Here is a 55,104-nt window from a genome sequence, read left to right as displayed (position 1 = left end):
GTGTCACTGTAACGCGCGGCAGCTGGCCTCCGGACCTGCAGCGCCCTGCGCCAGCGGCTGTTGCCGCCAAACTGGCGAGCATCAATAGTGATGCAAGCCTTCCCGTTTTGCGAAGCTGAGCACAATGCAGTGCATGGGAGATTTTTCATGAAGCAGCAAACCACGTCGCTCCAGCAGCAATGGCTGCAGGCACAGCAGGCCATGGCCAGCAGGCAGCCTCTGCGCCCGCGCCAGCCGCTGTGCATTGATGATCAGCAGATCGGCAGTATCGAGGAAGACTTTGCGCGCAATCTGGGGTCTGATCTGCTGGCGGCGCACGAGGTCGACTTGCAGTCGGTTGCCGGGAAATGGCTTCTGAAGGGAGAGGGCGGGGCGACCGAGAACCTGAACCGGCTGGCACAGGCCATGCGCAGCGCCGGTCTTGCCGGTGCCTGGCGCAACGAACAACTGGCGGTCTGCAATGCCGAGGGCCGGCAACTGGCCACCGTCGAGCGTGGTGCCGTGCGGCCGCTGGGCATTGCCACCAGAGCCGTGCATCTGGTGGGCGTTTGCGCGGATGGCTCGATCTGGGTGCAGCAGCGCTCGGAGGACAAGGCCAACAACCCCGGCATGTGGGATACCTTGATGGGCGGCATGGTCTCGGCGACAGATGGTCTGGTCGAGGCGCTGGCGCGTGAAACCTGGGAGGAGGCCGGTCTGCATGTGGCAGAACTCGGCGAGCTTCGGCACGGCGGAAATGTGATGTTCGCAAGACCCAGCGACGAAGCAGAGGGACAGGGCTATATGGTCGAGCGCATAGACTGGTTCTCGGCCCTGGTACCCGATGCGCTGCAGCCTGTGAATCAGGATGGCGAGGTACAGCGTTTCGAGCGGCTGGAGCGGACCGAGGTCCAGGGCTGGATGCTGCAGGGGCGCTTCACCCCCGAGGCCTCCCTGGTGCTTGCCGCCTACATGGGATGGTAGGGCGGCAGAGCAGCTAGCGCTGGTTCTCCAGTGCGGTGGACTTGAGCCGGCTGGGCGCCAGGGCTCCGGCCTGCTCGAGAATCGGGTAGGCCACCGAGCACAGCAGCGAGTTGATGCGCTTGAGGTCGCTGATCATGTCGATATGCAGGGAGCTGGTCTCTATGCTCGATACCGTGTGCTGCGACAGGCGCTCCAGATGGGTGGCCGAGTAGGCCAGTTCCAGATCGCGAAAGCGCGCTTTTTCCTCGAGCAGCTTTTGCGCCTCGCGCACATTGCCATTGAGGAAGACGCTCATGGCCAGGCGCAGATTGTCCAGCAGATGCTGGGTCAGCTCGTGAATTTCCTGTTTTCCGGCGGCCGAGAACTGACGGCCCTTCTTGATCTTCTTGTCTTCCAGATCCAGCAGTACGCGCTCGATGATGTCGCCGATCTGCTCCATATTGATGGTGAAGCTGATGATTTCCGTCCAGCGCTGACCTTCGCGCTCGTCGAGTTCGGCGCGCGAGATCTTGGTCATGTAGTACTTGATGGCCGAGTACAGATCGTCCACCGTGCCTTCCAGGTGGCGCACTTCCTCGGAGAGCTTGGCATCGTCGGTTTCAGCCACTTTTTGCAGGCCGATCAGCATGGACTCCACCACGTCGGCCTGATGCAGTGACTCGCGCACGGCGCAGGTGATGGCCAGCGAAGGGGTGGATAGGGCCGAGGGGTCCAGGTGGCGTGGGCGCAGCAGCTTGGCTGCACTTTCTTCCTCGGGCTTGGGCAGCATGGAGGTCACCCAGCGGGCCACGAGTTGGGTCAGGCCGATGAAGCACAGGCTGTTGAAGACATTGAACGCCAGATGGAACATCACCACGTTCTGGCCGGCGTTGGGCAGATAGGGCTGGGCGTACTGCGACCACAGCCCGATAAAGGGCGCGACGATGGCCACGCCCATGATCTTGAACAGCAGATTGCCTATGGTGACCTGGCGCTCCTCCACCGCCGATTTGGCGGTGGTGAGCGCCGCGACCAGGCCGCTGCCCAGATTGGCGCCCAGGGTCAGGCCCAGAGCCACATCCAGCGGAATGGCGCCGGAGCTGGCCATGGCCGCAATCAGCAGCACCACGGCCAGGCTGGAGTAGGCCAGCACGGCCAGTACCGCGCCCAGCAGCAATTCCATGAACAGATCACTGCTGACCGAGGCCAGCAGGGTGCGCACGGCAGGGGCCTGCAGCAGGGGCTCGGTGGCTTCCACCACCAGGCGCAGGGCCAGCAGCATCAGGCCCAGGCCGATGAGCACGCGGCCGATACGACCGGGCTTGGAGTCCTTGCGCGAGATATAGAGCACCACGCCGACAAAGATGAACAGTGGCGACAGCCAGGAAAGATCGGTGGAGAACAGCACGGCCATCAAAGCCGTGCCGACATCGGCACCGCGCATCACGGCCAGGGCCGAGGGCAGGGTGATCAGACCCTGGCCTACAAAGGACGAGGTCATCAGCGAGGTGGCCGTACTTGATTGCACCAGGGCCGTGACGCCCATGCCAGATAGTGCTGCCGAGAAACGGTTGCTCATGCTGCGGGCGAGAATGTTGCGCAGGTTTGCGCCGAAGACCTGCAGAACGCCGGTGCGAACCATCTGAGAGCCCCAGATCAAGAGGGCAATGGCTGCTAAAAGATTCAATAAATGCTTCATGTTCTGCCCGCGAAGGAGCGACCTAATATACCCCTGAGTGAGGCCGGTCTGCCCCGATGGCTCACTCTTCACGCACAAATAAGTGCGGAATAAGGAACACAATAGAACAAAAACGAATTATTCGAAACATCGTTTCTACGGATGAGATTTCAGAGGCGACCGAGTTTTCCGTATATCGGTATTGCGTTCGATGCTATTAAAAAGGCAGGTTCATGATTCCGGTCATGCCCGGTGCTGTTGCGGTGGGCTTTCTTTTGATGTTGCTGGCAGCCGTGGCATTTGCGGCGCGGCAAGCCCAGGCGGCCGCTGCGCATCTGGCAATGGGTGGTGGCGGTATTGCTGTCCATCTCCACGCTGCTCGGGCCGGCGCAGATTGCATGGATCGATCAGCGGCAGGTACAGCAGATGGCCGAGCAAGAACAGCTGACGCACATCACGCTGGTTCAGTCCGCGGTCCGGGGCGGCATCATCTTGTCTGCGGGCAGCCATATTCGGCGCGATATGCCTGAAGGTGCTGCCGAGCCCGTCTACGAGTCGGCCGAATCCGGCCGGAGCGGGGCGGAATAAGCAAGGCCCGCTGTCTGCTAGAGAGGCAGCGGGCCTTGCCGATGGAAAGCGCCTGGCGCTTACACGCTCTGGTTCTTGGCGCGTTTTGCGCGCAAAACCTCATCCAGGATCAGCAGTATGGCGCCCAGCGTGATGCCCATATCGGCCACGTTGAAGGCCGGAAAGTGGCTGCTGCCCCAGTAGAAGTCCAGAAAGTCCACCACATAGCCGTGTTGCAGGCGGTCCACCACATTGCCGATGGCCCCGCCCAGAATGCTGGACAGCGACAGGCAGAACATCTTCTCGCCAGGGTGCTTGCGCAGCTGCCAGACGATGAGCACGGTGGCAATCACGCCTATGGCCACGAACAGCCAGCGCTGCCAGCCGCTGCCGCCCGCAAGGAAGGAGAAGGCGGCGCCCGTGTTGTGCGCGCGCACGATGTTGAAGAAGCTGGTGATGGGAGTCCAGTCCCCATACTGGTAGTGGCTCAGAATCATCTGCTTGGTGACCTGATCCACGCCGATGATGACAAGCGCCCACAGCAGCCAGGGCCAGATACGGCCAAGGCCTGCGGAGGAGGTCTGGGTGTTGCTCATGGCAGCTCTTTGCTAAGGTTTTTTGATAGCGGTTAGCACTTGACTCAAAAGGATTTCAGCAAAAATAAATGCTGAAAATGGCTGCCAGCATACGCTGGCAGCTCACTTTTTTAAGACTCAAGCCTTGGTGCGGACTTCGCCCGTGCCGTGCAGATTGCTGTCGCAGCGGCCGCAGATCGAGGGGTGCTCGGGGTTCACGCCCACGTCTTCACGGTAGTGCCAGCAGCGCTCGCACTTGGCGTGCTCGCTGGCCTTCACGGTGGTGGTCAGGGCATCGCCGGCCACGGCAGTCGCTGCCGAGGTGATGAAGACGAACTTCAGATCGTCCTTGAGGCTTTGCAGCAGGGCCAGGTCCTCGGGCTCGGCCGTGAGCGTGACTTCGGCCTGCAAAGATGAACCCACGGCGCCGGTGGTGCGCACCACTTCGATGTCCTTGTTGACCTGGTTGCGGATCTCGCACAGGCGCGTCCACTTGGCCAGCAGGCCTTCGTCGCCGGCGGGCAGCTCGGTGAACTTCTCCAGGAAGATGGATTCGCTGTGGCCCACGATCTTCCAGGCTTCCTCGGCCGTGAACGACAGGAAGGGCGACATCCAGCGCAGCAGCGCCTGGGTGATCTGGTAGAGCGCGGTCTGGGCCGAGCGGCGTGCCAGGCTTTTGGGGGCGCTGGTGTAGAGGCGGTCCTTGAGCACGTCCAGGTAGAAGCCGCCCAGGTCTTCGGAGCAGAACAGCTGCAGCTTGGCGACGACGGGGTGGAACTCGTAGACCTTGTAGTGGGCCAGGATCTCCTGCTGCAGCTGGGCCGAGCGCGCCAGCGCGAACTGGTCGATCTCCAGCATCTCGCCATAGGCCACGGCATCCTTGCTGGCGTCGAAGTCGCTGGTGTTGGCCAGCAGAAAGCGCAGCGTGTTGCGGATGCGGCGATAGGCGTCCACCACGCGGGCCAGGATCTTGTCGTCGATGCCCAGGTCGCCCGAGTAGTCGGTCGAGGCCACCCACAGGCGGATGATTTCCGCGCCCATCTTGCTCGACACGTCCTGCGGCGCCACGGTGTTGCCCAGCGACTTGGACATCTTCTTGCCCTGGCCGTCCACGGTGAAGCCATGGGTCAGCAGGCCGCGATAGGGCGCGCGGCCGAAGATGGCCGAAGCCAGCAGCAGCGAGCTGTGGAACCAGCCGCGGTGCTGGTCGTGGCCTTCCAGGTACAGATCGGCCTCGGGGCCGTGGTCGTGGTGGTGCTCGGGGTGGGTGCCGCGCAGCACATGCCAGAAGGTGGAGCCGGAGTCGAACCACACCTCCAGAATGTCGGTGCTCTTGGTATAGCTCTTGGCCTCTTCGGCGCCCAGGATATCTTCGGTGCTGACGCGGCTCCAGGCCTCGATGCCGCCCTGCTCGATCATGGCGGCCGCCTGGTCGATGATCTCCATGGTGCGGGGGTGCAGAGCGCCCGTGTCCACATGCAGGAAGAAGGGGATGGGCACGCCCCACGAGCGCTGGCGCGAGATGCACCAGTCGGGACGGCCGGCGATCATCGCGCGCAGGCGGTCCTGGCCGTTTTGCGGGTAGAAGCTGGTCTGCTCGATGGCGTCCAGCGCGATCTGGCGCAGGGTCTTCTCGGGCTTTTGCGCGGGATCGGTGAACACGCCTTCACCTTCGTCCATGCGGATGAACCACTGGGCGGCAGCGCGGTAGATGACGGGCGTCTTGTGGCGCCAGCAGTGCGGATAGCTGTGGCTGATGGTGGTGGTGTCCATCAGGCGGCCTGCGACCTTCAGGGCGTCGAGGATGACGGGCACGGCCTTCCAGATATGCTGGCCGCCGAACATGGGCAGGTCGGCCGCGTACACGCCGTTGCCCTGCACGGGGTTCAGGATCTGCTTGTAGTCCATGCCGTTGGACATGCAGCTGTTGAAGTCGTCCACGCCATAGGCAGGGGCCGAGTGCACGATACCGGTACCGTCGTCGGCGGTGGCGTATTCGGCCAGGTACACGGGCGAGATGCGGTCAAAGCCCTTGTCCACATGGGCCAGAGGGTGCTTGAAGGGCATGTGGTCGAGCTTCTCGCCCTTGGCGGTGGCGAGCACGCGGCCCTCCAGCTTCCAGCGGGCCAGGCATTTCTCGACCAGGGCGGAGGCCACGATCAGCAGACCGCGCTCGGTCTCCACCAGGCTGTATTCCAGATCGGGGTTGACGTTCAGCGCCTGGTTGGCGGGGATGGTCCAGGCTGTCGTCGTCCAGATGACGATGAAGGCTTCCTTGTCGAGCTTGTCCAGGCCGAATGCTGCGGCCAGTTTGGCAGGCTCGGCAGCGGGGAACATCACGTCCAGGGTCTGGCTTTGCTTGTCGGCGTATTCGATCTCGAACTCGGCCAGCGAGGAGGCGCAGTCAAAGCACCAGTAAACGGGCTTGAGGCCGCGGTAGACAAAGCCACGCTCCATCACCGTCTTCAAGGCACGCAGCTCGGCGGCCTCGTTGGCGTAGTTCATGGTCTTGTAGGGGTGATCCCAGTCGCCGAGCACGCCCAGGCGCTTGAAGTCCACCATCTGCTGCTCGATCTGCTCGGCGGCAAAGGTGCGGCTCTTGGCCTGCATCTCGTCGCGCGGCAGGTTGCGGCCATGCAGCTTTTCGATGGCGTTCTCGATGGGCAGGCCGTGGCAGTCCCAGCCCGGTGCGTAGAGCGCGTCAAAGCCTTCGAGCTGGCGGCTCTTGACGATCATGTCCTTGAGGATCTTGTTCACCGCATGGCCGATGTGCAGCTTGCCGTTGGCGTACGGAGGGCCGTCGTGCAGGATGAACTTGGGCGCGCCGCTGCGGGCGTCGCGCAGCTTCTTGTAGATGCCTTGGTCATCCCATTCCTTGGCCCAGGCGGGTTCGCGCTTGGGCAGGTCGCCGCGCATGGGGAAAGGGGTGTCGGGCATGTTCAGCGTGGCGCGGTAAGCGGACGCTTCGGGCTTGTTGGACTTCGAATCAGACATGGGAAACCTTGAAAGCAATGCGGTGCCCGGGCAGTTCTGCCTGGGCGTGAATGGTGAGGTGAGCGCCAGTGCGCTGCTGCGCCTGGGACGTGCGAGCAGCGAGCTTCAAATTCGGTCGCGCGTGGTCTGGCGACGGGTCTCTGTGTGCGACGAGGTGTGAGACGGTATGTGGGCCGAGGCGAAAAACGCGCGCGCGTCATCGCAGTCCTTGGCGATGCCGACCGTCAGGGCATCGAGACTGTCATACTTCAGCTCGTCGTGCAGTTTGTGCAGAAGTTCCACGCGGATGATTTTACCGTAGGCACCTTCTCCACCCAGTTGAGCGGGCCAATCGAAGCAGTGGGTCTCCAGCAGCACCCGACCGCCGTTGATGTCGTTGGGGTCCAGCGAAGGGCGCACGCCCAGGTTGGCCACGCCCTGCAGCGGCTTGTCCGTCAGACCATGCACCAGCACGGCAAAAATGCCGCTGGCGGCAGGTTTCCAGTGGTCGAAACGCAGATTCAGCGTGCGAAAGCCGTCCTCGGCTCCGCTCATTGATTCGGCCAGTTTGCGGCCCAGCTTGCGGCCATGCACCACATGGCCCGAGATGCGGTAGGGGTGGCCCAGCAGCTTGGCGGCCTGCTGCATGTCGCCGGCGGCCAGGGCCTCGCGCACGGCCGTGCTGGAGACGCGCAGCCCATGGACTTCATAGCTGTTCATGCGGGCCACATCAAAGCCCAGGGCCTGGCCGGCGTTGTCCAGCATGGCGTAATCGCCGGCGCGCTTGGAGCCAAAGCGGAAGTCGTCTCCCACCAGCACGTACTTGGCGCCCAGGCCCGAGATCAGCACGTCCTGAATGAAGTCCTCGGGACTCTGGCTGGCCAGGGCCTGGTTGAAGGGCAGGATCACGACCTGATCGACGCCGCAGACCTCGAGCTGGCTGAGCTTGTCACGCAGCGTGCCAACGCGGGCAGGCGCCAACTCCGGCTTGCCCAGCTTCTGGGCAAAGTAGTCGCGCGGGTGCGGCTCGAAGGTCATGGCGCAGCTGGGGATGCCGCGCTGGGCGGCCTCGGCCTTGAGCAGGCCGAGCATGGCTTGATGTCCCCGGTGTACACCATCAAAATTGCCAATGGTCACAGCGCAGGCCGGGGCCAGGCCGGGATGATTGATGCCGCGGAAAATCTTCATGGACTGCTTTGTTATTTATAGCAACTGGCGCCGATGCATGCGACACAAGCCGTCAATTTGACATAGTTTCAGAGTATATTGCTTCAAATCAGGCAGCTGTGGAGGCTGCACGATTGTGCTCAAAAGCGCCAAGACGCTTGTCCGTTTTCCGTGGTCCAAGTTTGACTGTATGGAGGCTGGTTGTGAAAGTCTTGAAGCTGACAGCCCAGGGGCTGCCGCAGTCCTGGGTAACGCTGGAGCAGGCGGCGCTGCATTACGCAGCAGAAGATGTGCGCTGGGAAGCCGGTGTCGAAATCGCCTGCTTTCGCGGTGGCCACAATGCGGTGACCGGCAAGCAGTCAGTCATTCACATCAACTCCATCATCGGCACCAAGGGCATGCCGAACATCAACCCGCATGAGCTGCTGCCGGGTCTGACCAATGGCAAGCTCTTTGCTCGTGACCGCTGCGTCTGCGCCTATTGCGGGCGGCGCTTCCATGAGAGCGATCTCACGCGCGAGCACATTGTCCCCGTGAGCACCGGCGGGCAGCACAGCTGGATGAACCTGGTCACGGCCTGCCGCGCCTGCAACCACCGCAAGGGGGCCAGAACGCCGGAGCAGGCCCGCATGCCCTTGCTCTACACCCCCTACACGCCCACGCTGTGGGAGGACTTCATCCTGAGAAACCGCCGCATTCTGGCCGACCAGATGGAGTTTCTCGTGGCCCATGTGCCGCGTGGATCGCGCTGGCGCAGCTAGGGCGTAAAAAAAAGCCCCGGGCTGGCGCCGCGGGGCAGGAGCAAGAGGACAGAAACGCGTTCAGACTGTGGTGGAGACGGCTTTTTGCCAGGCTTCGTAGAGGTCTTCGCCCTCGTCGCGCACGCGCTGGCCGATCAGAGCCATCTCGCGCTGCTCCTCGGGCTTGGCCAGTTCCACATAGCCGCGCGCGGCCGACAGATCGTAGGGCTCGCCGTCTTCGTTGGAGTAGGCGAAATACACCTGCTTCACGCCGGCCAGCAACATGGCCGTGTAGCACATGGAGCAAGGGTAGCCGCTGGCATACATGACGGCCCCCGACAGATCGGTGCTGCCCTGGGCCTTGGCTCCTATGCGCAGGGCCTGCATCTCGGCGTGGGCCGAGGGGTCGCAGAGCTCATCGACCTGGTTGACGGCGCGCGCCAGCACCTGGCCGTTCCTGACCAGCACGGCGCCGAAGGGCCAGGTGGGCTGCTGGCGGCCTTTGACATTGCCCATGGCCAAGCGTATGGATTCAAGCAGGTATTTGCCGCTGTCGTTTTCGTTGTTCATCGAGTCGTTCTCCTTGGTAAAAAATCAGCTGCCGCGGTAGGTGTTGAAGAACCACGGCGAGCACAGCATGGGCACGTGGTAGTGCTGGGCCGCGTCGAAGATGGAAAAGCGCACCAGCACTTCTTCCGACAGCGCCGTGGGCTCCTTGAAATGCTCGCCTGTGTAAAAGCGCAGCTCGAAGTCCCCGGTGCGGGCCGCGGCGGCGGGCAGCATGGGGGCGTCGGTGCGACCGTCGGCATTGGTACGGGTGCTGTTCAGGCGCTGCGCCGGGGTCTGCGCCACGTCGTAGAGTTCCACCCGCATGCCGGCTATGGGGCGACCGGTGGTGAGGTTGAGTACATGGGTGCTGATGCCTGCCATAGTGGTCTTTCAATGGGTTGCGATAGAGCGCGGATACGCCGGCTCAGCTGCCGCGCGAATAGGTATAGCTCCAGGGGCCGAACTGGATGGGCAGATGGATGCGCTCTGCCGTGTTCACGATCTGGAAGCGCACCGGCACCTTGGACAGAAAGGCCGGGCGCGGCAGCTTGGCGCCCTTGGCAGCAAAGTACTCGTCCACGTGCAGCAGCATTTCGTAGCGGCCGCTGCGGTAGCTGTCGTCGATCAGCAGCGGTTCGTCGGCCCGGCCGTTGGCGTTCACGACAAAGCTGCGTATCGGCACATAGGTTTCGCCGTCGAAGCGCGAAAAGTCGATGCGCAAGCCCGTGGCTGCAGAGCCATGGAAGGTGTCCACGGCATGCATGGTCAGGCGCGGGCTGACACCATGCAGCACGATGGGGCCGGTGGTCTGGGCCGGCACTGCCGGGGAGGTGTCGGCGGCCAGCGCGCCGTGTGTGCCTGTCAGGGCCGAGGCGCCGAGCACGAGGCCCGAGAGTGCGAACTGTCGGCGCGACGGGGTCGGTGTGGGTGTGGGATGCATGCGGGATGACTCCTTCAAACGTTCTTGCGGCGCTGGATGCGGGCGACGAAGGCGATGGCGAGAACGGCTGCCAGCGCTTCCACGATGGCCACCAGGTACAGGCCCGGAGCGACCTTGCCGGTGGAGGCCTTGATCACGCCCATCAGATAAGGGGCACCGAAGCCGGCCAGATTGGCCACCGAGTTGATCAGCGCCACGCCCACTGCAGCAGCGCCGCCGCTGAGCAGCATATTGGGCATCTGCCAGAACACGGGGATCGCGCTCATGGTGCCCACCAGTGCCAGGACCATGGCCGTCAGCGCCACGATCACGGGGATGCTGTCCATGCCCATGGTGAAGGCCAGGGCCAGCATGCCCACGGCGCCCAGCAGGGCCGAGCCCGCGAAGTGCCAGCGTACCTCGCCACGGTGGTCGGAATGGCGACCGTTGATGATCATGCCGGCCGCGCCGAGCAGATAGGCGGCACCGGCGATCCAGCCCACCTGCATGGGCGAGGTGAAGCCCGCTTCGCGAATCACGGTGGGAATCCAGAAGGTCAGCGTGGAGTTGGCGCAGAGCAGGCAGAAGAACACGGCGATCAGCAGCCACACCATGGGGTTGCCGAACAGGGTGCGCCAGTCGCTGTGGCGCTCGCCCTGGGCCTTCTGGTCGATTTCGAGTTGCTGGCGCACGACGGCACGGTCCGTGTCGGTGAGCCATTTGGCTTCCTCGGGGCGGTCGGTCATGTAGAAGTAGGCAAAGATGCCGGCCAGCACCGAGGGGATGCCTTCGATGATGAACAGCCACTGCCAGCCGTGCATGCCGTGCGCGCCTGCAGCCCAGGTCATGATGCCGCCAGCCAGCGGGCCGCCGATGACGCCGGCGATGGCCGAGGCCGACATGAAGGTGCCGAAGGCCTTGGCGCGGCGCTTGGACGGATACCAGTAGGTCAGGTAGAGGATGATGCCGGGGTAGAAGCCGGCCTCGAATACGCCCATCAGAAAGCGCAGGATGTAGAACTGGGTCGGTGTCGTCACCCAGGCCTGCAAGATGCAGATCAGGCCCCAGCCTATGGTGATGCGCATCACCGTCTTCTTGGCGCCTATCTTCTGCAGCAACATGTTGGAGGGCACTTCGAACAGGAAGTAGCCGATGAAGAAGATGCCGGCGCCCAGGCCGTAGACGGCTTCGCTGAATTTCAGGTCGTCGAGCATCTGCAGCTTGGCGAAGCCGATGTTGACGCGGTCCAGCCAGGCCAGCACCCACAGCACGCCCAGAAAGGGCAGCAGGCGCCAGGAAATCTTGGAGTAGGTGGCGTCGACCTGATCGACGGAAGCAGCAGTGCCGCTGATCGGCACATGATGAGCACTCATGGCAAGTCCTTGTCTCGGAAATTTGTTGTTGGGTTTGCGGACACTTGCATGGTCGCGACTTGTGGCGATATGCGAAACTAAGCGCCTGCTATGAGCCGCATAGCAAAATGCATATCTCTAGGGAAAACACGTGTCTCGCAGCGAAGAACCGTTCGATACCTATTTGCTGCGCGTGCTGTGCACCCTGATCAGCGAAAAAAGCGTGTCGCGCGCGGCAATACGCCTCAATCAGTCACAACCGGCCATCAGCGCGGCGCTGCGGCGATTGCGGGCCATCTTCAACGACCCTTTGCTGGTGCGGGACAAGAACCGCATGGTGCCGACGGCGCGCGCGCTTCAGGCCGTGGAGCAGGCACGTGCGGCGCTGGGCCTGATCGACGGGCTGCTGAGCGTCGGCAAGGAATTTGTGGCCGAGACCACGCAACTGCGCTTCACCATCGCCATGCCCGACTATCTGGCACCGCCCTTCATGGCGCGCGTGGTCCAGCTCATGCGAGCGCAGGCACCGGGCGCGAGGCTGGTCCTGCTGCCGCTGGGCCAGAACTTCGACTACGAGCAGGCCCTGCAAAGCGGCGAGGTGGATATCGTCATCGGCAACTGGCCGAGCCCGCCCGAGCATTTGCACATGTCCACGCTGCTCGAGGACGAGGTGGTCTGCCTGCTCGATGAAACGCATCCTCTGGCCGGGCCGGGCCGGCTGACGGCCGAGCACTATCTGCAGGCCGCGCATGTGGTGTTCACGCCTTATTCGCCCGATCAGCGCGGCGTGGTGGAGAGCAGTCTGGGCACCATGCGCGTGAGCCGTGACGGCCGCGTGCAATGCTCGCACTTCTCGATGGCGCCGGATCTGCTGGTGGGCACCGACCTGCTGCTGACCACCAGCCGCCATTTCGCGGCCTATCACGCCAGACGGTTGCCGCTGACCATGGTGCCTCTGCCCATGGGCAACCGCGTCATGCGCTTCTACCAGCTCTGGCATTCGTCCCGGCACCGGGATGCCTCCCATATCTGGCTGCGCGCCCTGCTCAATCAGGCCTCGCAGGTCCTGACGGCATCGACGTAGCCGGCTGCTATACGGGCTATAACAAGCAAGCACTGTGAGGCGGGAAACGCGCTTCCTACACTGGCCTCATGACTAGCACCACTACCTCCTCCATCCCCACGCTCGACGAGCTCAACGTCATGACGCACGCAGACTTTGCGGCCGCGCTCGGCGAGGTTTTTGAATACGCCCCCTGGGTGGCCGAGGCTGCAGCGCAGCAGCGCCCCTTTGCCAGCCTGGACGCACTGCACCAGGCCATGCTGGCCGCCGTGCATGGCAGCCCGCGTGAGCAGACCCTGCGCTTTCTCTGTGGCCACCCCGAGCTGTCGGCCAGCGCCGTGCGCTCCGGCACGCTGACCGTTGACTCCCAGCAGGAGCAGCAAAGCGCGGGGCTGGGAGATTTGGCGCAGGAGCAGGGCGAGCGCTTGGCCGAGCTGAACCAGGCTTATCGCACGCGCCATGGCTTTCCCTTCATCGCCTGCGTGCGCCACTACACGCGCGCCGGCCTGTTTGCCGAGCTGGCCTCGCGTACCGAGCGCGGCACCGAGCAGGAGTTTGCCGAAGCCCTGCGCCAGATCGGCTTCATCAGCCGCCTGCGCCTGTCGCAACGCGTGAGTAGTGCCAGCAGCTTGCAGGCAGCCTGAGCCCCTATCGCCGCCCAAGCCCCGCAATGCGGGGCTTTTCTTATGCTGGCTGGCGGGTTGGCACCCTATGTCGGGGTTGGCTGCCCAGGTGCAGCAGATGCCGCATGGACCGTGCTGGCGCGGCCCAGGCTGCCTACTGACGCAGTGGGAGTTCTCGGCACTGGCTGAAATCCCCGCATGCTTGTGATTGAATTCGGGTTTAGACCTTATTTCTCGTTTTCATGATCGTCAGAGATCGCCCGTCGGGCTTCAAGCTGCTGTGGATTGTCCGGGGCTCGGTGCTGCAACGCATCAAAGGCGTGCTTGCCGTCAACATCGTGCTGGCCATCATCGTCACCGTGGCGCATGGCACGCTGTTCCACACCAAGATTCCCATCACGCCGATCCCGTTCACCCTGATCGGCCTGCCGCTGGCGATTTTTCTGGGCTTTCGCAACAACACCGCGTATGCGCGCTACTGGGAGGGTCGCAAGCTCTGGGGCGAGATCGTGATCTATGCACGCACGCTGGCGCGCCAGTGCCTGAGCCTGATCGAGCTCGATCACCCCATAGACCCGCGCCAGCGGGCCAGCGATGTGCGCGTGCGCATGGTGCACCGGGCCGTGGCTTTTTCTCATGTGCTGCGGGCCCAGCTGCGCGGCCTCAAGGACGATGTGGCGGCCCAGCAGTGGCTGACCCATGCCGAGTGGCAGCGCCTGCAACTGCTGCCGCTGAATCAGCGCACCGATGCGCTGATGCTGGCCATGGGCAAGGATCTGGGCCAGTGCGTGCGCGAGCAGCGCATAGACCCCTGCCTGGCCGTGGAGCTGGACCGTACCCTCAACGGCTTCACGACGGCCGCTGCCTCCTGCGAGCGCATCCGCAATACGCCGATTCCGTTTTCCTACACCTTGCTGCTGCACCGCACGGCCCATCTGTACTGCTTTTTGCTGCCTTTCGGTCTGGTGGACATCACGGGCTTCATGACGCCGTTTGTCGTAGCCATCGTGGCCTATACCTTCTACGGTCTCGATGTGCTGGGTGACGAGCTGGAAGAGCCATTCGGCATGGAAAGCAACGACCTGGCACTGGACAGCATTTGCCGCAGCATCGAGATCAGCCTCAGCCAGTCGCTGGGTGACCCCCAGGTTCCGGCGCCGCTCAAGCCGGTGGACTATCTGCTGACCTGAGGTCCTCCAGAATGCAAAAGCCCTGAACTCGTCATTCAGGGCTTTGTTCATGATGGCGGCTGGAGCCAGTGCAGGCTAGACCGTGGCGCGATCTTCGTCCACGGCCTTTTGCCAGGCCTGGTACAGGTCCTCGCCGGCATCGCGCACGCGGTGGCTGATGACGGGCAGTTCGCGCCGGCCTTCAGGGCGAGCCAGTTCCTCATAGCCGCGCGCGGCCGACAGGTCATAGGGCTCGCCGTCTTCGTTGGAGTAGGCGAAGTACACCTGTTTCACGCCGGCCAGCAGCATGGCGGTGTGGCACATGGAGCAGGGATAGCCGCTGGCATACATGACGGCCCCGGATAGATCGGTGCTGCCCAGGGCCTTGGCGGCAATGCGCAGGGCCTGCATCTCGGCGTGGGCCGTGGGATCGCACAGATCATCGACCTGGTTGACGGCGCGCGCCAGGACCTTGCCGTCACGCACCAGCACGGCACCGAAAGGCCAGGTCGCGGATTCGCGGCCCTTGACATTGCCCATGGCTAGGCGGATGGACTCCAGCAGATACTTTTCGCTGTCTCGGGTGCTCATGCATGTCTCCTTGATCTTTGTGAATGGCGCAAAGATCATAGGAAGAGCGGCAGGGTCCATAGTGCATGCAGCAAGCAAAACAGCACGCCGAAGCGTGCTGTTGACTTTTAGTTTTGGGTTGAATGCAGTTGCCGTGATTTTGATGAATATTGATGCAGGCCTGTTAGGCAAAGACGCCGGCGCTGTCCTGCATATGGGCCGATACCGTGCCCAGGTGGTGCAAGGTGTCGCCTCCCGTCATCTCCATCTGGGTCAGGCGCTTGAAATAGTGGCTGCCCACATATTCGTCCGTCACGCCGATGCCGCCATGCAGCTGCACGGCCTGCTGGCCCACATAACGCATGGACTGGCCCAGCTGCACCTTGGCGCGAGCGATGGCGACATGGCGCTCCTCGGCAGGCGCGACCAGCTTGAGCGTGCCGTAGTAGCTCATGGAGCGGGCCAGCTCCAGCTGCATCTTCATATCGGCCACGCGGTGGCGCAGGGCCTGGAAGCTGGAGATCACCACGCCGAACTGCTTGCGCTGGTTCATGTACTCGGTGGTGAGCTTGAGCGTCTGCTCCATCACGCCGACGCCTTCGGCGCAAAGAGCGGCATTGCCCACATCCTGTGCCAGGGTGAGGGCAGCCACGCCATTGGTGGTGATCAGGGTGGCCGCTGCTGACCGGCAGACCAGATCGGCCGCGCGACCCTCATCCTGCGTGGCATAGGGCTTGGTGGCGACGCCTTCGCGGTCGTTCTCGACGAGGAAGAGCGCGATCTTGCCGTCGAGCTGGGCCGGCACGATGAAGGCGTCGGCCTGGTCGCCCGCAGGAACAATGTTTTTCGTAGCATCTACCGTATATCCATCGCCGGATTTAGAGGCTTTTGCGGCGCAAACATCAATCTGGTAGCGCGCCTTGCGCTCCTGCGATGCGAGCACAACCAGCTTTTCACCACTGGCGATACGGGGCAGCCAGGCTTGCTTGACGACTTCGTCGCCGAACTGACCGAGCAAGGCGGAGGCCACGAAAGCCTGGGTCAGAGGCTCCATCACCAGACCGCGGCCCAGCTCCTCCATGACCACCATCACATCGACCGCGCCCTGGCCCAGGCCGCCATATTGCTCGGGCACGGTGAGGGCCGTCAGGCCCAGCTCGGCCAGCTCGTTCCAGACCTCGCGCGAGAAGCCGCCTTGTTTGGCAATGCTCTGGCGGCGCTCGAAGGTATAGCCCTTGTCCACCCAGCGGGCCACGGCATCGCGCAGTTGCTGCTGGTCGTCGGAAAAATCGAAATCCATATTTGTCTCCTGCTGCTGAAGCGAGTGCGCCTTGCGCACCATCACATTCAGCGAAGCTCTAGCAAGAACCCCCTCCCGGAGGGGGCACGGGGTAGCAGTGCGAGTTCACGCAAGCGAAATCTCCGCGCTGCCGCCAGTTCCGAATCAGCCCAGCACCGTCTGCGCGACGATGTTTCGCTGCACCTCGTTGGAGCCGCCATAGATGGTGGTCTTGCGCATATTGAAGTAGGTCGCGGCCAGCGGCGCATTGCCCAGCACGTTGCCGGGAAAGTCGCCCTGGTAGCCGGCTTCCATGGCTTCCTGGATATAGGGCAGGGCATAAGGGCCTGCGGCCAGCATCATCAGCTCGGAGTAGCGCTGCTGAATCTCGCTGCCCTTGATCTTGAGCAGGCCGGCAATGTCCAGCGGGTTCTTGCCCGACTTCATGGCCGAGAGCACGCGCAGCACCAGCATTTCCAGCGCGATCACATCGATCTCCAGCAGGGCGATCTGATCACGGAAACGCTGGTCTTCCCAGACGCCTTCGGTCTTGGCGATGCGCTTGAGGCGCTCCAGCTCGCGCTTGGCACGGTTCACATCGGCGATATTCGTGCGCTCGTGGCTGAGCAGGTGCTTGGCATAGGTCCAGCCCTTGTTTTCCTCGCCGATCAGCTGGTCGGCAGGCACTTGCACATTGTCGAAAAAGACCTCGTTGACCTCGTGAGAACCGTCCAGCAGCTTGATGGGGCGCACGGTCACGCCCGGCGACTTCATGTCGACCAGCAGGAAGCTGATGCCGGTCTGGGGCTTGCCCTCGTTGCTGGTGCGCACCAGGCAGAAGATCCACTCGCCGTACTGGCCCAGCGTGGTCCAGGTCTTCTGGCCGTTGACGATGTATTTGTCGCCCACGCGTTCGGCGCGGGTCTTGACGCTGGCCAGGTCCGAGCCCGAACCCGGTTCGGAATAGCCCTGGCTCCACCAGACTTCGCCGCTGGCGATGCCGGGCAGAAAGCGCCGATGCTGCTCCGGTGTGCCATAGGCCATGATGACCGGCGCCACCATCACGGGGCCGAAGGGCACGATGCGCGGCGTGCCGGCGAGTGCGCATTCTTCCTCGAACAAATGCTTTTGTACGGCGCTCCAGCCGGGGCCGCCGAATTCCTTGGGCCAGCCGTAGCCGAGCCAGCCTTTTTTGCCCAGAATCTTGGCCCAGCGCTGCATGTCCTCGCGCGTCAGGTGTAGATCGTTGCGCACCTTGTGCGCAATATCCTCGGGCAGATTTGCCCGCACCCAGCTGCGGATCTCTTCGCGAAAAGCCTGTTCTTCAGGGGTGAATGCCAAGTCCATGCGTTGTCTCCTGCAAATGCTGGAGATTTGTAGCACGCACGTTCTTTTTCTGGCTGTCCGGGTTGCGACAAATGGCGGGAAACCCCAGGGATGAGCGCCTCCTGAGCGGCTGCGTCTGCCTGTCTTTGCGTGGCGTGAGCCAGTTTTTAGCGCCGGCCTGTCGTTTGTAATGAAACATGCTGCCAGCGCTTACTGGATAAAGGCCGGCAGCTATCAGTTTCTGTCTGGATTCATTCAGCAGAGGCAGCAGGCGGTTCCACGCCCAGCGATTCGCACAGCATCTGCACGGTGGCGCGCAGTTGGGCGACTTCGGTTTCGAGCGCATCCACACGCTGCTGCAGGGCCGATGCATTGCCGCCTGTGCTGGCGCTGCCGGTACTTGCTGCCAGGGCGTTGACATCCACCGGGCCGCAAAGCAGGTGGGCCCAGCGCTGTTCGCGGGCGCCGGGGGCGCGCGGCAGCTGCACGACCAGCGGGCCGCCTTTTTCCTCGCTGCGTTCGCGCAGTTCGTCGAGAAAGGCTTCGACCGAGGAGATGTCGGCAAAGCGGTGCCAGCGCTCGGAGTTGATGCGCAGCTCGCCAGCGGTCTGGGGGCCGCGCAGCATCAGCAGGGCCAGCAGCACGGCCGACTGGTCGGGCACGCCAATGCCGCGCGGGAAGTTGTGCTCCCAGCGCGTGGAACGCACGCTGCTGATCTGCACCGACAGGGTCTTGAGGCGCAGGCTGTCCAGTGCCTCCTGGGCTTCGCCCTCGCTGACCTCCATCACCGGGTCGCGGCTGGACTTCTGGTTGCAGCCCGTGACCAGGCTGTTGAGCGTGAGCGGATAGCTGTCGGGCACGGTGCGGGCTTTTTCCATCAGCGTGGCCAGAACGCGGGCTTCGATGGCGCTCAAAGGGGTGTTGCGTGGGTCAAACGGCATGGGATCTCCTCGAAAGTCTTAGAGCAGCGCACAGGAACTGGTGCAAACCCGATAGGGTTTGTCCGTCAATGCGACAATCGCCGCCCATGAAAAACATCGTGATCCTCATCTCGGGCGGCGGCTCGAACATGGCTGCCATTGTGCGTGCATCCCAGCAGCAGAACTGGGCAAAGCAGTACAACGCCCGCGTGAGCGCCGTGGTGAGCAACAAGGCCGAGGCCAAGGGCCTGGTGTTCGCGCGGGACAACGGCATCGCCACCGAGGTTCTGGATCACAAGCAGTTCGACAGCCGCGAGGCCTTTGATGCCGAGCTGACGCAGGTCATCGATCGCCATGCGCCCGATCTGGTGGTGCTGGCCGGTTTCATGCGCATTCTCACGCCAGGCTTTGTTGCGCACTATGAGGGCCGGCTGATCAACATCCATCCCTCGCTGCTGCCGGCCTTCACCGGTCTGCACACCCATCAGCGTGCGATTGATGCGGGCTGCAAGTTTGCGGGCTGCACCGTGCACCGCGTGACGGCCGAGCTCGACGTGGGCCCCATCCTGGAGCAGGCCGTGGTGCCCGTGCTGCAGGGTGACACGGCCGAGCTGCTGGCTGCGCGCGTGCTGGTGCAGGAGCACATCATCTATCCGCAAGCCGTGCTCAATCTGATCAAGGCTTGATCAGATTTGATAGCGTCTATCTCTTTGTAGGTAAGCGATAGAGCCTATCTTTATGCTGATTTCTGCTCTTCGGCGGGCAGGCGGCGAAAGCGTGGCTGTTCCACGCCGTCGATTACCACCGTCTCGTTGAACATGGCGGCAGGGCGCACCCATAGGCCATGCTCGCCATAGAGCGCGCGGTAAAGCGTCATGGGTTCCAGGGTTTCGCTGTGGCGCACCGTGGCTATGACTTCATAGCGCATGCCTTTGTAGTGTTCGTAGAGACCGGGCTCGGTGGTGATGAGTGCAGGCAGATCGTGGTCGGACATGATGCTTTAAAAAGATGAGCTGTCAACGCTTGAAGGAAAAGGGCTGAAGCCTGTTTTTACTATGAATCGTTTGGAGCAGGCCGGCGTCATAGATTTCTGGCGCCAGCCAGGGCCAGGGCGAGAGTGGGACAATTGCGCCCATGCATCCCAAAGCCCTTCTCGACGCTTGCTCTGAACTCGTCAAGCGCGCCCTGACATTTGAACACCCGGCTGATGCCGTGGTGTCCCGCTTTTTCCGCGAAAACCGCTATCTGGGCCCGCGCGAGCGCGCCACCCTGGCCGAAACCGTCTACACCGTGCTGCGCAAGAAGCTGCTGTTCGAAGCGCTGGCGCATTCGGGCAGCGGCGCACGCGAGCGCCGGCTGGCCATCCTGGGCTTTGCCGCCGTGCTGCGCGAGCAGGCCAAGAAGGAAGGCAAGGTCAAGAGCAAGGACGGCCAGGACAGCGAGACCTTTATCAAGGCCGCGCTGACGCCCCAGGAACTCAAGTGGCTGGCTGCCTGCGACGGCGTCAAGCCCGAAGAGCTGATGGAGGCGCACCGCCACAATCTGCCCGAATGGCTGGTCGAGCCGCTCAAGGCCCAGCTGGGTGATGGATTCTGGGCACTGGCCGCCAGCATGGAGCAGGCCGCTCCTCTGGATCTGCGTGTCAACACGCTCAACGACAAGCGCTCCGATCTGCGCAAGGAACTGGAAAAAGCCGGCATCAAGGCCGAGCCCACGCCGTTCTCGCCCATCGGTCTGCGTGTGGACGGCAAGCCCGCGCTGGCCAAGGTTGATGCCTTCAACCGCGGCGCCATCGAAGTGCAGGACGAAGGCTCGCAACTGCTGGCACTGATGCTGGATGCCAAGCGTGGCGAAATGGTGGTGGACTTTTGCGCTGGCGCCGGCGGCAAGACCCTGGCCATTGGCGCGGCCATGCGCAACACCGGCCGCCTGTATGCCTTCGACGTCTCGGGTCATCGCCTCGATGCGCTCAAGCCTCGTCTGGCGCGTTCGGGTCTTTCCAATGTCCACCCTGCCGCAATTGCCCACGAGCGCGACGAGCGCGTCAAGCGCCTGGCCGGCAAGATCGACCGCGTGCTGGTCGATGCTCCCTGCTCGGGCCTGGGTACGCTGCGCCGCAATCCCGACCTCAAGTGGCGCCAGAGCGTCAAGGCCGTGCAGGAGCTGACGCAGAAACAGGCTGCCATCCTGGAAAGCAGCGCGCGCCTGGTCAAGGCCGGTGGCCGTCTGATCTATGCCACCTGCTCCATCCTGCCAGAGGAAAACGAGGCCATCGCCGAAGCCTTCAGCGCCGCTCACCCCGAGTTCGTTCCGCTGGACGCGGGCGAGGTGCTCGAGCAGCTCAAGATTGCCGACGGCGACAAGCTTTGCAGCGGCGGTGACGAGGGCCGACGTTATCTGCGTCTGTGGCCACATCAGCACGAGACAGACGGGTTTTTCGCCGCTGTTTGGGTGAAAAAGGCGTAACTTCGGTGCAAATCCGGTATCTGCTGTCGGGGAATCGGCAGCAGCCCGGTCGGCGGATCACCTAAAATGGCACGACCGTGCTTATCGGGTGGGCGCGGTTTTTTGCCAAAGGCTTTGTTATTTATGTCGCTGGATATAGCCTCGATCTGGAATGCCGTCGTGGATTGGATGGCCAATGGCCTGTGGGATCTGTCGTGGTGGCAACTGCTGCTCTACACCCTGATCACCACCCACTTCACGATTGCGGGTGTCACCATCTATCTGCACCGCAGCCAGGCGCATAGGGCGCTGGATCTGGGGCCTATTCCCTCGCATTTCTTCCGCTTCTGGCTCTGGCTGGGCACGGGCATGGTGACCAAGGAATGGGTGGCCATCCACCGCAAGCACCATGCCAAGTGCGAGACCGCAGATGACCCGCACAGCCCGCAGACGCGCGGCTTGGGCAAGGTGATGCGCGAAGGTGCCGAGCTGTACCGCGCCGAGGCCAAGAACGAGGAAACGCTCAGAAAATACGGTCACGGCACGCCCGACGACTGGATGGAGCGCAACATCTACCGCCATTCGGTGATGGGCCCCTCGCTGATGCTCATCCTGAATGTGGCGCTGTTCGGCGTGATCGGCCTGTCGATCTGGGCCGTGCAGATGGTCTGGATTCCATTCTGGGCTGCGGGCGTGGTCAACGGCGTGGGGCATTTCTGGGGCTATCGCAACTACGAGGCGACGGATGCCTCCACCAATCTGGTGCCCTGGGGCCTCATCATCGGCGGCGAAGAGCTGCACAACAACCACCATACCTTTCCCACTTCGGCCAAGTTCTCCGTCAAGCCCTACGAGTTCGATATCGGCTGGGTCTATATCAGCCTCATGCAGAAGCTGGGCTGGGCCAAGGTCAAGAAAACCCCACCGCGTCTGCGCATGGGCGTCGTCAAGCCCGTGGCCGACGAGCTGACGCTGGAAGCCATCATTGCCAATCGCTACGAGGTCATGGCCCGTTATGCGCGCGGCGTGCGCACGGCGGTTCAGCACGAGCTGGACCTGCTCAAGCAGAAGCAGGCACAGAAGTCGGATGTTTCCCTGCTCAAGGGTGTGCAACGCTGGCTGCACCGTGATGCCGACAAGGTGCCCGAGCGTGCCCAGAGCCAACTGGCGCAGGCCCGCGCTGCGCACCCGGTGATTGACCAGATGCTGGTCATGCGCGAAGAGCTGCGTCAGCTGTGGCTCAACACCAGCCTGAGTCGCGAGCAACTGACCGGTCAGCTGCAGGCCTGGTGCCAGCGCGCCGAGGCCAGCGGCATTGCGGCACTCAAGGATTTCTCCGTCAAGCTGCGCGCTGCCCACGTCTGAGGCCGAGCTTGCCAAGCTGCTGCCAGATTCTGGCAAGCGCGAAGCTCAGGCCTTTTACCTCTTCAAGCCGCTGTGCTGCCCTGTTCGGGTGGGGGCGGCTTTGCTGTATCCGTGCCGCCGGATATTGAATCCAGGCTGCACCTGCCGGCGTGCTCAGCTGCACCCAGGTGCGACTGGGGCAACGCCAGCTTTGCCCGGTTTGCAGCACCATGACCTGACCGAAGTGATTGTCGGTAAAGCTCAGCGGCCCGATGGCCAGACGCAGCGGCCCTTGCTGGCAGAACAGTTCGCTGCCTGGTTCAAACAGCAGCGACGCGGCTTGGCCGTTGTTGAGACTATGTGTTTTCGGGGTGGGGTCCGGCTGTGACATGGTGGCTAGGGGTCTGTGATTCAGGCCTCAAGCGTAAGGAAGCACGGCTTGGCAGAACAGGCACAGCAAGCGTTCCGTACAGGCGTAGCAGCATGGATTGCTGTGCATCTGTTCCGGTATGTTTGCTGACAATCTGTATCTGTTGCAGAACAGGGCTTGCTGGCATGATGCCTGCCCGGTCCTGCGTTTTGTCATCATGCTGACTTCCACCATCTCCGAATCACAGCCTGTCGATCATGCGGCAAGCGATGTGCTGCTGCCGCTGTATCAACGGCTGGCCGCGCACTACAGTGCAGCCATAGAGTTGGGGAGCCTGAAACCCGGGGAGCGCATGCCGTCGGTGCGCGAGCTGATGGCGCGGCATGACATCAGCCTCTCGACGGCCTTGCAGGTGCTGCGTTTTCTGGAAGCGCAGGGCTGTCTGGAGGCCAGGCCCCGCGTGGGCTACTTTGTGTGCGCGACGAGGACGGGTGATATTCCTCTGACCAGCGAACCGGACCTGAGCCAGCCGCTGTCTCCCGGCGCGCATGCGCATTTCGTGGGCATCAACGAGCATATTTCTCTGCTGCTCGAGCGCGGCCGTCAGGCCGAGGTCTATATGGACATCGGTGGCTGCACGCCGCCTGCCTCCTTGTTCGATCATCACTATCTGAACAAGACCGTCACCCGGCTGCTGCGCGAGCATCCGACCCTGCTCTCGCAGGGGCGCTCTCTGCTGGCCAATCAGGGCAATCATCCGCTGTTTCAGCAGGCCATGGCCAGACGGGCGCTGGCCTCCGGTATCCGTGTGGCGCCTGCCGATGTGCTGGCAACCACCGGCAATTCCGAAGCGGTGAGTCTGGCGCTGGCTGCCGTGGCATCACCCGGGGACATGGTGGCCGTCGAATCGCCAACCTATTACGGCCTGCTGCAGGTGGTGGAGTCCCTGCAGCTGAAAACGCTGGAGATTCCCTGCAGCCCGCGCACCGGCATGTCCATCGAGGCGCTGGAGCTGGCCTTTCAGACCCAGCCGCGCCTGAAGGCCGTGGTGGTGGTGCCGGATCTGCAGATGCCGCTGGGCGCGCGCATGCCGGACGAGAAAAAGGCCAGACTCGTGGCCCTGTGCGCAGCCCATGGGGCGGCGCTGATCGAGGACGACTCCTACGGTCTGTTTGTCGAAGGGCTGCCGGTGAAGCCGCTCAAGGCCTGGGACAGTGTCTCCGGGCATGTGATCTATTGCCAGGCCTTCAACAAAAGTCTGGCGCCGGGCCTGCGCCAGGGCTGGATGAATGGCGGCCAATGGCATGGCCGCATCCAGATGCTGAAATTTGCACAAAGCCGCAATACCCAGACGCTGGGGCAGCTGGTCGTGGCCGAGGTGCTGGGCTCACCCACCCATCAGCGCAGTCTGGAAAAGCTCAGGCAGCAGCTCAAGCGGCAGCGCGAGGCCATGGCCAGACTGGTGGCACGTCATTTCCCGCTGGGCACGCGCATGAGCCTGCCAGGCGGCGGCCTGTGCCTGTGGCTGGAGTTCCCCGCGCAGATGTCAACCTCGGACCTGTTCACGGCAGCCCTGGCGCGCGGCATACGTATTGCGCCGGGCAGCATGTTTTCCAACTCCGGCAGGTACGAGCACTGCATGCGCCTGGCCTGCACCCATCCGGTCGACGAACTCATGGAGAGGGCGATGCAGGATCTGGGCGCGATGGCGTGCCGGCAACTGGGGCAGAGTCTGCGCAGCTAGCGCTGGCCGGGGTCCTTTACTTCGTCGGTTGACCGGCCATGCACTTGCTCAGGAATTCACGGGCCTTGCCGCCTTCCTTGTAGAAGGTGTTGATGACCTCCTTGCCTTCCACAGAGACCTTGAAGCGGGCTTCTTCCTCTTCCCCAAGCTCCTTGACCAGTGCTTCGGGGCCGCCCAGCGCGTAGACGATGGCTCCCCATTTGCCATTGGACATGGTGTAGTTGATGGCGCCGACCTCCTGGGGCCGGTCCTGGTTCTGGGTCAGAGTGGTTCTGATCTTGCGCGGACTGGCGGGCTGGGGAATGTCCATGCCCAGAAAGGTCAGCAGGGCACCGTTGTGCTTGGCCGTGGGGCCGGAAAGCTGAACGGCACCGGACATGCTGCCAAAGATCGCCGCACATTCAAGACCGGAGCGCGGGTTTTTCTCGTCATGCGAAAACATCCAGTAGCCCTTGCGCAGCTTCTGATACTGCGGGTCTTGTGCAATTCTCTGTCCTTCCTTGATCAGCTCCTGCCCCTCGCGCAGCAGCTCCAGCTGGCTGCGCGCCAGACCGCCCAGGGCATCGGCGGGCGACGGTTCGGGGCGCTGGGCGGCGGCGGGCGCGGAGCTGAACTGCTCGCAGACGGGCACCGAGGCCAGACCCGGTGAGCCGCCTGTCATGCCGACCTGGCGCTGGCCGGGGCCGGGTCCCGTGGGGCAGATGAAGGTCTGGCCGAAGACGGCTGGCGACATGGCAAGCGAGAAAAGCAATGTGCTCAGCGTCCTGTGATTCATCTGATCCATCCCTGTTCGTTGCAAAGTGCCAAGTATAGGGAGGGTCGCTGCGTCAGCTCTCGCGCCGCGACAGGAGTCGCAAAGGCATGAAAAAACCGCCTGCACTTGCGTGAGGCGGCTTTTCAAGAAACAGGCCGAATTACTTCAGCTTGGTTTCCTTGTACTCGACGTGCTTGCGAGCCTTGGGGTCGAACTTGATGATCGACATCTTTTCAGGCATCGTCTTCTTGTTCTTGGTCGTTGTGTAGAAGTGACCGGTACCAGCAGTGGAAGCCAGCTTGATCTTTTCGCGTCCGCCTTTAGCAGCCATGGTGTTTCTCCTTCAGGAAATTAAGCTTGGCCACGAGCGCGCATGTCTGCGAGCACGGAGTCGATACCGTTCTTGTCGATCAGGCGCAGAGCAGCGCTGGAAACGCGCAGGCGCACCCAACGGTTTTCGCTCTCCACCCAGAAGCGGCGGTATTGCAGGTTGGGGAGGAAACGACGCTTGGTCTTGTTGTTGGCGTGGGAAACATTGTTGCCCACCATGGGCTTCTTGCCCGTAACTTCACATACGCGTGCCATTGGGACACTCCGATAGTTGAATCGGCCGCCGGCTCTGGAACCCTGCAGGAGCAGGAGGTGCCGACAACCTCACCTCGCCAGTTTGTAATGGGTGGCGGTAGCCCGATTGCGGAAGTCCCGAAGCACGGTAAAGCGCGAACCTGGAATTCAGCAAAGTCTGCGATTATAGCGTTTTCGCAAAAAAGCCCCTGGTGCCGGCCAAAACTGGCCAAACCCAAGGGCTTTTGCGCCGATTATGCGCTAACAACCGCTCAAACGCCGAAGCGCCTTGGCGTCATCAGGATTCCTGTTCCAGGAAGCGCTGGGCGTCCAGGGCCGCCATGCAGCCGGTGCCGGCGCTGGTGATGGCCTGGCGGTAGACATGATCCTGGCAGTCGCCGGCGGCGAATACGCCGGGCACGCTGGTCTGGGTGGCAAAGCCCTTGAGACCTCCCTGGGTAATGATGTAGCCGTTTTCCAGCTCCAGCTGACCCTGGAAGATGTCGGTGTTGGGGTGGTGGCCGATGGCGATGAAAGCGCCTTGCAGCTTGACCTCTTCGGTGTGGCCGTCCTGCGTGCTCTTGATGCGGATGCCGGTCACGCCACTCTGGTCACCCAGCACTTCATCCAGTGTGAAATGGGTCTTGAGCTCGATCTTGCCTTCCTCGACCTTTTCCATCAGCTTGTCCACGAGGATGGGCTCGGCCTTGAACTTGTCGCGGCGGTGCACGAGGGTGACCTTGCTGGCGATGTTGGAAAGGTAGAGGGCTTCTTCTACGGCCGTGTTGCCGCCGCCGATCACGCAGACGGGCTGCTCGCGATAGAAAAAGCCGTCACAGGTGGCGCAAGCGGACACGCCGCGACCCATGAAGGCTTCCTCGGAGGGCAGGCCCAGGTACTTGGCCGATGCGCCGGTGGCGATGATCAGCGAGTCGCAGGTATAGACGCCGCTGTCGCCGGTCAGGGTGAAGGGGCGCTTGGAGAGGTCAACCTGGTTGATGTGGTCGAAAACGATTTCGGTCTTGAAGCGCTCGGCATGTTCCTGAAAACGCTGCATCAGCTCGGGGCCCTGCACGCCCATGACGTCGGCAGGCCAGTTGTCCACTTCGGTGGTGGTCATCAACTGGCCACCCTGGGCCATGCCGGTAATCAGCAGGGGCTTGAGGTTGGCACGGGCCGCGTATACGGCTGCGGTATAGCCGGCAGGGCCGGAGCCGAGGATGAGAACTTGTGCGTGTTTGGTAGAGGACATGGAGCGGAACTCTGAAAAAAGCAGGCCGACAGCCGGCGCGCGGTCATGAAAACATTGGGAAGATGTGGGAGTATCGCTCCGGATCAAGGTCTGCGCGTGCAGCTGTTTTTAATCACCGGAATTGTTAAAAATGATAGTGACGAAGCGAATCCGGCTACCGTATGGCAGTTTTGTTGCATGTGCTTGCATTACGCTGAGCGATCGTCTTGGCCGAATGCACCGCTTGGATAAGGGCCTAAGGTAAGCTTGCGCCTGCGTATGACATATACATTGAACGCTTCGAACGCGTCTTCTTCCAGCAAATCAAAATCCCGCGCTGCGACTCCGCGCTATGGAGTGATTCGCTTCAGCCAGGAGGTTTTGCTGTTGATCGGCCTGCTGGCGCTGGTGTTCTGGCTCATGGCCATGTTCACTTACTCGCCGCAAGACGCAGCCTGGTCCACTTCGGGCGCCGGGCAAAAGCCGTTTGTGCACAACTGGATGGGCCGTGTGGGTGCCTGGCTGGCCGATGCCTGCTACTTCGGCTTCGGCATGTCCATCTGGTGGCTGGTGCTGGCCGCCGTGCAGACCTGGGTGACATCGCTGGTGCGCTGGATGCGTGGCGGGGTGAACAAGGACGGCAGTCCTCTGGCTCTGATGCCGCTGTGGCGTCGCCGCTTTCTGTTCTGGGGCGGTCTGGCCATTCTGATGATTGCCAGCTGTGCGCTGGAATGGACGCGCTTGTACCGCTTCGAGAACCTGCTGCCGGGCCCTGCCGGTGGCGTGTTTGGTTACATGATGGGCTTCAACGCCCTCAAATGGCTGGGTTTTGCGGGCTCGGGCCTGATCGGCATCTGCCTGTTCGTGCTGGGCGCTGCCATGGTGTTCGGCTTTTCCTGGGGCAAGCTGGCCGAAGGCCTGGGCGCACGCCTGGACGGCATGGTGCAGTTTGGCCGCGAGCGTCGTGAAATTGCCAAAGATGTCTCTGTCGGCAAGAGAGCGGCCCGCGAACGCGAGGAAGTGGTGTTTGACCGCACAGAAGGTGCGATTGCTGCACCGGTGCATCAGCCTGTGCAGATCATCGAGCCCGTGCTGCAGGAGGCCAGCCAACCCAGCGCCCGGGTGGTGAAGGAACGCCAGAAGCCGCTGTTCACCGATCATCCGGACAGCAAGCTGCCGCAGGTGGATCTGCTGGACCAGGCCCAGCAGCGCCAGGAGCTGGTGTCTGCCGAGACACTGGAGATGACCAGCCGGTTGATTGAAAAGCGGCTCAAGGACTTTGGCGTGGAGGTGCGGGTGGTTGCGGCCATGCCCGGTCCTGTGATCACTCGCTATGAGATTGAGCCTGCCACGGGTGTCAAGGGCTCGCAGATCGTCAATCTGGCCAAGGACCTGGCACGTTCGCTGTCCCTGGTCTCGATTCGCGTGATAGAGACCATTCCCGGCAAGAACTTCATGGCGCTGGAGCTGCCCAATGCCAAGCGCCAGTCGATCCGTTTGTCCGAAGTGCTGGGCTCGCAGGTCTACCACGACGCCAAGAGCCTGCTGACCATGGGGCTGGGCAAGGACATCGTGGGCAACCCCGTGGTGGCCGACCTGGCCAAGATGCCCCATGTGCTGGTGGCCGGAACGACCGGCTCGGGCAAGTCCGTGGGTATCAACGCCATGATTCTGTCTCTGCTCTATAAGGCAGAGGCGCGCGATGTGCGTCTGCTCATGATCGATCCCAAGATGCTGGAAATGTCGGTCTATGAAGGCATTCCCCATCTGCTGTGCCCTGTGGTCACCGACATGAAGCAGGCGGCCAACGGTCTGAACTGGTGCGTGGCCGAGATGGAGCGCCGCTACAAGCTCATGAGCAAGCTCGGGGTGCGCAATCTGGCCGGCTACAACAGCAAGATCGATGAGGCCAAGGCGCGCGAGGAGTCGATTCCCAACCCCTTCAGCCTGACGCCCGAGGAGCCCGAGCCGCTGCAGCGCCTGCCGCACATCGTCATCGTGATCGACGAGCTGGCCGATCTGATGATGGTGGTGGGCAAGAAGATCGAAGAGCTCATCGCCCGCCTTGCGCAAAAGGCGCGTGCGGCCGGCATTCATCTGATCCTCGCGACCCAGCGCCCCAGCGTGGACGTGATCACCGGCCTGATCAAGGCCAATATTCCGACGCGTATTGCCTTCCAGGTCTCCAGCAAGATCGACAGCCGCACCGTGCTGGATCAGATGGGGGCCGAGACCCTGCTGGGCATGGGCGACATGCTGTACATGGCCAGCGGTACCGGCCTGCCGATCCGCGTGCATGGCGCTTTTGTCTCCGACGACGAGGTGCACCGCGTGGTCAGCTATCTCAAGGAGCAGGGCGAACCCGACTACATCGAAGGCATTCTGGAAGGTGGCTCTGTCGATGGTGAGGGGGGTGATGACGATGGCGAAGGCGGCGGCGAAAAGGACGAGCTCTACGATCAGGCGGTAGAAATCGTGCTGAAAGACCGCAAGGCCAGCATTTCCTACGTTCAGCGCAAACTGCGTATCGGCTACAACCGATCGGCCAATCTGCTCGAGCAGATGGAAAAGGCCGGCCTGGTCAGCTCGCTCACATCCAGTGGGCAGCGCGATGTTCTAGTTCCGGCCCGCAGCGAGTGAGCCACGCACAAGAGAGAGAGTCATGAAACGTCTTTTGACTGCAATTTTGATAGCTGGCAGTGCAAGTGCAGCAATAGCTGATGGTCTGAAAAGCCTTGAGTCCTTCATGAAGAATGCCCAGGCGGGCAAGGCCGACTTCACCCAGTCCGTGACCTCGCCACCCAAGTCCGGGCAGGAGGCGCGTACCAAGGTGTCCAGCGGCAGCTTCGAATTCCAGCGCCCCGGCAAGTTCCGTTTCAACTACACCAAGCCTTTTGAGCAGCTCATAGTAGCCGACGGCAAGACGCTGTGGCTGTACGACGCCGACCTGAATCAGGTGACGGAGCGTGCCCAGGCCCAGGTGCTGGGCAGCACGCCAGCGGCCATCCTGACATCGGCCACCGACCTCAAGGCCTTGAAGGCCGATTTCGAGCTGGGCAACCAGCCTGACGCCGATGGCCTGGAATGGGTGCTGGCCAGCCCCAGGCAGAAAGGCGGTCAGCTCAAGAGCGTGCGCATAGGCTTCACACCCGAAGGCAAGCTGGCTGCGCTGGATATCGAGGACAGCTTTGGCCAGCGCTCGCTGATGCAGTTCAAGGGCCTGCAAACCCAGGCTTCGCTGCCGGCATCGACCTTCCACTTCACGGTGCCCAAGGGGGCCGATGTGCTCAAGCAGTAAAGATCGCGGCGCGCATCAGCAAAAAAGGCCTGCGGATGGTGTCCGCAGGCCTTTTTTATGCAGGAATCGGGTTTGAGCCCTTGTGAGTGGAACGCAGCCAGCTGCGCTTTGGTGGGGGCTGTTGTGATCAGGCGCGCGTGGCGTTTGCGGCACTTTGCTTGTTGCCGATGGCGAAGTCCAGCAGGCCTGCAATCACCAGCACACCGAGCACAGGGGCGACCCAGCCCATGCCCAGGGCGGCACCGGGCAGCTTGTCCAGCCAGGCGGGCACCAGTGCATCAAGATTGGCAGCCTTGGCGGCGTCAAACAGGCCGAAGACCAGGGCGGTGCCCATCACGGGGATGTAGACGCGCGGTGGCTGATTCCAGCGATGCAGCAGGCTCAGGGCGATCAGGGCGATGGCCACGGGATACAGCCCCACAAGCACGGGCACGGCCACGGCGATCAGCTGGGCCAGGCCCTGGTTGGCTACGGCTGCACTGAAGACCGACAGGCCGATGACCATGGTGCGGTAGGAGATGCCGGTCAGCTCGCTGAAGAAGCTGCTGCAGGCCGTGATCAGGCCCACGCCGGTGGTCAGGCAGGCCAGCATGATGACGATGGCGAGCAGCCACAGGCCTGCGGGGCCGAAGGTCTGCTGTACAAAGGCTGTGAGAATCTGCACACCGGTGGTGGCGTTGGCGGCCAGTTGGCTGTTGGTGGCGCCCAGATACATCAGCGAGACATAGACCAGGCCCAGGCAGGTCGCGGCAATGATGCCGGCGTAGATGCAGTAGCGCGTGTGCAGCTTGCTGTCGCTCACGCCGGCAGCCTTGATCGCGTTGACGATGACGATGCCGAAGATCAGCGAGGCCAGGGCGTCCATGGTCTGGTAGCCCTGCAGAAAGCCTTCGGAAAAGGCGGCTGCCTGCGTGGCATAGGCCTCGGTGCTGAGACTGTAGCCATCCACAGGGGCCAGCACGGCGGAGCCGCCGAGAACGGTCAGCGCCAGAATCAGCACGGGGGTGATGATCTTGCCCACGTTGTCCATGAGCTTGCCGGGGAACAGCGACAGCAGCGCCACTGCCACAAAGTAAGCGATGGTGAAGGCTAGCAGCATGGCGGGTGTGTTGCCGACAAAGGGAGCCAGACCCATCTCGAAGGATACGGTGGCCGTGCGCGGCGTCGCAAACAGAGGGCCGATGGTCAGATAGATGGCCACGGCCAGCACCAGGCCGGCAATGCGGCCTATGGGGCTGGTCAAGGTGTCCAGGCCGCCACCCACACGTGCGAGAGCGACTACGCCGAGAAGGGGCAGACCGACACCCGTCAGCAGAAAGCCGGTCGAGGCGCCGAGCAGGTTTTCACCGGCTGCCAGGCCCACCATGGGTGGAAAGATGATGTTGCCGGCCCCGAGGAACAGGGCAAAGGTCATGAAACCGAGGGCAAAAATGTCCCAGGTCTTGAGTTTTTTCATACGCGTAGACTCAGACGTGCAGCGCTGGCACGCCCTGTAGCAGTGTGGAGCCAAGGAAAGTTGCGGATGCTTTCGATTGATTTCTGGCTGATGGCGGTAGCCCTATCAGGCACAGGCATTGCGCGGCGCAGATGAGGCGGCCCGCAATGAATCTAAGCGCGCTGCCAGGCCTGGCTGGCCTGGTTTTTGGCAGGCCGGATGGGGGCAGTGCCTCCATGGGGCGAGGGGTGGCCTCGTTAATGGAGAGATTGAATCCGTTGAAACGCTATTTTCTCTTATGAAAAATTCTGATAAGGATGCAAGGGTTAAGGTGGATAAGCATTGACTGCCTTCGGTGTGCAAGCAGCCCCAACCCATTTGGATGCACAACTGGCTAGAGAGTCGGATACTTGAGGGGTCATGGTTACGCACAACAACTCCTCATCTTCAGCCATTCCTCATCAGCCCCTGGCCGAGCGCCTGCGGCCGCACACTCTGGCCGAAGTCATCGGCCAGCAACATGTGTTGGGAGAGGGCATGCCGTTGCGCCTGGCCTTCGAGTCGGGTCGCCCGCATAGCTGCATACTCTGGGGCCCGCCGGGGGTGGGCAAGACCACGATTGCGCGCCTGATGGCCGATGCCTTTGATGCGCAGTTCATCTCCATCAGCGCTGTGCTGGGCGGCGTCAAGGACATCCGCGAGGCCGTGGAGCAGGCGCAGGCCGCCCAGAGCGGACTGCTGCAGCAGCGCACCATCGTGTTTGTGGATGAGGTGCACCGCTTCAACAAAAGCCAGCAGGACGCTTTCTTGCCCCATGTGGAAAGCGGGCTGTTCACCTTCATCGGAGCGACCACGGAAAACCCCTCGTTCGAGGTCAACTCGGCCCTGCTTTCGCGGGCGGCGGTCTATGTGTTGCAAAGCCTGACTCCGGACGACTTGAAGCAGATTGTGGCCAAGGCCCAGGCCATCCAGGCGATTCCGGCGATCGAGGACGAAGCGCTGGATCGCCTGATTGCCTATGCCGACGGCGATGCACGGCGCTTGCTGAACACGCTGGAGACCTTGTCCATCACGGCCGAGCAGGCCGGGGTGCAGAGCATCACCGATGCCTGGCTGCTCAAGGTGCTGGGCGAGCGCATGCGCCGCTATGACAAGGGCGGCGAGCAGTTCTACGACACCATCAGCGCCCTGCACAAATCCGTGCGCGGCTCGGACCCCGATGCGGCGCTTTACTGGTTTTGCCGCATGCTGGATGGCGGTGCCGACCCGCGCTATCTGGCGCGCCGCATCGTGCGCATGGCATGGGAAGACATAGGACTTGCCGACCCGCGTGCCATGCAGATGTGCAACGATGCCGCTGCGACCTATGAACGCCTGGGTAGCCCCGAGGGCGAACTGGCCCTGGCCCAGGCCGTGATCTACCTGGCCGTCGCGCCCAAGAGCAATGCCGGCTACATGGCCTACAACAAGGCCAAGGCCTTTGTGAAGGGAGACACCACCAGGCCTGTGCCGCTGCATCTGCGCAATGCACCTACCAAACTGATGAAGCAGCTGGACTACGGCCGGGATTACCGCTATGCCCACAGCGAGGAGGGCGGCTTTGCGGCGGGCGAGCGCTATCTGCCTGAAGGAATGGAAGATCCGGGCTTCTACCAGCCCGTGGCGCGAGGGCTGGAAATCAAGATCGGCCAGAAGCTGGCGGAGCTCAAGGCGCTCAACGACGCCGCTCGTGCGGAAGATGACGAGCCGGCAGGCTTGTAAAGAGCGAGTTGCCCAGGTGTTGCAAGACTGGCACTAGTTGAATGCTGCATTTTTTGCGGTGTTTTCAGGGTTTTTCGCTAGATTGAGTAGCAGCACATGACTAAGTGCCTGTATTTATTGGACTTGCATTGCCGATGAAATTGTTGCGCTGCAGCATTTTTGGGTTGCGCACGGGAAACCCCGGCCCTGAGTCCTGAAAACAGCTCCCTAGAATCGATTCACTCTTTTGCGACAAGCGGCCCACAAAGCGGCGGACTGCAGAAGGGGAACCATGGCATCGCTGGCTCCGTCGTTAGGGATGAGAGGCTCGCAGTGTCTCCGTCTTGGATCGAGGGAAGGGGAGCGCGCTTATGGATATCTTGCTGCAGCAGATCATCAATGGTCTGGTGTTAGGCAGCATGTACGCCTTGATAGCCCTGGGCTACACCATGGTGTACGGCATCATTCAGCTGATCAACTTCGCGCATGGCGAGGTGCTGATGGTGGGGGCTTTGACCAGTTGGAGCTGCATCGGCCTGATGCAGGAGGCCATGCCCTATCTGCCGGGCTGGCTCATGCTTTTGATAGCCGCCATCATCGCCTGCGTGGTGGCTGCATCGCTGAACTTCGTGATCGAGAAGGTGGCCTACCGGCCGCTGCGCAACAGTCCGCGTCTGGCGCCGCTGATCACGGCCATCGGTGTCTCCATCCTGCTGCAGACCCTGGCCATGATCATCTGGAAACCCAATTACAAGGCTTATCCCACGCTGCTGTCGTCCACCCCCTATGAGATCGGTACGGCGGTGATCACGCCCACGCAGATTCTGGTGCTGGTGGTCACGGCAATTGCACTTGCCACGCTGATGTATCTGGTCAACTACACCAGGCTGGGGCGCGCCATGCGGGCCACGGCAGAGAATCCGCGTGTGGCGGCGCTGATGGGCGTCAAGCCCGACATGGTGATTTCCGCCACCTTCATCATCGGTGCCGTGCTGGCCGCGATTGCCGGCATCATGTACGCCTCCAACTATGGCACGGCCCATCACACCATGGGCTTTCTGCCGGGTCTCAAGGCCTTCACGGCCGCCGTTTTCGGCGGCATCGGCAATCTGGCCGGCGCCGTGGTGGGAGGCCTGCTGCTGGGGCTGATCGAGTCCATCGGGTCCGGCTATATCGGTGACCTGACGGGGGGCGTGCTGGGCAGCCAGTACACCGACATCTTTGCCTTCATCGTGCTCATCATCATCCTGACGCTGCGCCCTTCGGGCCTGCTGGGTGAGCGTGTGGCGGACCGTGCCTGAGGAGTGCCCATGAAGAACAACAAGACACTCCACTGGATTCTGGGCGGCATAGGCCTGCTGGTGCTGCCGCTGATCCTGCAGTATTTCGGCAACGCCTGGGTGCGCATCGCCGATCTGGCCCTGCTCTACGTGATGTTGGCGCTGGGCCTGAACATCGTGGTCGGCTACGCAGGCCTGCTGGATCTGGGCTACGTGGCCTTCTATGCCGTGGGCGCCTATATGTTTGCGCTCATGGCATCGCCGCATCTGGCCGAGACCTTCGAAGGCTTTGTCGCCATGTTTCCCAACGGACTGCACACCTCGATCTGGTTGGTGATTCCGCTGGGGATGCTGCTGGCCGCCTGTACGGGTGTGCTGCTGGGCCTGCCGGTGCTGCGGCTGCGCGGTGATTACCTGGCCATCGTGACACTGGGCTTCGGCGAGATCATCCGCATCTTCCTGAACAACCTGGACCAGCCAGTCAACATCACCAACGGCCCCAAGGGCATTGGCCAGATCGACTCGGTCAAGATCTTCGGCTTCGACCTGGCCAAGCGTCATGAGATCTTCGGCTACGACATCGCCTCCGTCACGCTGTACTACTACCTGTTTCTGGTGCTGGTGCTGGCCACCATCGTGATCTGCTACCGCTTGCAGGATTCGCGCATAGGCCGCGCCTGGATGGCGATTCGCGAGGATGAAATCGCCGCCAAGGCCATGGGCATCAATGTGCGCAATATGAAGCTGCTGGCCTTCGGCATGGGCGCTTCGTTCGGCGGTGTGGCAGGTTCCATGTTCGGTGCCTTCCAGGGCTTTGTATCGCCCGAGTCCTTCAGCCTCATGGAGTCCGTGATGATTGTGGCCATGGTCGTGCTTGGCGGCCTGGGCCATATTCCCGGCGTGATTCTGGGGGCCGTGCTGCTCTCGGCCCTGCCCGAGGTGCTGCGCTATGTGGCCGGGCCGCTGCAGCAGATGACCGATGGACGCCTCGACGCGTCCATCCTGCGTCAGTTGCTGATTGCCCTGGCCATGATCGTCATCATGCTGATGCGTCCGCGCGGCCTCTGGCCCACGCCAGAGCATGCCAAAAGCCTGGACCGCCAGTCCTGATGACTGCACAGACAAGGAATGTGAACTGATATGGCAGAGAGCACGACTTCAGCGGTCCTTCATGTCTCGGACATCTCCAAGCGCTTTGGCGGTTTGCAGGCACTGTCCGGTGTGAGCATGAAGATTGATAGAGGCCAGGTCTATGGCCTGATCGGCCCCAATGGCGCAGGCAAGACCACGTTTTTCAACGTGATCACCGGCCTCTATACGCCCGACACCGGCAAATTCGAGCTGGCCGGAAAGCCCTATGAGCCGACGGCGGTGCATAAGGTGGCCAGGGCCGGCATTGCGCGGACCTTCCAGAACATCCGGCTGTTTGCCGAGATGACGGCACTGGAGAACGTCATGGTCGGGCGCCATGTGCGCACGCATTCCGGTTTGCTCGGGGCAGTGTTTCGCACCAAGGGCTTCAAGGCCGAGGAGGCCGCGATTCGCGCCCGCTCGCGCGAGCTGCTCGACTATGTCGGCATCGGCAAATATGCGGACTTCAAGGCGCGCACCTTGTCCTATGGCGACCAGCGCCGGCTGGAGATTGCCCGTGCACTGGCGACGGACCCGCAGCTGATTGCGCTGGATGAGCCGGCCGCCGGCATGAACGCGACCGAGAAGCTGCAGTTGCGTGAGTTGATCGACCGCATTCGCAACGACCACCGCACCATCCTGCTCATCGAGCATGATGTGAAGCTGGTCATGGGCCTGTGCGACCGCGTGACGGTGCTGGACTATGGCAAGCCGATTGCCGAAGGCACGCCTGCCGAAGTGCAGAAGAATGAAAAAGTGATTGAAGCCTATCTGGGCACGGGAGGCCATTGAAGATGCAGGATCAAGTGCTGGAACAGGCGCAGGCCTCCAAATCCACGGCCCCGGTATTGCTGCAGGTGAAGGGCCTGAAGGTGGGCTATGGCGGTATTCAGGCTGTCAAGGGCGTGGACTTTCAGGTGCATCAGGGTGAACTGGTGTCGCTGATCGGCTCCAACGGTGCGGGCAAAACCACGACCATGAAGGCTGTCACGCGGGGTCTGCCGGTTGCCGATGGCGAAATTCTCTATCTGGGCCAAAGCATCAAGGGCAAGGGCGCCTGGGATCTGGTGGCCGAAGGCCTGGTCATGGTGCCCGAGGGGCGCGGCGTGTTCGCACGCATGACGATTACCGAAAACCTGCTCATGGGGGCCTACACGCGCAAGGACAAGGCTGGCATACAGGCGGATATCGAGCGCATGTTCGGCATCTTTCCGCGCCTGAAGGAGCGCAAGGATCAGCTGGCAGGCACCATGTCCGGGGGCGAGCAGCAGATGCTGGCCATGGCCCGCGCACTCATGAGTCAGCCCAAGGTGCTGCTGCTGGACGAGCCCTCCATGGGTTTGTCTCCCATCATGGTGGACAAGATCTTCGAGGTGGTCAGCGATGTCTATGCGCTGGGCGTGACCATGGTGCTGGTGGAGCAGAACGCCAGCCGCGCGCTGGCGCTGGCCGATCGAGGCTATGTCATGGAGTCCGGCATCATCACCATGACGGGGCCGGGCCAGACCTTGCTGAGCGATCCGCGCGTGCGTGCGGCTTACCTGGGAGAGTAAGCCTCGACGAGACTGCTGGCGCTTTCGATCGCAGTGCGCTATCTCGCCGTGATGCTCTGCTGCAGCCAAGGGTGAACCCTAATTCCCCTTAAATTCAAGAAAATGACAAAAAAATGACGTTTTTCATGGTTCTTTGATTGTTTTATTCATTTCTTTTTAGTTCCTTTTAATTCTTTTTTGTCATTGAATAGAATTTGCTTATTACAAAAAGAAGTATTTGGAACGTTTTCGCGTGGCTCAGTGAAATGCTCAAGGAGTCGGCGCGTTGGGTGGGCGGATTGCTGCTCTCCGGTGTTGTCTGGAGGAATCACAGGCTTTATGACAGCGCCTAGCATGGCGAAGAGCTTGTATTTTATTTTTCGTGGTGCCCGAAGGGGTGTCTTGAAGACGCGCTGAAACGCACAATGACTCAAGAGTAAACTCCGCCCCGTTTAAGCCGGGAACCATGCACTTTTTTTGCAGTGAGTCGCCTGGTTTCTTTTCCCCGGTAAGGAGCATTCATGCTGTTTGGCAAGCTATTGCCGCGCGAAGGCAATTTTTTCGAGATGTTCAATCAACATGCGGACCGCATCGTTGAAGCAGCTCATGCTTTCTCGCAACTCGTTGCAAATTACAACGATCCCCATCTGCGCGAAAAATACAACGCTGATGTGGACAACGCCGAGCGCGCAGCCGACCGTGTGACCCATGATGTCACCAAGCTGCTGCACAAGACCTTCATCACGCCCCTGGATCGCGAGCATATCCACTCGCTGATCAACACCATGGACGACGTGGCCGACCTGATTCAGGACTCGGCCGAGACCATGGCCCTGTATGACGTGCGTCACATGACAGACGAAATCACACGTCTGACCGATCTGTGCGTGCGTTGCTGCGAGCGTCTGCGTGATGCCGTCAAGCTGCTGGACCGTCTCTCGGATCCCACGATTGTGGACGCCGCGAGCAAGACCTGTGACGAGATCGACCGCCTGGAAGGCGATGCCGACCGCGTGATGCGCGCGGCCATGAGCAAGCTGTTCCGTGAAGAGCCCGATGTGCGTGAGGTGATCAAGCTCAAGGCCATCTATGAGCTGCTGGAAACCATCACGGACCGCTGCGAAGACGTGGCGAACCTGATCGAGGGCATCGTCCTCGAGAATTCCTGATTCTCGCTGGAGCCCGATCATGGAGCCGGTACAGGCAGCCCTCTGGGTTGTGATTTTGCTGGTGGTGCTCGCCTTGCTGTTCGATTTCATGAACGGCTTTCACGACGCTGCCAATTCGATTGCCACCGTGGTTTCCACGGGGGTTCTCAAGCCTACTCAGGCCGTGGCATTTGCCGCGTTCTTCAACGTTGTCGCGGTTTTCGTCTTCCACCTCAGTGTGGCGGCAACCGTGGGCAAGGGTATTGTTCAGCCGGGCATTGTTGACACCCATGTCGTGTTCGGCGCTCTGGTGGGTGCCATCACCTGGAACGTCATCACCTGGATCTACGGCATTCCCAGCAGCTCCTCGCATGCCCTGATTGGCGGTATCGTGGGTGCGGTGATTGCCAAGGCCGGTGCAGGTGCGCTGATCGCCAGCGGCATCTGGAAGACTGTGGCCTTCATCTTTGTCTCTCCCGTGCTGGGCTTTCTGCTGGGCTCGCTGATGATGGTTCTGGTAGCCTGGATTTTCCGCCGTGCCAGCCCCAATCGCGTGGACAAGTGGTTCCGCCGTCTGCAATTGGTTTCTGCCGGTGCCTACAGCCTGGGTCACGGCGGCAACGATGCGCAAAAGACCATCGGTATCATCTGGTTGCTGCTGATTGCCACGGGCTATGCCAATGCCGGTGATGCCGAGCCTCCCATGTGGACCATCGTCAGCTGCTACCTGGCCATCGGCCTGGGCACCATGTTTGGCGGCTGGCGCATCGTCAAGACCATGGGCCAGAAGATCACCAAGCTCAAACCCGTCGGTGGCTTCTGCGCCGAATCCGGTGGTGCTCTGACTTTGTTCTTTGCCACCTTCCTGGGCGTTCCGGTCTCGACCACACACACCATTACCGGTGCCATCGTGGGCGTGGGTTCCACGCAGCGCGCGAGTGCCGTGCGCTGGGGCGTGGCAGGCAACATCGTCTGGGCATGGATTCTGACGATTCCGGCCAGCGCCTTTGTGGCATCCATTGCCTACTGGGTCAGCCTGCAACTGTATTGAGTTTGTGAACTCCTTGATTGATAGCTGTAACTGCTTGTCGATCAAGGGCTGAATGGAAAAAAGGCTTCGCGTTGCGAAGCCTTTTTTCATGGCTGAAACATGGAGGTCAAGCTGCAGCCTCCTGGAGACCGAGCATTGCCTGCCGCTGCATCAGGGATTTGAGTTGGCTGACCGGTGCAGGGGGGCTGAGCAGATAGCCCATGAAATGCTCGCAGCCATGCTGCGCCAGCAGGGCACGCTGCTCCAGGGTTTCCACCCCTGCGCCGACGATCGTCATCTGATGGCGGGCAGCCAGCGCGATGGCCGCCTGTACGGCGGCCTCGGCGGCATTGTTGGGGCCCAGGCGCTGCACCAGGGAATGCGAGAGCTTGAGCTGGTTCAGGGGGAGCTGATGCAGCGCTTCTTGCATATTGGAGCCGCCACCAAAATCGTCGAGTGACAGCCGCACACCCATGGCGCCGATGCGCTTGAGGCTGCTCGCGCTATCCGCATCCAGAGGACTCAGGGTCTGCGCGGAAAGCTCCAGCAGCAGCAATGCAGGATCGGCCCCTGTCTGGCTGAGAATGCTCTGCACTTGCTCGGCCAGGTCCGCTTGCCGAAGCTGTTTGGCGCTGATGTTGACGCAGATGGGCAGCCTGTCCAGTTGCGGCTCGGCTTTCCATCTGGCCAATTGTTCACAGGCGGCTTGAATGCTCCAGCGGCCAAGCGCAACGATGATGTCGGTCTCCTCTGCCACGGACAGGAAGATGCGCGGGGGTACCAGACCTCGCCTGGGATGACGCCAGCGCAGCAGGGCCTCCAAGCCGTTGACTTCGCCGCTGGCGGAATACTGGGCCTGGTAATGCAGCTCGAACTGGCCGAGGCGCAGGGCTTCCCGCAGATCCTGCTCCAGGCGGCTGCGGTCGTTGGCCGGAACCTGCTGCTCGGGGCTGAAGAAGTGCAGGCCGCGAGCCTCTTCATCGCGCAGACGGTACATGGCGACCTCTGCCTGCTGCAGCAGCTCGGTGGCGGAGCGGGAGTGCGGGCCGAACAGGGTGGCGCCGATATTGGCCTCCAGCATCACGCTTTTGTGGCCGAGCTGGTAGCTGCCGTTCAGGCTTTCCTGCAGACGCTCTCCAAGACGTTCCACCAGCACCGTGGTCATTTCGATATCCGGGGACAGATCCGAGACCATGATGACAAAGTGCGCGGCATCCAGTCTGGCTACGGTATCGCAGGAGCGTACGCAGCCGAGCAGGCGCTGTGCGATGTGCGGAGCCAGGCAGGACTGGCTGTCTCCCGTGCTGGCGGCCGGGCCCGCCACCGGCTCCATGTCTATGGTCAGCAAGGCGCCGCGCCAGCCCGTGCGCTCGGACTGGATCATGGCCTGGGACAGCCTGTCCAGCAGCAGGCGCCGGTTGGGCAGATTGGTCAGTACATCAAAGAAGGAAAGGCTTTCTGCCTCGTTGCCATGAGGCAGCAGCTCCTTGCAGGCGAGCACGGTGTAATTGGCCGATAGGGCGTGAGCCGACAGATTGAGCTTGCGTCCATTGGGCAGCTGAAACTGGGCATTGGCTTGCTGGCGCGCAATCAGGGCTTGATGACTTTCGGCGATATGGTTCAGGGCCGGTGCAGCGTTGGCCGGGGCTGCTGTTGCGGCGGCTTGCAGAGCGGCTTGCAGAGGCATGCCTACTTTGAGGGCGGAAGCCAGCCAGGGGAATACCTGCAGATAACCATCATTCCAGCGTTGTGCCCGGTTCTGAGCATCCAGCAACACATAGCCGCTGCTGGTTTGCTCAAGAATGCGGAAAAGCTGTTCTCCGTACACGCCCACCAGGCTGGTGGCAGCTGGAAAGGCGTTTTGCCCGTGCACTTCGGATCTGGCAGACTTTTCGTTGGTTGCAGACATAAGACCTCTTCGGACTGGTGCAGCAAAGCCGTCGTAGTGCGAAAACTGCTTGGATGCAGTCTTTGCAAGATGTTCGTCAGTTGGGCATTGTGAGTTCTGTGGAATCGGCAGGCGGCGCTTTGCGTCCAGTAGGTGAAAAATTAGACTTTTGCTTACAAAAGCGGCGAGGCCGAAGCCGCTTTGGAGTGGGTGAGAGCCCCTGGTTCAGAGCGCTGCAGCTACTGTGAAATCTTGCGTGCCTCTTCGACCTGATATTCAAAGTAGTGCTGGAAGCTATAGGCGATGCTGGCCATCAGCACGGTGGCCCCCAGCATCAGGGACAGGCTTACGGCAAAAATCGTGGTCCATTGGGTGCGCCCTGCAGGCGCGTCGGCATCCATCCATGGATTGAAGCGCCGGTTCCAGTTTCCTTGCTCCATCAGGCCGTAAAGGATGGCGCGCAGGGCGCAGCCTGCTATCGTGAAGCCGAGCAAAGGGATCAACAGCCAGCTCAGCCTGTCGTCCTGCCCCAACAGCTGCACGCGCTCGATGCCGTAGATGCCAAGTGCAGTGGGAATGGGCAGCAGCCAGCCCAGCCAGTCCCCAAGGCCGTGCAGGTAGAAGCGATGCAGTCCCAGCGGCCCGCCGAGCAAGGCCAGCCAGGAGGCAAGCGTCTTGTTTTTGGGGCGAGGGGTCGGGGTCGAGGCGGGAACAAATTGGTTCATGGTCTGATGCGCGGGCAGAAAACGAAAGAACCCGTCCATTATTCCCTTCGCATCAATTACGGGGCTCAGGGCAATTGCGCTTCATTTTCAGGAAGTCCTCTGTGCCGACTATGCCCATTTGCCGCTGCTATAGGCAGCTTTGACAGAACTCGATATAATTTCCGGTTTTACGGCGTGTCGCTGGCCGGGTGGTCATGTCGCGTGTCTCAAACGCTGTAAGAAAACCTGCGCAGCTGGTCAAATTTTTGATGGCACTGGCTGTAACCACCCGAAGGAAACATCATGGTTGTTATTCGTCTCTCCCGCGGCGGCTCTAAGGCTCGTCCTTTCTACAACATCGTTGCAGCTGACAAGCGCGTGCGTCGCGACGGTGCTTTCATCGAACGTCTGGGTTTCTACAACCCTAGCGCTCGTGGCGCCGAAGAAGGCCTGCGTCTGGCTCTGGACCGCGTGAACTACTGGAAGAGCGTTGGTGCTCAAACTTCCGATACGGCTGAACGCCTGATCAAGGAAGCTGCAAAGAAGGTTGCTGCCTAATTTAGGCGGTCGCTCTCTAGGCACCTTTACCAAAGCGGGTTCCGTTGGCTTGCCTGACGGGACCCGTTTTTTATTGAAATTCTGCATTTTCTGCTGATCCCATGAGCCACATGCCTGTTCTTCAAGCCACGAGCTTGCCTGCTGATGCCATTGAAGTCGGTCGCATTGCCGATGCCTGGGGAATCAAGGGCTGGTTCAAGGTGCATGCCTTCAGCAGCGCCCCAGAGGCCCTGTTTGCCGCCAAGGACTGGTTTTTGCAGCCTGCCGAGAAAGGTGCCAAGCATTTCACGGGTACCGTGGTGCTGCCCGTCAAGCAGGCCCGCTTCCATGCCGACACCATCGTGGCAACCTCGCTTGAAGTCGCCGACCGCAACGCCGCCGAGGCTCTGCGCGGTGCCCGCGTCTTTGTGGCGCGCGAGCATTTCCCCAAGACCGAGGATGGTGAGTTCTACTGGGTGGATCTGATGGGGCTGAACGTGGTCAACCGCGAAGGTGTGACCCTGGGGGTGGTCAAGGACTTGATGGCCACCGGCCCGCAGACTGTTCTGGTGCTGGGCTATGAACAGGACGGCAAGGAGCAGGAGCGTCTGATACCCTTTGTCGATGCCTATGTGGATTCGGTGGATCTGGCCGGCAAGAAGATCGTGGCCGACTGGCAGCTCGATTATTGAACTGGAATGCTTTTTTTGCTATTTAGTTTGTAGCTGAAATCGCTTTTATATCAATGCGTTTCGACATTATTACGCTGTTTCCTGAGCTGTTCGCTCCATTTCTTGAGAGCGGGGTGACGCGCCGTGCCTACAGCTCGGGCCAGGTGGCAGTGCATCTGTGGAATCCGCGTAACTGGGCCGAAGGCAATTACCGCCGTGTGGATGATCGTCCATTTGGCGGAGGCCCCGGCATGGTGATGATGGCCGAGCCGCTGCAGCGCTGCCTCGAAGCGATTCGCTCGGCACGCGCCGAGGTCGATGCACAGGAACAGGCAGAGCCTGCTCCTGTGGTGTTGTTCTCGCCTATAGGTACGACCCTCAAGCATGCCGTGGTGGCCGATTGGGCCGAAAGCCGGGGTGCGGTGCTGCTCTGTGGCCGCTATGAGGGCATTGACCAGCGTTTCATTGATAGAAATGTCACTCATCAACTGAGTCTGGGTGACTTTGTACTTTCGGGTGGTGAGCTGGCAGCCATGGTGTTGCTGGACTCTTTGGCGCGTCTGCAGCCCGGTGTGCTTAACGATGAAGGCAGCTTTCAGCAGGACAGCTTCAATCCTGCGCTTGACGGTTTGCTGGACTGCCCCCACTACACTCGCCCAGAAGTCTGGAATGACCAGGAGGTGCCAGCCGCGCTGCTCTCCGGCCATCACTCCAATATCGAGCGCTGGCGTCGTGATCAGCGCTTGAGCATCACGGCCGAGCACAGGCCCGAGCTGATAGAGCAGGCCCGCGAACAGGGGCTGCTCAATGCCAAAGATGAGGGTTTTTTGGCAAAAACAGCGTCCAAGCTATAATTGCAGGTTCTTTGATCCTCTATCCGGCCGCTGCAAGGAAATAGCGGGACAGCTTTCGGGCTGTTCTTGTAATGCAGCAATAGCGCCAATCCCGGCGCTTGCCAATTCTGGCGCGGACAAGATCAAGGTGGACTAAATCATGAATCTGATCCAGACCCTCGAGCAAGAAGAAATCGCTCGCCTGAACAAGACCATCCCCGAATTCGCCCCCGGTGACACCGTCATCGTGAGCGTGAACGTGGTGGAAGGTAACCGTAAGCGCGTGCAGGCTTACGAAGGCGTGGTGATTGCCAAGCGTAATCGCGGCCTGAACAGCGGCTTCACAGTGCGCAAGATCTCCAGCGGCGAAGGCGTGGAACGTACGTTCCAGACCTACTCTCCCCTGATCGCCAAGATCGAAGTCAAGCGTCGCGGTGATGTGCGCCGTGCCAAGCTGTACTACCTGCGTGAGCGTAGCGGCAAGTCTGCTCGTATCAAGGAAAAGCTGCCCCAGCGTGTTAACAAGACTGCAGCTGCAGCCGAGTAATACACGCTTCGGAAGTGATTCCGTAAAAGCCGCTACAGTTCGCTGTGGCGGCTTTTTTTATGTCTGCCTTGGCTTCGTGATTCTTGCTTTGGGGTTTGGCCGAACACATACATGCCTGCATCTGATAATTTTTCGCCCCCCGTGGTGGGCATTGTTGATCCGCGCAAGGCTCGCCTTCTGGGCATCGATAGCCAACTGCCGGCTGTTCCGCTGGCTGCACAGACGCCGCAGGCTCTGCGCACGCGCTTTGCCCAGCCGCCGCAATGGCTTCCTGAAGCCATGCAGGAAAAGCGCATCACGGCCAAGCAGCCTTCTGACGCGGCCGTGCTCGTGCCCATAGTCATGCGCGAGCAGCCCACGGTATTGCTGACCGTGCGCTCGGCCAGGCTGTCCACTCACTCGGGCCAGGTGGCTTTCCCGGGCGGTAAACGTGACCCGCAGGATGTTTCGGCCGAGGCAACGGCATTGCGCGAGGCGCATGAGGAAGTGGGACTGGCTCCCAAGAATGTCGAGGTGCTGGGTCGCTTGCCCATTTACGTGACGGGGACAGCGTTTCACATCACCCCCGTGGTGGCGCTGGTCCATCCGCAGGCCAGTTATTTCCCCAATCCTGGAGAAGTGGCTGATCTGTTTGAGGTTCCCCTGTCGTATCTGCTCAATCCCGCACATCATGAGCGTCACGCCATGCTGTGGCAGGGGGTGGATCGCGAATGGTTTGCCATGCCCTATCAGGATGGCGAGCAGCAACGTTATATCTGGGGCGCGACAGCGGGCATGTTGCGCAATCTTTACCGTTTTTTGGCGGCTTGAGACAGCAGTTGTAACGAGCCGACAAACTGCGCCGCTATGATGAAGCAATGAGCTTTTTTGCCATCCTGATTGCACTGCTGCTGGAACAGGCGCGCCCGCTGGCCCGCTCCAATCTGGTGCAGGCTGGTTATCGCGCCTGGACCGTAACCGTACGCAGCAACTTTGATGCGGGCAAGCCCCACCATGGCTGGCTTGCCTGGGTGATGGCCGTGCTGTTGCCCAGCGTTATCGTGTTGGGCATATTCTGGGCGCTGATGGAGTTCATAGGCTGGCCTGCAGCCATGCTGTGGAATGTCGCGGTGCTCTATGTCACGCTGGGCTTTCGCCAGTTCAGCCACCACTTTACGCGGATTCGCGATGCGCTCGATGCCGGCGATGAGTTTGCCGCCCGTCAGGCCCTGGCCGACTGGCAGCAGGTCGATGCCAGCGAGGTGCCACGCAGCGAAGTAGTGCGCCATGTCATCGAGTACTCGGTGCTGGCCGCACACCGTCATGTGTTTGGCGTGCTGTTCTGGTTTTCGATTCTCTCGGCTCTGGGGCTGGGGCCGCTGGGGGCCATCCTCTACCGCATGGCCGAATATCTGTCGCGTGCCTGGTCGCGCAAGGGGGCGGAAGGCCTTCGGGCACCGACCAGCGAGCGTTTGCAGTCCGCCGCAGCCAAGGCCTGGTATGCGATCGATTGGCTGCCGGCGAGGCTGACGGCGCTGTCCTTTGCCATGGTGGGCAGCTTTGAGGAGGCCATAGACAACTGGCGCGTCTATGCCCAGCGCTTTCCCAATGACAACGATGGCGTGATTCTGGCCGCCACTGCGGGTGCCATCAATGTCCGCCTGGGGGGCGAGGCCTTGCGCCGCCGCGATGCGGCTGACGGTGAAGAGGGCGACGATGCACAGTGGACGGGCAGCGATGTCACTCCGGGGCGAGAGCCGGAAATGTCCCATCTTCGCAGTGTTGTGGGGCTGGTCTGGCGTTCGGTCGTGGTCTGGCTTTTGCTGCTGGCCTTGCTGACTTTTGCCCGTCTGCTCGGTTGAGCACCCGGACATTGCCTTCTGCGCGGCAGATGCTTGACAGCATGAGCGCTCCAGCCGCAGCGGGTCATCGAAGTCCTGTGTTGCGCATTGCCATATACCAAGGTGGCTCAGGTGCGACGGGCATGCGGGGCACTGTTCAAGGTGCGATCAGCGAGCAGGGCGCTCGTGGTGCTTGGCGCGATAGAAGCTGAGTATGCGTCGCACATATTCACGCGTCTCCGCATAAGGAGGCACACCGCCATACTGCTGCACGGTTCTCTCGCCCGCGTTGTAGGCGGCCGATACCAGTGCCACATCGCCCTCGAAGCGCTCCAGCAGCCAGCGCAGGTAGGCCAGGCCGCCACGCACGTTCTGCTCGGGGTTCCAGGCATCGCGCACGCCAAAGCGCTCGGCCGTCTCGGGAATGAGTTGCATGAGGCCCTGAGCGTTGCGCGGCGACAGCGCCTGCGCTTCGAAATTCGACTCCGAGCGCACGATGGCCAGTGCCAGCCTCGGATCAATCGAGAAGCGCGGCGCGAGGCGCTGCACCAGCTCGGCCATGCGCCGCTTCTCCTTGGGCAGGCTGCTCACATAGCTGGCCACCACCTCGTGGGGGACGGCCTCCTGGCTGGCTTCCAGAAACTCCTGTGCGGGCGCATCGCCCTGGGTCAGGCAGTCGGGCAGCCGGTCGCCAGGGAGCTTGCCGGCCAGCAGCAAGCGGGCTTTCTCATGGCCGCGCTGGGCGGCCAGGGCCAGCAGTGTCGTGCCCGTGGCAGGGTCGGGAGTCAAGCCTCGCCCCAGCAACAGCAGCCGGCCCAGCCGGTATTGGGCTTCGAGGCTGCCATAGCGTGCTGCCGCGCAATAGCGCTGCGCTGCGCGCCATGGCTGCCGGCTCAGCTCGGCTTTGTAGCCTTCTTCGATCCAGCGAGACAGCGTGGGTGGCTCGTCCTCCCAGCTGGGGGCGGAGTCCGTGCCCTGGGCCCAGGCCAGGCTCATGCCTGCAGACAGCGCGACGGCGAGGGCGGCTTGCAAACAGGGCTGTAAAACTCTGGGCTTCATGACGTGAACACCGGGTTGTGGCCGGCAGCCAATCCCGGAGGCCGAGCACTCGTGCCGGCGCTCATCGGGCTTGGAATGGCTGCGTGGCAAACGCTGAAATTGCTCTCATATGGCGCGGCCCTGCGGCTTGGCTGGCCTCGCGCTCAGTAGCGAGGTTCCTGACTCAGTTCATCGAACAGCTCGCCATAGATCCGGTAGCGGTTGGCACTGATGGAGTGGGGGCTGTCCTGCGCTTCGACCTGGGCCATGACGGCGCAGCCAGGCTCATGCAGATGGGTGCAGTTGTAGAACTTGCACTGGTCCGCCAGTGCGCCGATGTCGGGCATGCAGGCTGCCAGTTGCGTGGCGGCAATGTGATAGAGGCCGAACTCCTGAAATCCTGGCGAGTCGATGATGGCGGTGGTGCGTGCCTCGTCCACCCAGTACAAGGTGGTGCTGGTGGTGGTGTGCTTGCCGGTGTTCAGCGCCTGCGAAATTTCGTTGGTCGCCACCTTGGCATCGGGCAGCAGCAAGTTGATCAAGGTGCTCTTGCCTACGCCCGAAGGACCGAGAACCAGTGTGGTCTTGCCCTCCAGCAGACCGATGATGGCGTCGCGATCCTCATCGTCTGCATCTTCCAGCGACAGCGGAAGCACCATGTAATGCGGTGCAGCGTTCGCGGCATCACGCATGGTCCGGTAAGGCTCCAGCCGCTGCCAGGCGCGCAGGAAGGGCTCTTCCAGGTCCATCTTGTTGAGCGCAATGATGGGCTTGATATGCGCGGCCTCGGCGGCGATCAGCGCACGGGCGAGCTGCACTTCGCTGAATACCGGCTCGGCGGCTATCAGAATCAGGAGCTGGTCCAGGTTGGCGGCAAAGGTCTTGGTGCGAATGTCATCCTGGCGGTAGAAGACGTTGCGGCGCTCCACGATTTTCTCGATCGTGCCCTCATCGCCCTGGCCGGGTGGGGGAGCCAGCCATTGCACATGGTCGCCCACCACGGCCTGGCTTTTCTTGCCGCGTGGGTGGCATATGCGGCGTTCGCCGTCCGGGGTCTCGACCACGCAATGGCGGCCATAGCTGGCGACCACCAGGCCTGTCTGGGTGTCGCCTGTTGCCTGGGCGCCTGGGCGCCGTCCTTGTTTTGCCATAAGGATCAGGCCGGATTCAGCAGTGCTTCGATGCGGCGTGCGCAGTCGATGTCGGTCTCGGAGATGCCGCCCACATCATGGGTGTTGAGGCTGACCTTGCAGCGGTTGTAGCCCACCTCCAGATCGGGGTGGTGGTCCTGCTGATGGGCAATCAGGGCCAGCGCGTTCACAAAGGCCATGGTTTCGTAGAAATTCACGAAACGGAAGGTCTTGCTGATGGCCGCGTTGCCGGCCAGCAGCTCCCAGCCCTGGAGGGGGGTCAGCTGCTCTTGCACTTGCTCCATGCTCAAGGCACTGCGCTTGAGTTGGGACCAGTCTTTCTGTTGCAGTGTGGGTGTGCTCATGTCTGAAATCGTTGTGGTGTTACAAGCTGCCTGCAGGAGCCGGCATGCGCGCCAGGCGATCCACGGCAGGAGGGTGTGAATAGTAAAAGCTCACATACCATGGGTCTGGCGTGAGTGTGGAGGCATTGTCCTCGTAAAGCTTGAGCAGTGCAGAAGCGAGCTGTGCACCGTCGGCCTGCTGCATGGCATAGGCATCGGCCTCGAACTCGTCGCGGCGCGACATGGCCGACATCAGCGGCGTGACGAAGAAGCTGAAGACCGGCACGGCCAGCATGAACAGCAGCAGGGCCAGCGCATTGTTTTCGGCAGCCACGTCGATGTTCGGACCCAGCAGCACCGAGACTCCGAGTCCCGTGTAGAACCAGAGTTGCTGGCTGAGCCAGCCCAGCAGCGCAAAGCCCAGCAGCGAGACGCCGAACATCAGGACCATGCGCTTGCTGATGTGCTTGTGCTTGAAGTGGCCCAGCTCGTGAGCCAGCACGGCTTCGACTTCGCCGGGGCTGAGCTGCCTGAGCAGGGTGTCAAAGAAGACCACGCGCTTGGAATTGCCGAAACCCGTGAAATAGGCGTTGGCATGCGCCGAGCGGCGGCTTCCGTCCATCACGAACAGTCCTTTGGCCGCAAAGCCGCAGCGCTCCATCAGCCGGGTCACACGGCTCTTGAGGCTTTCATCGGCCAGTGGCTCGAACTTGTTGAACAGCGGTGCAATAAAGCTGGGGAAAATCCACATCAGCAGCAGATTGAAAGCCGTCCAGGCGCCCCAGGCCCAGAGCCACCACAGCGGCCCGGCCCCGCCCATGAGCCAGAGAATCAGGGCCGCCAGCGGCAGGCCGATGATGGCAGCCACCAGCGTCGACTTGAGCAGGTCGCCCAGCCACAGGCCTGGCGTCATCTGGTTGAAGCCGAAGCGCTGCTCCAGCCTGAAGGTCTGATAGAGCGACAGGGGCAGCTCTATCAGGGCCGAGATCACGGCAAAGCCGGCCAGCAGCGCCAGCTGCTGCCACAGGCCGGGGCTGATGAACTCCAGCAGCCAGCGGTTGAGCCAGTCCAGCCCGCCCAGCAGCGTCCAGCACAGCAGCACGGCGGCCGACAGCGTGATGTCGATCAGCGACACCCTGGCCTTGGCCAGCGTGTAGTCGGCCGCCTTCTGGTGGGCGGACAGGCTGATGCGATGGGCAAATGCCGGTGGCACGGCGTCGCGGTGGGTGGCCACATGGCGCACCTGGCGCGAAACAAGCCACACGCGCAGCAGCCATTGCAGGGCCACGGCCGTCGCAAACAGCAGCGAAAGTGCCAATGTGAAATCTAGTCTGGAAGCCATGTATTGGCAGTGTAGGCGACAATTTGCGCCATGTCTGAAGCTTCCTGTACGAATTCCGTCAGCGCCGCCCCCGTGGCCGCTACCCCACCGGTTCTGCCCAAATCCGATCTCAATATGGTGTGGCTGGACTGCGAAATGACGGGGTTGAACCCCGACCGCGACCGCATCATCGAGATTGCCGTGGTGGTCAGCAGCTCCGATCTGCAGATTCGCGTCGAAGGCCCGGTATTCGCCATTCATCAGTCCGACGAGCTGCTGGGCGGCATGGATGCCTGGAACAAGGGCACGCATGGCAAAAGCGGCCTGATCGACAAGGTCAAGGCTTCGACCATCAGCGAAGCAGAGGCGGAAGCCGCGCTGATTGCCTTTCTGGGCAAATACGTGCCCAAGGGCAAGACGCCGCTGTGCGGCAACAGCATTGGTCAGGACAGGCGCTTCATGGAGCGCTACATGCCCAAGCTCAACAATTTCTTTCACTATCGCAATATCGATGTGAGCACGCTCAAGGAGCTGGCCAAGCGCTGGAAGCCCGAGGCCTATACCTCCTTCAAGAAGGCGCAGCGCCACACGGCCCTGGCCGATGTGCACGAGTCCATCGACGAGCTGCAGCATTACCGCCAGCAACTGCTCAGCGTCTGATGGTGCGGTGGCGGGTCGGTATAGCCCTGCCACTTGCGGGAAAACCCGGTACATGCGACAATGCACTGCTTACCCGATCAATGGGTAATTTTTGCGCATCTCCATCACACACCGGGTTCTTACTTGCGTGCAACGGCCTGCCCAGCGCCGACACGACAAGCCATAACACCCATCTGCCCCGTTTTGCGAACGGGCCAGTCAAAGTCTGACGGTGGATGTTGATAACCAACCGTCAAAGAAGCGAGCAGCACGCTGACTGCGTCGCTTTTTGCGTGAGCTATTCATGACAGAAAACTCCCTGGAGCAGGGCCAAGTGGCCGCTGCTGATATTGCTTTGTCTTCTCCCGAACTCGATTCCCGTCTGGACGCCATGCTGGCCGACATGGACGCGGAAGATGCCGCTGTCGAAGAAACCCAAGCCGCTGACGAACCCAATGGCTTCGTCGAACTGGGTCTGGCCCCCGAACTGATCCAGGCCGTGACCGACCTGGGCTATACCCAGCCTACTGCTGTGCAGCTGCAAGCCATTCCCCTGGCCATGGGTGAAGGTGCCGATGCAGACGGCTTCATCGACCTGATGGTCTCCAGCCAGACCGGCTCGGGCAAGACCGCTGCCTTCCTGCTGCCCGTGCTGCACACCCTGATCAAGCAGCGTGCCGTGGCCGATGCGGCCGCCAAGGCTGAATTCGAGCGCCTGTGCGCCGAAGCTGCGGCCAAGGGCGAGCCCGCTCCCAAGCGCAACAAGCGCAAGGACCCCACCAACGCCCGCAACTTCAAGGCCGCCGTGCCCGGCGCCCTGGTGCTGTGCCCCACGCGTGAGCTGGCCCAGCAGGTGGCGCATGACGCCATCGAGCTGGTCAAGCACTGCCGCGGCATCCGCATCGCCAACGTGGTGGGCGGCATTCCTTACCAGCTGCAAATCGCCAAGCTGCAGAACGCCGATCTGGTGGTGGCCACTCCCGGCCGTCTGCTGGACCTGCAGCGTTCCATGCAGATCAAGCTGGACAAGGTGCAGTTCCTGGTGGTCGACGAAGCCGACCGCATGCTGGACCTGGGCTTCTCCGACGATCTGGCCGAAGTCAACCAGCTGACGGCCGAGCGCAAGCAGACCATGATGTTCAGCGCCACGTTTGCTCCCCGCATTCAGCAACTGGCCATGCGCGTGATGCATGACGGCGGCGCCAACGTGAAGAAGATCACGATTGCCACGCCCCAGGAGAAGCACGCCAACATCAAGCAGGCGCTGTTCTGGGCCGACAACATGCAGCACAAGCGCAAGCTGCTCGACCACTGGCTGCGTGACAGCAGCATCAACCAGGCCATCGTGTTTGCGTCCACCCAGGTGGAATGTGACGGTCTGGCCAACGATCTGCAGCAGGACGGTTTCTCTGCCGTGGCCCTGCACGGTGCTCTGAGCCAGGGTCTGCGCAACCGCCGCCTGATGGCGCTGCGCAACGGCCAGGTGCAGATCCTGGTGGCCACCGATGTGGCTGCTCGCGGTATCGACGTGCCCACCATCACCCACGTCTTCAACTACGGCCTGCCGATGAAGGCTGAGGACTATACCCACCGTATCGGTCGTACCGGTCGTGCGGGCCGCGAAGGCGTGGCCGTGACGTTTGCTGAATTCCGCGACCGTCGCCGCGTGTTCGACATCGAAGGCTATACCCGCCAGCAGTTCAAGGCCGAGACCATTCCCGGCATGGAACCCCAGCAGCGTTTCCCCGCCTCTGGCGAGCGTGACGGTCGCCGTGGCGGCGGCGCCGGTGGTCGCGGTGGCTTCGGTGGTCGTCGCGATGGCGAAGGCTACGGTCGCAAGTCCGGCTTCGGCAGCTTCGGCGGTGGCCGTGGCAATGATCGCGGTGGTTTCGGTGGCGACCGTGGCGGTGACCGTTTCGGTGGCGATCGCGCCGGTTTTGGTGCACCTCGTGGTGATCGCTTTGCCGATCGCGGCGGCGACCGTGGTGGTGATCGCGGCTTCGGCGGTGGCCGCCCCAGCTTCGGTGGCGAGCGTCAAGAGCGCAGCTTCGAGCGTCGTGATGATCGCGGCAGCTTTGGTGGCGATCGCGGCGGTTTCCGTGGTGGCGAGCGTCAAGAGCGCAGCTTCGGCGGCGGCGAATCGCGTGGCGGCTTCGGTGGTGCCCAGCGCCGTGAAGGCGGCGATTTCGGTCGCAAGAGCTTTGGCGGTGGCCGTGAAGGCGCTCATGCTGGCGCTCCCCGCGAAGGCGGCTTCCGTGGTGGTGAATCGCGCGGCTTCGGCGGCGGCGATCGCCGTCCTGCCTTTGGTCAGGGTGCCGGCAAGCCTTATCAGCCCCATGGCGAACGTGGTGGCGAGCGCAGCTTCGAGCGCAAGCCCCGCGCACCGCGTCGCGACGAGCGTTGATCGCTGATTCGGGCTGCGGCCCGAAGCATGAAAAAGCCGGCTCTTGAAGCCGGCTTTTTGTTGCCCGTACAGGGTTGAGATAGCTCTTGAAAAGTGAGCTGCTGGCGCATGTCATTCAAGGATTTCAGATGCTTTCCAATCTGAAGTCTATGAATGACGTGCGGTAGAAGCTCCTTTTTTAATGCTCGGAGGCATGGCGGCCGATGTCCGGCCAGTGGTGGTGCAGATAGATCCAGGCGACCAGGCCGATCAGCATCATCAGAATCGAGCCCGTGGCCAGCAGTGCGGCCGAATGCATGACCAGCGGCGCAATCACGCCGGCCACAAAGCCGTTGGCCACCGAGCCCACCACGGCCTGCAGCGAAGAGGCCAGGCCGCGCCGCGCAGGATGGATGTCCAGCACCAGCAGCGTCACCACGGGCACCATCAGCGCCCAGCCATAGGCGAACAGGCTGATGGGAATCAAGGCCCAGCTCACATGGGCGGGCCAGATCAGATTGGCCACCAGATTGATGATGGAGGTCACGCACATCACCAGAAAGCCGTGGCGGATCTGGCGCTTGGGCGGGATGCGTCCGGCCAGGCGACCGCTGGTCCAGCTGCCGGCCATGATGCCGCCGATGGTGGCGATGAAGAACCAGAAGAACTGCGTGGGCTCGAGCTGCAGGATATCGCCCAGAAAAGCCGGCGCCGACAGCAGATAGAGAAACATGCCGTTGAACGGAATGCCGCTGGCCAGGGCCAGCAGCAGAAAGCGCGGATCGGTGAGCAAGATGCCATAGCCCTGCATCAGCGGTCTGAACTGGAGGGGCTGGCGTTTTTGTGGCGGCAGCGATTCGGGCAGAAACTTGACGTTGATGAGCCAGAGCAGCACGCCCACGATGCTCAGGAACCAGAACACGGCCTGCCAGCTCAGGTGCACGAACAGCCAGCCGCCAATCACGGGAGCCAGTGCCGGCGCAACGCCGAAGAAGATGGTGATCTGCGCCATCACGCCCTGGGCCTGGGTCGGCGGAAAGATGTCGCGCACGATGGCGCGCGAGACCACGATGCCGGCGCCGGTGGACAGGCCCTGCAGCGTACGGAATATCACCAGCTGGGTGATGTTCTGCGACAGCGCGCAGCCGGCCGAGGCGATGGTGAACATCACCAGTCCCCAGAGGATGACGGGGCGACGTCCGAAACTGTCGGCCAGGGCGCCATGAAACAGGTTCATGAAGGCAAAGCCCAGCAGGTAGGCGGACAGGGTCTGCTGCATTTCTACGGGGGTTGCGCCCAAGGCCTTGGCAATGCCCGAGAAGGCGGGAATATAGGTGTCAACCGAGAACGGGCCCAGCATGCCGAGAATGGCAAGCAGCATGGCCAGAGTCCAACGCGGTCCGCGCCAGAACGTGGAGAGGTCGTTTTGCATAGTGATTCTTGGGTGGGCAAATACTGCCCGGGGATGTCTGCATGATGCCTGATATGGCGCGGCTCCGGTGTCGGCGCCCATGCTTTTGCAGATTCGGCGGCGCTCAGGTTGCGGCCCAAGAAAAAAGCCAAAGTTCCTGAGAACTTTGGCTTTTGAATTTTGGTGGGCCCTGAGTGATTCGAACACTCGACCAACGGATTAAGAGTCCGCTGCTCTACCAACTGAGCTAAGAGCCCGCCGGATAAACCGGAGGATCAATCTGAAGAATCAGACTGAAGAAATTTTTGGTGGGCCCTGAGTGATTCGAACACTCGACCAACGGATTAAGAGTCCGCTGCTCTACCAACTGAGCTAAGAGC

53 protein-coding genes and 1 tRNA gene are annotated in these 55,104 nt (G+C 61.9%); 27 read left to right on the top strand and 27 right to left on the bottom strand.

The window, feature by feature from the left end; translation table 11 throughout:
* The first annotated feature begins 147 nt into the window (after window positions 1-147).
* A complete protein-coding gene (locus ACWGXF_RS01765) occupies window positions 148-963 on the top strand; it encodes an NUDIX hydrolase (RefSeq protein WP_256629824.1) in 816 nt (271 codons plus the stop codon).
* A 13-nt stretch (window positions 964-976) separates the two neighbouring features.
* Here the strand turns inward: ACWGXF_RS01765 and ACWGXF_RS01760 are convergent, their stop codons facing one another.
* Window positions 977-2,641: a Na/Pi cotransporter family protein gene (locus ACWGXF_RS01760; protein WP_256629825.1), complete on the bottom strand. Its 1,665-nt coding sequence runs from the start codon at window positions 2,639-2,641 to the stop codon at window positions 977-979.
* Between the two features lie 279 nt (window positions 2,642-2,920).
* On the opposite strand from ACWGXF_RS01760, the gene ACWGXF_RS01755 reads away from it, so the two are divergent.
* Window positions 2,921-3,208 carry a hypothetical protein gene (locus ACWGXF_RS01755; RefSeq protein WP_256629826.1) on the top strand — a complete coding sequence of 96 codons (288 nt, stop codon included), beginning with the start codon at window positions 2,921-2,923 and terminating at the stop codon, window positions 3,206-3,208.
* Between the two features lie 59 nt (window positions 3,209-3,267).
* Here the strand turns inward: ACWGXF_RS01755 and lspA are convergent, their stop codons facing one another.
* From lspA to ACWGXF_RS01740, 3 genes are all read right to left on the bottom strand, one after another.
* Entirely contained in the window at window positions 3,268-3,783 is a 516-nt protein-coding gene (gene lspA, locus ACWGXF_RS01750) for a signal peptidase II (RefSeq protein WP_012837177.1), read from the bottom strand.
* Window positions 3,784-3,900: 117 nt separating this feature from the next.
* Window positions 3,901-6,756 carry an isoleucine--tRNA ligase gene (gene ileS / locus ACWGXF_RS01745; RefSeq protein WP_256629827.1) on the bottom strand — a complete coding sequence of 952 codons (2,856 nt, stop codon included), beginning with the start codon at window positions 6,754-6,756 and terminating at the stop codon, window positions 3,901-3,903.
* 105 nt (window positions 6,757-6,861) lie between these two features.
* Window positions 6,862-7,923, bottom strand: a complete 1,062-nt coding sequence (locus ACWGXF_RS01740; protein ID WP_012837179.1) for a bifunctional riboflavin kinase/FAD synthetase — start codon at window positions 7,921-7,923, stop codon at window positions 6,862-6,864.
* A 182-nt stretch (window positions 7,924-8,105) separates the two neighbouring features.
* On the opposite strand from ACWGXF_RS01740, the gene ACWGXF_RS01735 reads away from it, so the two are divergent.
* Window positions 8,106-8,663 (top strand): HNH endonuclease, encoded by a 558-nt coding sequence (locus ACWGXF_RS01735; protein WP_003066139.1) that lies wholly within the window; start codon window positions 8,106-8,108, stop codon window positions 8,661-8,663.
* A 60-nt stretch (window positions 8,664-8,723) separates the two neighbouring features.
* Here ACWGXF_RS01735 and ACWGXF_RS01730 read toward each other — a convergent pair whose 3' ends face one another.
* Genes ACWGXF_RS01730 through ACWGXF_RS01715 form a run of 4 tightly spaced genes read right to left on the bottom strand, consistent with a single transcriptional unit; the run spans window position 8,724 to window position 11,483 of the window.
* On the bottom strand, window positions 8,724-9,212 hold the full coding sequence (locus tag ACWGXF_RS01730) for a nucleoside deaminase (RefSeq protein WP_012837180.1): 489 nt from the start codon (window positions 9,210-9,212) through the stop codon (window positions 8,724-8,726).
* Between the two features lie 24 nt (window positions 9,213-9,236).
* On the bottom strand, window positions 9,237-9,572 hold the full coding sequence (gene uraH, locus ACWGXF_RS01725; protein WP_012837181.1) for a hydroxyisourate hydrolase: 336 nt from the start codon (window positions 9,570-9,572) through the stop codon (window positions 9,237-9,239).
* A 43-nt stretch (window positions 9,573-9,615) separates the two neighbouring features.
* Window positions 9,616-10,131: a hydroxyisourate hydrolase gene (locus tag ACWGXF_RS01720; protein WP_087865182.1), complete on the bottom strand. Its 516-nt coding sequence runs from the start codon at window positions 10,129-10,131 to the stop codon at window positions 9,616-9,618.
* Window positions 10,132-10,145: 14 nt separating this feature from the next.
* A complete protein-coding gene (locus ACWGXF_RS01715) occupies window positions 10,146-11,483 on the bottom strand; it encodes an MFS transporter (RefSeq protein WP_003066146.1) in 1,338 nt (445 codons plus the stop codon).
* 130 nt (window positions 11,484-11,613) lie between these two features.
* On the opposite strand from ACWGXF_RS01715, the gene ACWGXF_RS01710 reads away from it, so the two are divergent.
* The 3 genes from ACWGXF_RS01710 to ACWGXF_RS01700 all read left to right on the top strand — a co-directional run bounded on the left by ACWGXF_RS01710 (window position 11,614) and on the right by ACWGXF_RS01700 (window position 14,338).
* A complete protein-coding gene (locus ACWGXF_RS01710; RefSeq protein ID WP_054073531.1) occupies window positions 11,614-12,546 on the top strand; it encodes a LysR family transcriptional regulator in 933 nt (310 codons plus the stop codon).
* Window positions 12,547-12,614: 68 nt separating this feature from the next.
* Window positions 12,615-13,169 carry a 2-oxo-4-hydroxy-4-carboxy-5-ureidoimidazoline decarboxylase gene (uraD, locus tag ACWGXF_RS01705; protein ID WP_054073532.1) on the top strand — a complete coding sequence of 185 codons (555 nt, stop codon included), beginning with the start codon at window positions 12,615-12,617 and terminating at the stop codon, window positions 13,167-13,169.
* A 221-nt stretch (window positions 13,170-13,390) separates the two neighbouring features.
* Window positions 13,391-14,338 (top strand): bestrophin family protein, encoded by a 948-nt coding sequence (locus ACWGXF_RS01700; RefSeq protein ID WP_039049845.1) that lies wholly within the window; start codon window positions 13,391-13,393, stop codon window positions 14,336-14,338.
* A 75-nt stretch (window positions 14,339-14,413) separates the two neighbouring features.
* Here ACWGXF_RS01700 and ACWGXF_RS01695 read toward each other — a convergent pair whose 3' ends face one another.
* The 4 genes from ACWGXF_RS01695 to ACWGXF_RS01680 form a co-directional block, all read right to left on the bottom strand.
* On the bottom strand, window positions 14,414-14,908 hold the full coding sequence (locus ACWGXF_RS01695) for a nucleoside deaminase (protein ID WP_054073627.1): 495 nt from the start codon (window positions 14,906-14,908) through the stop codon (window positions 14,414-14,416).
* A 163-nt stretch (window positions 14,909-15,071) separates the two neighbouring features.
* The gene (locus ACWGXF_RS01690; protein WP_054073628.1) at window positions 15,072-16,187 is read right to left on the bottom strand and encodes an acyl-CoA dehydrogenase family protein; all 1,116 of its coding nucleotides are present in this window, start codon (window positions 16,185-16,187) and stop codon (window positions 15,072-15,074) included.
* Window positions 16,188-16,331: 144 nt separating this feature from the next.
* The gene (locus tag ACWGXF_RS01685) at window positions 16,332-17,513 is read right to left on the bottom strand and encodes an acyl-CoA dehydrogenase family protein (RefSeq protein WP_039049848.1); all 1,182 of its coding nucleotides are present in this window, start codon (window positions 17,511-17,513) and stop codon (window positions 16,332-16,334) included.
* 230 nt (window positions 17,514-17,743) lie between these two features.
* Window positions 17,744-18,433 (bottom strand): YceH family protein, encoded by a 690-nt coding sequence (locus ACWGXF_RS01680; RefSeq protein ID WP_003067883.1) that lies wholly within the window; start codon window positions 18,431-18,433, stop codon window positions 17,744-17,746.
* Window positions 18,434-18,519: 86 nt separating this feature from the next.
* Between ACWGXF_RS01680 and purN the strand changes: the two genes are divergently transcribed.
* Window positions 18,520-19,098, top strand: a complete 579-nt coding sequence (gene purN / locus ACWGXF_RS01675) for a phosphoribosylglycinamide formyltransferase (protein WP_034356517.1) — start codon at window positions 18,520-18,522, stop codon at window positions 19,096-19,098.
* Window positions 19,099-19,148: 50 nt separating this feature from the next.
* Here purN and ACWGXF_RS01670 read toward each other — a convergent pair whose 3' ends face one another.
* Window positions 19,149-19,406: a DUF1653 domain-containing protein gene (locus tag ACWGXF_RS01670; protein WP_039049850.1), complete on the bottom strand. Its 258-nt coding sequence runs from the start codon at window positions 19,404-19,406 to the stop codon at window positions 19,149-19,151.
* A gap of 140 nt (window positions 19,407-19,546) precedes the next feature.
* On the opposite strand from ACWGXF_RS01670, the gene ACWGXF_RS01665 reads away from it, so the two are divergent.
* Window positions 19,547-20,878: an RsmB/NOP family class I SAM-dependent RNA methyltransferase gene (locus tag ACWGXF_RS01665; RefSeq protein WP_054073533.1), complete on the top strand. Its 1,332-nt coding sequence runs from the start codon at window positions 19,547-19,549 to the stop codon at window positions 20,876-20,878.
* A gap of 123 nt (window positions 20,879-21,001) precedes the next feature.
* Window positions 21,002-22,222, top strand: coding sequence for a DesA family fatty acid desaturase (locus ACWGXF_RS01660; RefSeq protein WP_256629830.1), 1,221 nt, complete (start codon window positions 21,002-21,004; stop codon window positions 22,220-22,222).
* Here the strand turns inward: ACWGXF_RS01660 and ACWGXF_RS01655 are convergent.
* The gene (locus tag ACWGXF_RS01655; protein WP_256629831.1) at window positions 22,197-22,592 is read right to left on the bottom strand and encodes a hypothetical protein; all 396 of its coding nucleotides are present in this window, start codon (window positions 22,590-22,592) and stop codon (window positions 22,197-22,199) included. The two genes, ACWGXF_RS01660 and ACWGXF_RS01655, sit on opposite strands and share 26 nt — an antisense overlap.
* Window positions 22,593-22,710: 118 nt before the next feature.
* Here ACWGXF_RS01655 and ACWGXF_RS01650 point away from each other — a divergent pair, with 118 nt between their 5' ends.
* On the top strand, window positions 22,711-24,315 hold the full coding sequence (locus ACWGXF_RS01650) for an aminotransferase-like domain-containing protein (protein WP_256629832.1): 1,605 nt from the start codon (window positions 22,711-22,713) through the stop codon (window positions 24,313-24,315).
* Between the two features lie 16 nt (window positions 24,316-24,331).
* Here ACWGXF_RS01650 and ACWGXF_RS01645 read toward each other — a convergent pair whose 3' ends face one another.
* The 4 genes from ACWGXF_RS01645 to trxB all read right to left on the bottom strand — a co-directional run bounded on the left by ACWGXF_RS01645 (window position 24,332) and on the right by trxB (window position 26,885).
* Entirely contained in the window at window positions 24,332-25,090 is a 759-nt protein-coding gene (locus ACWGXF_RS01645) for a hypothetical protein (RefSeq protein WP_039049869.1), read from the bottom strand.
* A gap of 139 nt (window positions 25,091-25,229) precedes the next feature.
* On the bottom strand, window positions 25,230-25,400 hold the full coding sequence (rpmG, locus tag ACWGXF_RS01640; protein ID WP_003058233.1) for a 50S ribosomal protein L33: 171 nt from the start codon (window positions 25,398-25,400) through the stop codon (window positions 25,230-25,232).
* A 20-nt stretch (window positions 25,401-25,420) separates the two neighbouring features.
* A complete protein-coding gene (rpmB, locus tag ACWGXF_RS01635) occupies window positions 25,421-25,654 on the bottom strand; it encodes a 50S ribosomal protein L28 (protein ID WP_003058229.1) in 234 nt (77 codons plus the stop codon).
* A gap of 277 nt (window positions 25,655-25,931) precedes the next feature.
* A complete protein-coding gene (gene trxB / locus ACWGXF_RS01630; protein WP_003067867.1) occupies window positions 25,932-26,885 on the bottom strand; it encodes a thioredoxin-disulfide reductase in 954 nt (317 codons plus the stop codon).
* A gap of 258 nt (window positions 26,886-27,143) precedes the next feature.
* Between trxB and ACWGXF_RS01625 the strand changes: the two genes are divergently transcribed.
* Window positions 27,144-29,504 (top strand): DNA translocase FtsK, encoded by a 2,361-nt coding sequence (locus ACWGXF_RS01625; RefSeq protein WP_041743917.1) that lies wholly within the window; start codon window positions 27,144-27,146, stop codon window positions 29,502-29,504.
* 22 nt (window positions 29,505-29,526) lie between these two features.
* Entirely contained in the window at window positions 29,527-30,162 is a 636-nt protein-coding gene (lolA, locus tag ACWGXF_RS01620; protein WP_256629834.1) for an outer membrane lipoprotein chaperone LolA, read from the top strand.
* 127 nt (window positions 30,163-30,289) lie between these two features.
* Here lolA and brnQ read toward each other — a convergent pair whose 3' ends face one another.
* On the bottom strand, window positions 30,290-31,618 hold the full coding sequence (gene brnQ / locus ACWGXF_RS01615; RefSeq protein ID WP_046460308.1) for a branched-chain amino acid transport system II carrier protein: 1,329 nt from the start codon (window positions 31,616-31,618) through the stop codon (window positions 30,290-30,292).
* A 399-nt stretch (window positions 31,619-32,017) separates the two neighbouring features.
* Between brnQ and ACWGXF_RS01610 the strand changes: the two genes are divergently transcribed.
* The 7 genes from ACWGXF_RS01610 to ACWGXF_RS01580 all read left to right on the top strand — a co-directional run bounded on the left by ACWGXF_RS01610 (window position 32,018) and on the right by ACWGXF_RS01580 (window position 39,479).
* Complete coding sequence (locus tag ACWGXF_RS01610) at window positions 32,018-33,358, top strand: replication-associated recombination protein A (protein ID WP_087865137.1); 1,341 nt, start codon at window positions 32,018-32,020, stop codon at window positions 33,356-33,358.
* Between the two features lie 350 nt (window positions 33,359-33,708).
* Window positions 33,709-34,638: a branched-chain amino acid ABC transporter permease gene (locus ACWGXF_RS01605; RefSeq protein ID WP_003067858.1), complete on the top strand. Its 930-nt coding sequence runs from the start codon at window positions 33,709-33,711 to the stop codon at window positions 34,636-34,638.
* Between the two features lie 9 nt (window positions 34,639-34,647).
* Window positions 34,648-35,727: an ABC transporter permease subunit gene (locus tag ACWGXF_RS01600; RefSeq protein WP_003067856.1), complete on the top strand. Its 1,080-nt coding sequence runs from the start codon at window positions 34,648-34,650 to the stop codon at window positions 35,725-35,727.
* Window positions 35,728-35,757: 30 nt separating this feature from the next.
* Window positions 35,758-36,540 (top strand): ABC transporter ATP-binding protein, encoded by a 783-nt coding sequence (locus tag ACWGXF_RS01595; RefSeq protein ID WP_003067855.1) that lies wholly within the window; start codon window positions 35,758-35,760, stop codon window positions 36,538-36,540.
* Window positions 36,541-36,542: 2 nt separating this feature from the next.
* The gene (locus ACWGXF_RS01590) at window positions 36,543-37,301 is read left to right on the top strand and encodes an ABC transporter ATP-binding protein (protein WP_256629835.1); all 759 of its coding nucleotides are present in this window, start codon (window positions 36,543-36,545) and stop codon (window positions 37,299-37,301) included.
* Between the two features lie 500 nt (window positions 37,302-37,801).
* Window positions 37,802-38,449, top strand: coding sequence for a DUF47 domain-containing protein (locus tag ACWGXF_RS01585; protein ID WP_003067851.1), 648 nt, complete (start codon window positions 37,802-37,804; stop codon window positions 38,447-38,449).
* 19 nt (window positions 38,450-38,468) lie between these two features.
* Window positions 38,469-39,479, top strand: a complete 1,011-nt coding sequence (locus ACWGXF_RS01580; protein WP_003067849.1) for an inorganic phosphate transporter — start codon at window positions 38,469-38,471, stop codon at window positions 39,477-39,479.
* A 106-nt stretch (window positions 39,480-39,585) separates the two neighbouring features.
* Here ACWGXF_RS01580 and ACWGXF_RS01575 read toward each other — a convergent pair whose 3' ends face one another.
* Window positions 39,586-41,367: a putative bifunctional diguanylate cyclase/phosphodiesterase gene (locus ACWGXF_RS01575; protein ID WP_256629836.1), complete on the bottom strand. Its 1,782-nt coding sequence runs from the start codon at window positions 41,365-41,367 to the stop codon at window positions 39,586-39,588.
* 218 nt (window positions 41,368-41,585) lie between these two features.
* Entirely contained in the window at window positions 41,586-42,071 is a 486-nt protein-coding gene (locus ACWGXF_RS01570) for an NINE protein (protein WP_051517717.1), read from the bottom strand.
* Between the two features lie 282 nt (window positions 42,072-42,353).
* On the opposite strand from ACWGXF_RS01570, the gene rpsP reads away from it, so the two are divergent.
* From rpsP to ACWGXF_RS01540, 6 genes are all read left to right on the top strand, one after another.
* Window positions 42,354-42,608, top strand: a complete 255-nt coding sequence (rpsP, locus tag ACWGXF_RS01565; RefSeq protein WP_003058210.1) for a 30S ribosomal protein S16 — start codon at window positions 42,354-42,356, stop codon at window positions 42,606-42,608.
* A gap of 101 nt (window positions 42,609-42,709) precedes the next feature.
* Window positions 42,710-43,279, top strand: coding sequence for a ribosome maturation factor RimM (gene rimM, locus ACWGXF_RS01560; protein WP_256629837.1), 570 nt, complete (start codon window positions 42,710-42,712; stop codon window positions 43,277-43,279).
* Between the two features lie 53 nt (window positions 43,280-43,332).
* On the top strand, window positions 43,333-44,112 hold the full coding sequence (trmD, locus tag ACWGXF_RS01555) for a tRNA (guanosine(37)-N1)-methyltransferase TrmD (protein WP_256629838.1): 780 nt from the start codon (window positions 43,333-43,335) through the stop codon (window positions 44,110-44,112).
* A gap of 139 nt (window positions 44,113-44,251) precedes the next feature.
* The gene (gene rplS, locus ACWGXF_RS01550; protein WP_003067838.1) at window positions 44,252-44,638 is read left to right on the top strand and encodes a 50S ribosomal protein L19; all 387 of its coding nucleotides are present in this window, start codon (window positions 44,252-44,254) and stop codon (window positions 44,636-44,638) included.
* Window positions 44,639-44,749: 111 nt separating this feature from the next.
* On the top strand, window positions 44,750-45,448 hold the full coding sequence (locus ACWGXF_RS01545; protein ID WP_256629839.1) for a CoA pyrophosphatase: 699 nt from the start codon (window positions 44,750-44,752) through the stop codon (window positions 45,446-45,448).
* 47 nt (window positions 45,449-45,495) lie between these two features.
* The gene (locus tag ACWGXF_RS01540; protein ID WP_452101655.1) at window positions 45,496-46,479 is read left to right on the top strand and encodes a CobD/CbiB family protein; all 984 of its coding nucleotides are present in this window, start codon (window positions 45,496-45,498) and stop codon (window positions 46,477-46,479) included.
* A gap of 147 nt (window positions 46,480-46,626) precedes the next feature.
* Here ACWGXF_RS01540 and ACWGXF_RS01535 read toward each other — a convergent pair whose 3' ends face one another.
* From ACWGXF_RS01535 to ACWGXF_RS01520, 4 genes are all read right to left on the bottom strand, one after another.
* Window positions 46,627-47,517 (bottom strand): transglycosylase SLT domain-containing protein, encoded by an 891-nt coding sequence (locus tag ACWGXF_RS01535; RefSeq protein WP_440588472.1) that lies wholly within the window; start codon window positions 47,515-47,517, stop codon window positions 46,627-46,629.
* 143 nt (window positions 47,518-47,660) lie between these two features.
* A complete protein-coding gene (rsgA, locus tag ACWGXF_RS01530) occupies window positions 47,661-48,647 on the bottom strand; it encodes a ribosome small subunit-dependent GTPase A (RefSeq protein WP_003067831.1) in 987 nt (328 codons plus the stop codon).
* 5 nt (window positions 48,648-48,652) lie between these two features.
* Window positions 48,653-48,991: a 4a-hydroxytetrahydrobiopterin dehydratase gene (locus ACWGXF_RS01525; protein ID WP_256629842.1), complete on the bottom strand. Its 339-nt coding sequence runs from the start codon at window positions 48,989-48,991 to the stop codon at window positions 48,653-48,655.
* Window positions 48,992-49,010: 19 nt separating this feature from the next.
* A complete protein-coding gene (locus tag ACWGXF_RS01520) occupies window positions 49,011-50,312 on the bottom strand; it encodes a M48 family metallopeptidase (RefSeq protein ID WP_256629843.1) in 1,302 nt (433 codons plus the stop codon).
* Window positions 50,313-50,342: 30 nt separating this feature from the next.
* Between ACWGXF_RS01520 and orn the strand changes: the two genes are divergently transcribed.
* Complete coding sequence (gene orn / locus ACWGXF_RS01515) at window positions 50,343-50,951, top strand: oligoribonuclease (protein ID WP_003067823.1); 609 nt, start codon at window positions 50,343-50,345, stop codon at window positions 50,949-50,951.
* A 283-nt stretch (window positions 50,952-51,234) separates the two neighbouring features.
* Window positions 51,235-53,334 (top strand): DEAD/DEAH box helicase, encoded by a 2,100-nt coding sequence (locus ACWGXF_RS01510; protein WP_034389330.1) that lies wholly within the window; start codon window positions 51,235-51,237, stop codon window positions 53,332-53,334.
* Between the two features lie 178 nt (window positions 53,335-53,512).
* On the opposite strand, the gene ACWGXF_RS01505 is transcribed toward ACWGXF_RS01510, so the two are convergent.
* On the bottom strand, window positions 53,513-54,745 hold the full coding sequence (locus tag ACWGXF_RS01505; RefSeq protein ID WP_256629844.1) for a multidrug effflux MFS transporter: 1,233 nt from the start codon (window positions 54,743-54,745) through the stop codon (window positions 53,513-53,515).
* 160 nt (window positions 54,746-54,905) lie between these two features.
* Window positions 54,906-54,981 (bottom strand) — tRNA-Lys (locus tag ACWGXF_RS01500).
* Window positions 54,982-55,104: the final 123 nt, after the last annotated feature.

The organism is Comamonas sp. HJ-2 (assembly GCF_053615495.1).
Note: the sequence above shows the minus strand (reverse complement) of the source record. Positions and strands in the feature narration are given on the sequence as shown.

Coding starts and splice junctions, on each gene's coding strand:
- ileS (WP_256629827.1), bottom strand. CDS start 6,756: ATGTCTGATTCGAAGTCCAACAAGCCCGAAGCGTCCGCTTACCGCGCC.
- trmD (WP_256629838.1), top strand. CDS start 43,333: ATGCGTTTCGACATTATTACGCTGTTTCCTGAGCTGTTCGCTCCATTT.
- rpmG (WP_003058233.1), bottom strand. CDS start 25,400: ATGGCTGCTAAAGGCGGACGCGAAAAGATCAAGCTGGCTTCCACTGCT.
- ACWGXF_RS01690 (WP_054073628.1), bottom strand. CDS start 16,187: ATGGATTTCGATTTTTCCGACGACCAGCAGCAACTGCGCGATGCCGTG.
- ACWGXF_RS01730 (WP_012837180.1), bottom strand. CDS start 9,212: ATGAACAACGAAAACGACAGCGGCAAATACCTGCTTGAATCCATACGC.
- rpsP (WP_003058210.1), top strand. CDS start 42,354: ATGGTTGTTATTCGTCTCTCCCGCGGCGGCTCTAAGGCTCGTCCTTTC.
- ACWGXF_RS01610 (WP_087865137.1), top strand. CDS start 32,018: ATGGTTACGCACAACAACTCCTCATCTTCAGCCATTCCTCATCAGCCC.
- ACWGXF_RS01680 (WP_003067883.1), bottom strand. CDS start 18,433: ATGCCGTTTGACCCACGCAACACCCCTTTGAGCGCCATCGAAGCCCGC.
- ACWGXF_RS01590 (WP_256629835.1), top strand. CDS start 36,543: ATGCAGGATCAAGTGCTGGAACAGGCGCAGGCCTCCAAATCCACGGCC.
- ACWGXF_RS01655 (WP_256629831.1), bottom strand. CDS start 22,592: ATGTCACAGCCGGACCCCACCCCGAAAACACATAGTCTCAACAACGGC.
- rimM (WP_256629837.1), top strand. CDS start 42,710: ATGAGCCACATGCCTGTTCTTCAAGCCACGAGCTTGCCTGCTGATGCC.
- ACWGXF_RS01510 (WP_034389330.1), top strand. CDS start 51,235: ATGACAGAAAACTCCCTGGAGCAGGGCCAAGTGGCCGCTGCTGATATT.
- ACWGXF_RS01570 (WP_051517717.1), bottom strand. CDS start 42,071: ATGAACCAATTTGTTCCCGCCTCGACCCCGACCCCTCGCCCCAAAAAC.
- ACWGXF_RS01760 (WP_256629825.1), bottom strand. CDS start 2,641: ATGAAGCATTTATTGAATCTTTTAGCAGCCATTGCCCTCTTGATCTGG.
- ACWGXF_RS01540 (WP_452101655.1), top strand. CDS start 45,496: ATGAGCTTTTTTGCCATCCTGATTGCACTGCTGCTGGAACAGGCGCGC.
- ACWGXF_RS01575 (WP_256629836.1), bottom strand. CDS start 41,367: ATGTCTGCAACCAACGAAAAGTCTGCCAGATCCGAAGTGCACGGGCAA.
- ACWGXF_RS01625 (WP_041743917.1), top strand. CDS start 27,144: ATGACATATACATTGAACGCTTCGAACGCGTCTTCTTCCAGCAAATCA.
- ACWGXF_RS01695 (WP_054073627.1), bottom strand. CDS start 14,908: ATGAGCACCCGAGACAGCGAAAAGTATCTGCTGGAGTCCATCCGCCTA.
- ACWGXF_RS01665 (WP_054073533.1), top strand. CDS start 19,547: ATGCATCCCAAAGCCCTTCTCGACGCTTGCTCTGAACTCGTCAAGCGC.
- ACWGXF_RS01545 (WP_256629839.1), top strand. CDS start 44,750: ATGCCTGCATCTGATAATTTTTCGCCCCCCGTGGTGGGCATTGTTGAT.
- uraD (WP_054073532.1), top strand. CDS start 12,615: ATGACTAGCACCACTACCTCCTCCATCCCCACGCTCGACGAGCTCAAC.
- lolA (WP_256629834.1), top strand. CDS start 29,527: ATGAAACGTCTTTTGACTGCAATTTTGATAGCTGGCAGTGCAAGTGCA.
- brnQ (WP_046460308.1), bottom strand. CDS start 31,618: ATGAAAAAACTCAAGACCTGGGACATTTTTGCCCTCGGTTTCATGACC.
- rpmB (WP_003058229.1), bottom strand. CDS start 25,654: ATGGCACGCGTATGTGAAGTTACGGGCAAGAAGCCCATGGTGGGCAAC.
- ACWGXF_RS01520 (WP_256629843.1), bottom strand. CDS start 50,312: ATGGCTTCCAGACTAGATTTCACATTGGCACTTTCGCTGCTGTTTGCG.
- ACWGXF_RS01580 (WP_003067849.1), top strand. CDS start 38,469: ATGGAGCCGGTACAGGCAGCCCTCTGGGTTGTGATTTTGCTGGTGGTG.
- ACWGXF_RS01650 (WP_256629832.1), top strand. CDS start 22,711: ATGTTTGCTGACAATCTGTATCTGTTGCAGAACAGGGCTTGCTGGCAT.
- ACWGXF_RS01605 (WP_003067858.1), top strand. CDS start 33,709: ATGGATATCTTGCTGCAGCAGATCATCAATGGTCTGGTGTTAGGCAGC.
- purN (WP_034356517.1), top strand. CDS start 18,520: ATGAAAAACATCGTGATCCTCATCTCGGGCGGCGGCTCGAACATGGCT.
- ACWGXF_RS01660 (WP_256629830.1), top strand. CDS start 21,002: ATGTCGCTGGATATAGCCTCGATCTGGAATGCCGTCGTGGATTGGATG.
- ACWGXF_RS01535 (WP_440588472.1), bottom strand. CDS start 47,517: ATGAAGCCCAGAGTTTTACAGCCCTGTTTGCAAGCCGCCCTCGCCGTC.
- ACWGXF_RS01685 (WP_039049848.1), bottom strand. CDS start 17,513: ATGGACTTGGCATTCACCCCTGAAGAACAGGCTTTTCGCGAAGAGATC.
- uraH (WP_012837181.1), bottom strand. CDS start 9,572: ATGGCAGGCATCAGCACCCATGTACTCAACCTCACCACCGGTCGCCCC.
- ACWGXF_RS01595 (WP_003067855.1), top strand. CDS start 35,758: ATGGCAGAGAGCACGACTTCAGCGGTCCTTCATGTCTCGGACATCTCC.
- ACWGXF_RS01740 (WP_012837179.1), bottom strand. CDS start 7,923: ATGAAGATTTTCCGCGGCATCAATCATCCCGGCCTGGCCCCGGCCTGC.
- ACWGXF_RS01765 (WP_256629824.1), top strand. CDS start 148: ATGAAGCAGCAAACCACGTCGCTCCAGCAGCAATGGCTGCAGGCACAG.
- ACWGXF_RS01505 (WP_256629844.1), bottom strand. CDS start 54,745: ATGCAAAACGACCTCTCCACGTTCTGGCGCGGACCGCGTTGGACTCTG.
- ACWGXF_RS01600 (WP_003067856.1), top strand. CDS start 34,648: ATGAAGAACAACAAGACACTCCACTGGATTCTGGGCGGCATAGGCCTG.
- lspA (WP_012837177.1), bottom strand. CDS start 3,783: ATGAGCAACACCCAGACCTCCTCCGCAGGCCTTGGCCGTATCTGGCCC.
- rplS (WP_003067838.1), top strand. CDS start 44,252: ATGAATCTGATCCAGACCCTCGAGCAAGAAGAAATCGCTCGCCTGAAC.
- ACWGXF_RS01700 (WP_039049845.1), top strand. CDS start 13,391: ATGATCGTCAGAGATCGCCCGTCGGGCTTCAAGCTGCTGTGGATTGTC.
- trxB (WP_003067867.1), bottom strand. CDS start 26,885: ATGTCCTCTACCAAACACGCACAAGTTCTCATCCTCGGCTCCGGCCCT.
- ACWGXF_RS01715 (WP_003066146.1), bottom strand. CDS start 11,483: ATGAGTGCTCATCATGTGCCGATCAGCGGCACTGCTGCTTCCGTCGAT.
- orn (WP_003067823.1), top strand. CDS start 50,343: ATGTCTGAAGCTTCCTGTACGAATTCCGTCAGCGCCGCCCCCGTGGCC.
- ACWGXF_RS01720 (WP_087865182.1), bottom strand. CDS start 10,131: ATGCATCCCACACCCACACCGACCCCGTCGCGCCGACAGTTCGCACTC.
- rsgA (WP_003067831.1), bottom strand. CDS start 48,647: ATGGCAAAACAAGGACGGCGCCCAGGCGCCCAGGCAACAGGCGACACC.
- ACWGXF_RS01525 (WP_256629842.1), bottom strand. CDS start 48,991: ATGAGCACACCCACACTGCAACAGAAAGACTGGTCCCAACTCAAGCGC.
- ACWGXF_RS01645 (WP_039049869.1), bottom strand. CDS start 25,090: ATGAATCACAGGACGCTGAGCACATTGCTTTTCTCGCTTGCCATGTCG.
- ACWGXF_RS01585 (WP_003067851.1), top strand. CDS start 37,802: ATGCTGTTTGGCAAGCTATTGCCGCGCGAAGGCAATTTTTTCGAGATG.
- ACWGXF_RS01670 (WP_039049850.1), bottom strand. CDS start 19,406: ATGTCCGACCACGATCTGCCTGCACTCATCACCACCGAGCCCGGTCTC.